Raw genomic sequence first — 42175 nt, forward strand, 5'->3', positions numbered from 1 at the left:
CTCATTTATCCAATAAGGTGTCCTGCTCCATGAAGTACATCCGGGATGATGCATTACAGACAGCCTTTGTAACCATGCTTAACAAGCTAATCTACAGCCACAAGCTGGTCTTGAAGCCGTATCAGAGGGCCATAGCGAATCATTCAAAGGACAAAGCACTTCAAAGAATTCAGCAACTGGAGAGTTTGCTGGAGCAAAATTTGGAGCAAAGAGAAACCCTTATGAAGCTTATGACCACGGGATATATCGATCAAGTGCTTTATAATCGAGAGAATAATGCTCTGCTTACCCAGGCTGATGAATATTGGGCAAGTGTTGAAGCCATCAAAGCTAATATGACGGGTGATGCAGCAAAGCTAAACGAAACAGCAAAGTTGCTCCGATTTGCAGAGCAAAATGATATGCTGCAGGATTTTAATGAAGATCTCTTTACAGACTTTGTCGACCACATTCAAGTGTTCAGTCGTAACGAAATCGGGTTTGTCCTAAAATGCGGGCTTACCCTCAAAGAAAGGATTGGTGAGTAAATGGGCCATACCCCTTTTGGTTATCGAATAGAAAACGGTGTGGCGGTTATCGATAAGGTTGCCGCTGCACAAATCAAAGCACTTTATTCTGCTTATCTTAAAGGACTCTCCCTGGAAAGGGCGGCCTCTGAAGCAGGCATTAAAACCTATCACGGAACGGTCAAGCGGATGATGGAAAATAAGCACTATCTTGGTGATGATTTTTATCCTGCCATTATTGACCATAAAACCTTTTATGCGGCTCAGGAGGAACGAAAGCGTCGGGCCACAAGGCTTGGTCGCAATCATCGAAAAAAGGAGCAACGAGCCATACGGGTACCGACTGCTTTTACCATGAAGCCAAGCATACAGTATGACCCAAATCCGAAAAAGCAAGCAGAATATCTCTACAGCTTAATCGAAAGCGAGGCGTAATCAATGAGAAATGTTATGGTGATTCCTGCAAAAAGACAGGTTGGAAATTCCGTCCGTCAAGACACAAAGCCAAGGCTACGAGTCGCATCGTACTGTCGTGTCAGTACCGACAGCGACGAACAGGCCACCAGCTATGAGGCACAGGTGTCTCACTATACCGAGTACATTCAAAAGAACCCGGAGTGGGAATTTGCAGGAATCTTTGCTGATGACGGTATCTCCGGCACCAACACCAAAAAGCGTGAGGAATTCAATCGCATGATTGAAGAATGCGAAGCTGGAAATATCGACATGATTATTACCAAGTCAATCAGCCGCTTTGCGCGAAACACGCTGGATTGCTTGAAGTATATTCGGAAACTGAAGGATTTGAATATCCCTGTTTTCTTCGAAAAGGAATCCATCAATACCATGGACGCCAAGGGTGAGGTGCTTCTCACCATTATGGCTTCACTGGCACAGCAGGAGTCCCAATCCTTAAGCCAGAATGTAAAGCTTGGTCTTCAGTTCCGTTACCAGAATGGTCAAGTGCAAATAAACCACAATCGTTTTCTGGGGTACACAAAGGATGCAAACGGGCATCTTATCATTGACCCTGAACAGGCTGAGGTGGTCAAACGCATCTACCGGGAATACCTGGAAGGATTCAGCATGGACAAGATTGCCGCCGGGTTGGAGCGTGACGGTATTCTTACCGGAGCAGGAAAAACAAGGTGGCACACCAGCACCATCAACAAGATTTTGAGAAACGAGAAATACATCGGTGACGCTCTTTTGCAAAAGACTTACACCACCGATTTTCTCAGCAAAACCCGTGTAAAGAACAATGGCATTGTTCCGCAGTACTATGTGGAAGGCAACCACGAAGCCATCATTCCTCGAAATATTTATATGCGGGTACAGGAAGAGCTTGTTCGTAGGCGTGTTGTAAAAACCAGTGCCAACGGCAAAAAAAGAAGCTACAGTTGCAACCACTGCTTTTCACAGATTGTGGTCTGTGGAGAATGCGGAGAACTGTTTCGCCGGATTCATTGGAACAATCGCGGATGTAAATCCATTGTATGGCGTTGCATCAGCAGACTGGAGCCCACCGGGCAGGAATGTCACGCCAGAACCGTCAACGAAACTGTTCTGGAAAATGTGGTGCTGGCCGCCATCAACGAGATGCTTGGCGACAAGCCTGGATACCAGGAACAGCTTCAGCAGAACATTGCGGCAGCAATCCGCTCTGCTTCCACAGAGACGGATGACATCGATGAAAAGCTGATGGCGCTTCAACAGGAGTTGATTCAAAAGGCGAACAACAAGAAAAGCTACGATGCGGTTGCCGGTGGAATTCTAAGGCTTAGGGAACTAAAACAGCAAAGCGCCATGGACACATCCGCCCGTGACGAGCAGATTCGTCGCATCAATGAACTGCAGGATTTCATCCGTAAGCAGCCCACGCATTTGACCGAGTTTGATGAAAGCCTGGTCAAACGCTGGCTCAAACAAATTACCGTCTACGATAACCATTTCATAGTGGAATTGAAGTCGGGACTCAGAATTGAAATTGAAGAATAAGCTCCATATACAAGCGAACCCCTCTCAGCCGTGATGGTTGAGAGGGGTTCGCATATATAATTACACAAGGTACTGATTTATTTCTATTTCTTCAATATTAGGCCGTGAAAGCATCCATGTTGTTTTTCCAAATGTATCTCGGAAGAACACCATATGCCAATGAGTTATATTCCCGTCTTCGTCTTTCGACACATTTAGGTGTTCAAGTTTAGATTCAATGGCGTCGACTGGTAGCACTATCAAGGTTTTCTCATCTTTACATCCATAAACCACATACTTTTCGGTACAATCTGAAAGTTCATCTAGTGGATTTCTGCGATAAGCAAACCAATACTTCTCTCTACTTCCTTGTGTATACATTTTCGAAGTAGTAATCACATATCCGCACTTGCCATCTGTAGATTTATATGTGCTTCTTCCAACTTTTAATAAATGAGTATTTAGTGTTTCAGCAAGACGAAGAAGGCACTTATCTGCAAAGCGCATGTGTTTACTAGTTTGTTCATCTGATTTCTTTGCAACAATCACCTTCTGAACTACTTCGGATTCCGTTGACTCAATTTCCTCATATCTGATGCCCAAGGATTCACACAGAAGATGCTTCAGCTTATCAAATCTTTTTGTACAGTAGTCCGTATAATATTCTTTCAGAACAGCAAAATCTTCTGGCTTCTCATACGGCATATCCATCCACTCGAGATCGTCACTTTCGGTAAAACTATACTTTCTTTCAACCTCTGCAAGATCAATATGCTGCAAATATTTTTTGTCTTGATAGAAATTTTTGGCACCCTTGCTACGGTTTACATGTTCTGGCAAATAGCATAAGTTAGCTATACAACTAATCGGAAGCCCTTCACCACTACAAGCCTCTATCAACTTCCGCATTTGCTCCTTTGGTGCAATATGTTCAACATCAAAACGATCTATAGAAAGCTGATCCTTTGCCATAAAAGTATTTAGATAGATGTAGTTCAGAATGACATATTCCTCACTTTTTGGATTTGCAATGTTCTTCTTCTCGGTACGGAGCATAGACCGCTCAAAAAAACCATCCAATGCGACCATCCACGCACGGCTTGGAATTTCCATCATATAACGATTAGGTTTAGCTGCACTGTGTATTTTTCCGGTACCACCCTCAGACCAATATTTAGTGATGATATCATACACATAATACTGAACAAGATTTCTGGCGATTTTTTGCTTGCGTTCCTGCCAGGTACCCGAAAAATGAGCATAATCTGTCCCAACATACATCTCCTTGAAGGTAGTGGAAATCATCGACAGAATCTGATATTTGGAATGGAATATTTTGTTTGTATCTCTAGAATTCCCCTTGAATTTTGTAACCACAAGAATGGAATCTCGCACGAACTCGATTGCTTTATACAAAGCCGCCTCAAAAGCATTCACATCTAAGGTGTACAGATTCTGATATAAGGTCTTTATTTTGTCTGTGTCATTAAGACAGGCATTTACCAACTCGAATGCTAATGGGTTTACGGTATCTTCGGCAAGGTTCTTATTGAAGGCAAGGATATCATACTTTTCAACCAGATGCTTGCTCAAGCCAAAGAGGTATTCAAAGGCATTCACAGTCTTCTGAGTTCGCATTTCCTCACGATTGTATCCATGAATCTTGAAATCATCTTCTTCAAAGGTGTCGTATTTACGAACTACACGTTCTACAATATCGGTATTTTTTATAGCAAACTTCTGATTAACTGGCCATGCAGCTGCATATACCTCATATTGATCGAGAGGAGTTCCCTGAGAATTGATTCTATCAAAGATTTCTGGAAGATTGTTTTCGTCACCCGTATACACGATAACCGGAATGATTGTGCTGGCAATCCTATCATATAAATCCTGTCTCTCCTCAAAAAAGAGCTTGATTACCTCAATAAGTTGCCCAATTGGTTCATAACCTGCCGAAAACTCATGGGAAATTTGTTTTGCCACAGAGAAATATTGCAAATTTTTGAAAGTTTTTTGGGATTTAATGAATGTAGTTAAAATACTACGGATTTTAGAGTACAATTCTTTATCATCAGACTGATAAACCAGTTCTAATATGCTAGAACAGAAGTTATCTGAAATACTATCATCGTAAAAGAATGCCGTAGGATTTGTCATGTATTTTTTGATGCTATTACCGCGTTGCAAACCATCAACCAAGATATATGTGCGTTTATTATCTTCGTATGTTTCGTAGAACAGCATCGTACCAACAGGATATCCCTTAATCAAAGAGTCGATAAACTTCTGCTCTTGAGTTTTTTTCCAGCGTTTTCCTCTTTGGAACATAGGAACTACGATTCGTTTATTATCTTTATGCATATCCTGTAAAGCACTTGATAAATCCTGCAGACTCCAATTTTCGCAAGCGCATCCTGCCATTTTGCATCTCTTCTTTCGTGTTTATTTTTCACGGCAACAGTTAATCTGTATATACAATCACATTATACAAAATTTCATTATCTGAAAAAACATTCCAGAAATTAATTATTTGATTAATTATCGGTGTGAACTCTGGACACATGATTTTCAGATAAGCAAATGGATTATTTTAACAGTGGGTGAAGTTACATTGCTCTTGGCTTTTCTTAGCAATTTACTTGCTTCTTTATAGACTTCATTTCAACAATATTTACACTTGTCCTTTATTTCCATTAGGAACGCTAACTTCACTGAAATTAAATTTTACACTTTTGGGTATGTCTAACGAAACTACGTCATTTTTAAACTCCATTGACTATCAACGCCTCCTTCATATCCAATCCACTGTCCAACGGCCCCTCCAAACCTCGAGTAGGCGAAACTGCTGCCAAGGTAAAATATTCAATCCGCACACTGGCAGGTTGTGGCATGGGTTTAGATAACAGAAATTCCCCTTCGATATGTTCCCACAAATAGGAACAGTTTGGTGAGGGGAATTGCTGTCAGTTCTGAAAGATACCGAAAAATGCCATAAATAAGCCGTTTTCTGTACTTTATTTATCTGTTTTTGACATCAAGACTACCGTCTCAACATGCTCTGTATGGGGGAATAAATCCACAGGCTGAATCCAGTGTGCTTTCCAGCCTTTACCGCACAGATACTGCAAATCACGCTGCTGGGTTTCTGCATTGCAGGACACATACACCACCCGCTGGGGAGAAAGAGCGTCCACTGCCTGCAAAAACTCCGGGGTGCTTCCTGCACGGGGTGGGTCCAGAAATACCACATCAGCCTGCTGGCCTTCCTGGGCCATTCGCTGGATAGCACTGGTGGCATCGGCGCAAACAAACCGGGCGTTGGAAATGCCGTTGGCCTTGGCGTTTTGGATGGCGCACTGCACGGCACTGCGGTTTTGTTCCAACCCCAGCACCTCTTTTGCCTTGCTGGCGCAGGCAAGACCAATGGTGCCAACTCCACAATAGGCGTCAATAACACGCTGGCTGCCATCCAGCCCGGCGGCACGGATGGCGGTTTGATACAGAAGCTCGGTTTGAACCGGATTAATTTGATAAAAACTAGCGGCACTGATGCGGAAACTCACACCACACAGAGAGTCCTGAATGTATCCCTTTCCGTATAGGATTTTTTCGCTGTTTCCCAGTACAGCGCTGGAATACCGGGCGTTGATGTTCTGCACAATGGTGCTTACCTGGGGGCACAGCTGACGCACCTTCTGTACAAAGGTACGGGAGCCGGGCAGGGCAGACTGGCTGGTAACCAGGCAAATTAGAATTTCATCGGTTTTTAAACTGTGACGCACCAAAACATGGCGCAGCAAACCGGTACGGCGGTCCTCATCGAAGGGTTCGTACCGGCAGGCCTGCGCTGCCTGGCGCACCGCCTGAATGGCGTGGTCCAAAGCTGGGTTATGGAGCAAACATTCCTGTACGGGAATCACCCGATGGGTGCCTTGGGCATAGATGCCGCTTTGCAAGCTGCGCTTTGGCCCGGCGGTAAAGGTGGAGATGGCTTTGTTGCGGTAATGCCAGGGGTTTTCCAGGGCAAGAATGGGCTGCACCGGCCCAAAGTGGCCCAATAGTTTTTGAACCTGAGCCTGTTTTTGCTCCAGCTGTTTGGGGTAGGGCAGATGCAGCAGCGGACAGCCACCGCAGCCGGATTTTTTGTGAATACAGGTTGTTTGCTTCATGATTATTTAATTTCCTTCCGTGCAGTTGGCTGCGTCGATGGCCAGTACTACCATAACGCAGAGCAATGCATCTTGTTCGTTCTGAATGTCCATTGTATAGGTATCGGTCCAGTTCAGCAGCTGCTTGCTGGCTTGCATCACACAGCGTCCGGCAGGATCGGTGATTTGGTAGTCCCAACCCAGCCAGTTGCCCTGGATGTTCCAGCCGTTGCAGTCTAACTGGAAGCGAGGCTTAAATAAGGTGAATTCCTTGCGCAATAAGCCAATTTCCTGGCCATTTTCGTCCAGCAGAAAAAACTGGGGCAAAAAAGCAAGGAATTTTTGCTGCACAGTACCAAGCACCTGGCCCTGTGCGTTGGAGATTTCCAGCCGATGCCCCCAGGATACTTTACCCTCAACCCGGAACACGGCCTCGCCATATTCGTTGTAAATGTCGTAGCTATCGAACCAGGAGAATAAACGCTGTTTGAAAAGCAGTTTCATGGGGCAAACCTCCTTAGCAATGATGCAAATAAAATAGAGCAGGGCAGTTTTGGCAGTCCATTTTGGATTGCGGGAGAGCTGCTGCAAGTGCTTGGTATCCATTGTATCACAAACGGCGGGCAAACGCCATGGTTCGGCAATCGATGCCGGAGTGGGCGCTGGGCTTGGCTAAAAGCAACCGATGAAATTGGATAATAAAAATAATAAAATGGTAACAATATTTGAAGTTTTCATTGAAAATGACAACAAGCTGTGCTACAATCAAATTAACATAATTCCGAAAAAGTATTACTTTTATGAGGTGACTAAATTATGAGCAGACTGGAGATTCCTACCCCAAGTCGGTCGCAGCTGGTGATCGAGGGTCTTTATAAAGACCTGGAGCGCCGTATCGAAGCGAGCCCGCCGGGTCTTTGCCCTGTGGACATCACCCGTGCATTTTTGGAACTGTGCCATGCCCAAACCTGCGGCAAGTGCGTACCTTGCCGGGTGGGCCTGCTGCAGCTGAAACATCTGATTACCGATGTACTTAATGGCAAGGCCACCATGGACACCCTCACCCTGATGGAAGAAACAGCAAAATCCATTATGGAAACTTCGGACTGTGCCATAGGTTACGAAGACGCTGATATGGTATACAAAAGGTTGATTGGATGCCGGGAGGACTATGAGCAGCACATTCAGGTAGGGCGCTGCACCTGCACTTACCACCAGCCCGTGCCCTGTGTGGCGCTGTGCCCGGCTCATGTGGATATTCCCGGCTATATTGCCCTGGTGGGTGAGGGACGCTATGAGGATGCTATCCGTCTGATCCGTAAGGATAATCCGTTCCCCACAACCTGCGGCTTTATCTGCGAAAACCCCTGCGAAGCCCGCTGCCGCCGCAATATGGTGGATGATGCCATCAACATTCGTGGGCTCAAGCGCATGGCGGCAGATTATGCAGGCAAGGTGCCTCCGCCGGCCTGTGCCCCCAGCACCGGCAAAAAGGTTGCCGTGGTGGGTGGTGGCCCCGGCGGCCTGTCTGCTGCCTATTATCTTCAGCTGATGGGCCACCAGGTAACTGTATTTGAAGCCATGCCCAAGCTGGGCGGTATGCTCCGGTACGGTATTCCTAACTATCGTCTGCCCAAAAATCGCCTGGAAGATGATATTAACAACATTCTGGAAACAGGCGTGGAAGTGCGCTATGGGATGCGCATTGGCAAGGATATTACCATTCAGCAGCTTCGCAGCGAATTTGATGCAGTGCTTATTTCCATTGGTGCCAGCAGCGATAAAAAGCTGGGCCTGGAGCACGAGGATGCCCCTGGTGTGATGTCTGCGGTGCAGTTTTTGCAGATGGTGGGTCTGGAGCAGCCCCTGGATCTCACCGGGCAGGATGTGGCCATTGTGGGTGGCGGCAATGTTTCTATGGATGCGGTGCGTACCGCCGTTCGCCTGGGCGCCAAAAAGGTGAGCATCGTGTACCGCCGCCGCACTGCCGATATGACCGCTTTGCCTGCCGAAATCGAAGGTGCTGTGGCAGAGGGCGTAGAAGTACGCACCCTGATGGCCCCCAGCCGGATTGAGCTGGATGAGAAGGGCCATGTGGCTGGTTTGTGGGCAACCCCCCAAATGATTAGCTGCATTCGAGATGGTCGAGCCAGTGTTGTGCCTACCGGCGAAGAAGATGTACTGATTCCCTGTACTACGCTCATTGTGGCCATTGGCCAGAGCATTGAGACCGAGCACTTCCAGAATGCAGGCGTGCCTGTGGAGCGAGGCAAAATCATGGCCGAAAAATTTGGCGGCTTTGCCAACATTCCCGGTGTATTTGCAGGGGGTGACTGCGCCACTGGCCCAGCCACTGTAATTCGTGCCATTGCGGCTGCAAAGGTAGTGGCTGCAAATATTGACGAATATCTGGGCTTCAACCATGAAATTACCTGTGATGTGGAGATTCCGGACCCTGATTTGAGTGACCGTTCTGCCTGCGGCCGTGTGGAAATGACCGAGCGGGAAGCCTGTGAGCGAATTCACGACTTTGAAGGGGTAGAAAACTGCATGAGTAAAAAGGAAGCCTGTCAGGAAGCGGGCCGCTGCCTGCGGTGCGACCATTTCGGCTTCGGTATCTTTAAGGGAGGGCGTGAAAAGGTATGGTAACTTTAACGATTGACGGCCGCACTTTAAGTGTTCCGGAGGGAACAACCATTCTGGAGGCTGCGGCGCAGATTCAGATTTCCATTCCCAAGCTTTGCTACCTTAAAAAAATCAACGAAATCGGCGCTTGCCGTGTGTGTGCGGTAGAGCTGGAAGGCAATGAGCGGCTCATTACTTCCTGCAACAATGTGGTGCAGGAGGGTATGGTGATTTACACCAACAGCCCCAAAGTGCGCCAGCACCGGCGCAACACCGTGCAGCTGATTCTTTCTCAGCACGACTGCAAGTGTGCCACCTGCGTTAAAAGTGGAAACTGCTCTTTGCAGACCATTGCCAACGATCTGAATATCTACGAAATTCCCTTTGGCGAGCGCTTGGAACATCAGCCCTGGGATAAGCAGTTCCCCCTGATTCGCAATTCCGCCAAGTGCATCAAGTGTATGCGCTGCATTCAGGTGTGTGATAAAATTCAGAGCCTGAACATTTGGGATTTAGAGGGTACCGGTGCCCGTTCCACCGTTAATGTGTCCGGCAGCCGCACCATCAACGAGGCCGACTGCTCTCTGTGTGGTCAGTGCATTACGCACTGTCCCGTAGGGGCACTTACCGAGCGGGATGACACCGAACAGGTGTGGAATGCCATTGCAGACCCCAAAAAGATTGTGGTGGCACAGGTTGCCCCCGCAGTGCGTACTGCCTGGGGCGAAGCCTTTGGCATGAGCCGTCAGGAGGCTACTGTTGGCAAAATCCTGGATGCCCTCAAGCGCATGGGGGTAGACTATGTGTTTGATACTACCTTCTCGGCTGATTTGACCATTATGGAAGAAGCCAACGAGTTTTTGGAACGGTTCCAAAAAGGGGAAACACGGGTGCAGCCCATGTTTACATCCTGCTGCCCTGGCTGGATTCGTTTTATCAAATCTCAATATCCGCACATGGTACCGTATCTGTCCAGCGCTAAATCTCCTCAGCAGATGTTTGGCTCGGTGATTAAATCCTACTTTGCACAAAGCCTGGGGGTAAAGCCGGAGCAAATTTTCACCGTATCGGTCATGCCCTGCCTTGCTAAGAAGGGCGAGCGAAACATGGAACTGTTTTACGGAGAGTACGCCGGCCACGAAACGGATGTGGTTATTACAACCCGTGAGCTGACCCGCATGATGCGTTCGGCTCACATCCAGCCCAGTACCCTGCAAGACCGTGCCGCAGACCCGCTGATGGGAGAGGGAACCGGCGCAGGTGTAATTTTTGGTGCCACCGGCGGCGTGATGGAAGCTGCACTGCGCACTGCCTATTACCTGGTAAACGGAAAAAATCCCCCGGCAGATGCTTTCTGTACGGTGCGGGCCAAGGATGAGAACCTGGGAACGGTGCATGCAGAGTTTGATTTTGGCGGAGTAACCGTAAAAACCGCAGTGGTAAGCGGGCTGGGAAATACCCGCAAGCTGCTGGAACGCCTGCAAAAAGGGGAGGTGCACTACGACTTTGTGGAGGTTATGGCCTGCCCCGGCGGTTGCGTAGGTGGCGGTGGCCAGCCGGTGCACGATGGTCAGGAACTGGCACTGGAACGGGGCAGCAATCTGTATGAGCTGGACCGGGCCTATAAACTGCGCTTCTCCCACGAAAACCCCGATGTTATCAAACTGTACGAAGATTACATGGAGCGGCCGCTGTCCCACCGGGCTCATCAGTTGCTGCACACGGATCATCAAGCGTGGGAAATGCCCCTGGCGCCTGCCCGCAAAAAATAACATTGCAGTTGCCTGAGCGTTTGCCATAAGCACATAACAACCCCTGCGGCGGAATGAGTTGCCACAGGGGTTGTTTTTATGAACGAGAGAAAAAAGCGGAAAAGATGTGGAGTATAGCATATAAAATAAGGTAAGCGATTAGCAGGAACTGCGCAAGCCAGTTGAACAAGGGGAGATCTACACAGGAAAAAGCCCCCTGCTTGAGCAAGAAAACCACGCATCTGCCTTGAAATCCGGTGCTGTTTATTGTAGAATGTTAAGGAGAATATTGCAATCAGGCGGTGTGTATATGAAATACAAGCGTATTTTGCTTAAAGTCAGCGGCGAGGCCCTGGCTGGAGAAAAAGGAACTGGGTTTGATGATGCTACGATGGAAGCCATCTGCGATGGCATTAAAAAGGCATATGATCTGGGCGCCCAGATTGGCTTGGTAGTAGGTGGCGGCAACTTCTGGCGCGGCCGCACCAGTGGCAAGATGGAGCGTACCTGCGCCGATAAAATCGGTATGCTGGCCACCGTGATGAACTGCCTGGCGGTGGCAGATAAGCTGGAGCAGCTGGGGGTACCCACTCAGGTACAGAGTTCTCTGGTAATGCCTCAGGTTGCGGATGTATTTACACGCAACAGTGCAGTGGCAAGCATGGAAGCGGGCAAGGTGGTTTTGTTTGCCGGCGGTACTGGCAATCCCTTCTTTTCCACCGATACCGCCAGCGCACTGCGGGCCATTGAAACTGGCTGCGACATTATGTTCAAGGCTACGATGGTGGACGGTGTCTATGACAAAGACCCCAAAAAGCATGCCGATGCAGTGAAGTACGATACTTTGAGCTTCACCGAGGTGCTGCAAAAGAATCTTGCAGTAATGGATGGTACTGCCGCAACCCTTTGCCGTGAGAACAAGCTGCCTATCCTGGTGTTCGATCTGGCCGATCCTGCCAACATTGCCCGGGCTGTAGAGGGCGAATCCATCGGAACCCTGGTGGTGGAAGCGTAATACAAACCGGCTTACAGTGCCGATTTTTTTAAAACAACCTTTTTAAAAGGAGAAACAAACTATGAGCACCTATACCAAAGTATACGAAGAAAAAATGCAGGGCGCTATTGCCCATCTGGGCCGTGAGCTGGCTTCCATCCGTGCAGGCCGTGCAAACCCCGCTATTCTGGATAAAGTAACCGTGGATTACTATGGTACCGCTACCCCCATTAACCAGATGGCAGCCGTGGCTGTGGCAGAAGCCCGCATTCTGACCATCACTCCCTGGGACAGCACCCTGCTGCACCCCATTGAGCACGCTCTGCTGGCTAGCGACATTGGCATTAACCCCACCAACGATGGCCGTGTAATCCGGCTGGTATTCCCCGCTCCCACCGAGGAGCGCCGTCGTCAGCTCACCAAGGATGTACAGAAGCTGGGCGAGGAAGCCAAGGTAGCCGTGCGCAATGTGCGCCGTGAGGCCATGGATAAGTTTAAGGCGCTGAAAAAGAACAGCGAAATCACCGAAGACGATCAGAAGAACCTGGAAGATGAGATGCAGAAGATCACCGATAAGTTCGTAAAGCAGATTGATAAGGATTGCGAACTGAAAAACCAGGAGATCATGGAAATCTGATTATTCATACAGGTTTTATGAGTGTTGCCGCACGCATAATATTGTGTGCGGCAACATTTTGCATAGGGAGGAACTAGTAGGATGACACATCCAGAGGAGTTTGCAAAAGGTCTGAGTGTAGGCATTATTATGGATGGCAACGGCCGTTGGGCCAAAAAGCGGGGACTGCCCCGCACAGCCGGCCATAAAAAGGGCGCAAAGGTGTTTCAGGAAATCACCGATTATTGCGATAGCCTGGGCATGGATTCGGTAACGGTGTATGCCTTTTCTACCGAAAACTGGAAGCGTCCCATGGAGGAAGTAAGCGCCATCATGAAGCTGTTTGGCGAATACCTGCTGAAAGCCTTTGACTACAAAAACCGCAATGTCCGGGTTAAATTTTTGGGCGAACGCCAGCAGCTGGATGCCCGCTTGCAAAAATTGATGGATGAAATCGAGCAGGATACCGCTCACAAAACCGGCATGACCCTGAATGTTGCCATCAATTACGGCGGCCGACAGGAAATTACCCATGCAGCACGGCAATTGGCCCAACAAGTCAAGGAAGGCAAGCTGGAGCCGGAGCAGATTACCGAAGCCATGCTCAGCGACTGCATGTATACCCATGGGCAAAAGGATCCGGATTTTATTTTGCGTCCCAGTGGAGAAAAGCGACTGTCTAACTTTATGCTGTGGCAGGCCGCCTACTCGGAACTGGTTGAGATGGATGTGCTCTGGCCAGATTTTACCCGTGAGCATATGGATCAGGCCATCGAAGAATTCAACCGCCGCAGCCGCCGTTTTGGCGGCATTTAAGCCAGGCGGGGAAAGGATGGTATTCTGGTGAAAACTCGATTAATGACCGCCGCAGTGGGCCTATGTGTACTGGCGGCAGTGATGCTGTTTTTTGATACCCTCGTGTTTGAAACCGTTGTGGCACTCATTGCGCTGATTGGCATTCATGAAATTTACAACGCATTTGCACTGGGTAAAGGCACTGCACACATTTTTTACGCATTTATTCCGTATACTCTCCTTGTAATGTTTTCCAATGTGCCGCTGGTGAAAATGCTGTTGGTGCCCGGTACCTTTGTGCTGGGTTTGTATCTGGCCTGCTGCGTAATCAGGCACAGCCAAACGCTGAATGCGGCTAAACTGGGCGGCATGACGATGTATAGCGCTATGCTGCTGTGGAGCCTGTTCTCTTTTGTGTTCATCAAGCATCAGCTGGGCAATATGTACGAAGCAGTATATCTTATCCTGCTTATTTTGTGCTTTGCCTGGGGCGGAGACAGTGCGGCCTATTTTGCAGGCTGTTACTTTGGCAAACACAAGCTGGCACCGGTGGTAAGTCCCCACAAAACGGTGGAAGGTGCCATTGGCGGTGTGCTGGGCTCCGGCGTACTGGGGGTAATGTGTACCTATGCTGCCATAGGCATTACGCAGTTGCTGGGCAGCTATGAAAGCTGTCCGCTGCTAATCTACCTGGGGCAGCATTCCTCCAGCATCCTGGTGGTTTTTGTGATAGGCATGGTCTGCTCGGTGCTGGGCATCCTGGGTGATTTGTTCGCCAGCGCAGTGAAGCGCCAGTGCCAGATTAAAGATTACGGTACCATTTTCCCCGGCCATGGCGGTATTTTGGATCGGTTTGATAGCGTTACCTTCATCGCCCCAGCTATGGGCATTCTGGTTTGGCTGGTTACCAAGTACCTGCTGAACCCATAAATAAGGAGCATGGATATGGCAAAAAAACTCACCCTGCTTGGTTCTACCGGGTCTATTGGCACCCAAAGCCTGGATGTTGCCCGCACCCAAGGCTATGAAGTATTTGCACTGGCGGCCCACTCCAATGTGGATTTGCTGGAGCAGCAGATTGCAGAGTTTCACCCCAAGTATGTAGCGGTGGTGGACCCTGCGGCGTACACTCGTTTGCAGCAGCGTCTGGCAGGCACTGCTTTTGCGCCCAAGCTGCTGCAGGGGGCCGAAGGTTTGGTGGAGCTGGCTAAGATGGATGGTCCCGATGTGGTGCTGAACGCAGTGGTTGGCATTGCTGGCCTGGGTGCAACCCTTGCCGCACTGGAAAATGGCCACGATGTGGCCTTGGCCAACAAAGAAAGCCTGGTTACCGGTGGCCATCTGGTCATGCAGGCAGCTGCACAGCATGGTACCCGGCTGCTGCCGGTGGATAGCGAACATTCCGCAATTTTTCAGTGCTTGCAGGATCCTTACTCTGCAAAAACCCTCACAAAAATTCTGCTCACTGCTTCCGGCGGTCCCTTCTTTGGCATGAAGGCAGACCAGCTGGCAGGCAAAACACGGCAGGATGCGCTTAAACATCCCAATTGGAGCATGGGCGCAAAAATCACCATCGACTCCGCCACGCTCATGAATAAGGGCCTGGAACTGATTGAAGCCGTCTGGCTGTTTGACCTGCCCCCCGAAAAGGTGGAAGTGGTGGTACAGCGCCAGAGCATCATTCATTCTATGGTGCAGTTCAGCGACAACTCCATTTTGGCCCAGCTGGGTGTACCGGATATGCGCATTCCCATTCAATATGCGCTTACCTGGCCGGAGCGTTTGCCGGGCGCAACCCCTGAGCTGGATTTCAGCACCCTGAAATCTATTACCTTTGACCAGCCCGACGAGGAGACCTTCCGCTGTTTGGCTGCCTGCAAAAAGGCCATTCAGAAGGGCGGGCTTGCACCCTGTGCAGCCAACGGAGCCAACGAGGAAGCAGTCCGTTTGTTCCTGGAAGACAAAATTGGCTTTTTGGACATTGGCCGTCTGGTGGAAGCCGTGGTGGATAGCGATAGCTTCGGCGGCAGCTACCAGTTAGCCGATGTATACGAATGCGACCGGATGGCTCGCCGTTTTGTACAAGAGCATCTGTAATCAATAAGGAGGCATTGCTTTGTCCATTCTTATCACCGCACTGGTTTCAATTCTGATTTTTGGCTTGGTGGTGCTTATTCATGAGTTGGGGCACTTCGTCTGCGCCAAACGGGCAGGCATCCAAGTAAACGAGTTTTCCATTGGTATGGGACCGGCGCTCTTGAAAAAGATATACAACGGTACCCAATACAGCATCCGTCTGCTGCCCATTGGCGGATATGTAATGATGGAAGGGGAGGACGAGGAGCTGGAGGAAAAAGAACTCCAATCTACGGATTGGGGCAAAGCGCAGGAGCCCTCACTCCAGCCCGCCGGTATTCCGTATCCGCAGGCAAAGGTGTGGAAACGCATGATTGTAGTGGCCGCTGGTGCCATTATGAATTTTGTTTTGGGTTTTGTGGTGCTGGGAGTGGTGTTCGGTTTCTTTAGCGGCGAAAGTCTTGGTTCCAGCCGTGTGGTTGCCCAGGTAGAGCCAGGTTCTGTGCTGGAACAGGCAGGCCTTCAGGCAGGGGACGAAATTGTTGCAATCAATGGCCACCACTGCTTTACCAGCGGGGATATTTCCTACGAGCTCTCTCGTTTGCAGGATCAAACTGCAAGCTTTACGGTGCTCCGTGAGGGTACCAAGATACAGCTGGAGAAGGTTACTTTTCCGGTGGAGCAGCAGGGCGAAACCCAGGCCATGGACATTGGCTTTCGCGTTCAGCCGGTGGCCAAAACCCCCTGGAATGTGGTAAAGCAGGCCGCTAGCTACACCGTGTTCTATGCTCGGCTGGTGGCCCGGTCTCTGTGGGATGTACTAACCGGGTACACCAGTGTCAACCAGCTTTCTGGGCCGGTGGGTATTGTGAATACCATTGGGCAGGCTACCACCATGGGCGCAGATCAGGTGCTCAGCATTCTGGCATTGATTACAGTAAACCTGGGCGTATTCAATCTTTTGCCGTTTCCGGCATTGGATGGTGGCAAGCTGGTGTTTCTTGCTTTGGAAGGCATCTTCCGTAAACCCATCCCCAAAAAATTTGAAATCGTGGTGAATGCAGCGGGCATGCTGTGCCTGTTTGGCCTCATGCTGTATGCCACCTTTAACGATATTCTCAGATTGTTCTAACGCCAAAGGAGGGCGTTACTATGCGAATACAAAAGCGAGAAGTGAAAATCGGCAACATTGTGGTGGGCGGTAACCACCCTGTGGCTGTGCAAAGTATGCTGAATGTACCGGTGGCAGACATTGCCGGCAATGTGGAACAAGCTAAACGCCTGGAGCAGGCTGGCTGCCAGATTTTGCGGGGCAGCGTTCCCACCTTGGAGGATGTTCGGCTGGTGGAAGCTGTAAAAAATGCAGTGGACATTCCCTTTGTAGCGGATATTCACTTCAACTACAAAATTGCACTGGCCTGCGTGGATGCAGGGGTGGATAAAATTCGCATCAACCCCGGCAACATCGGTGCGGACGAAAATGTTCGTGCCGTGGCGAAAGCCTGCAACGCCAAGAACATTCCCATTCGCATTGGTGTGAACAGCGGCAGCCTGGAAAAACACATTCTGGCCAAGTACGGGGCACCTGTACCCGAGGCTATGGTGGAGAGTGCGCTCTATCATGTGGCATTGCTGGAAAAGCACGATTTCAACAACATTGTAATCTCCATCAAGTCCAGCAATGTGCCCAGCATGATGCGGGCCTACCGGCTGCTGAGCCAGCAGTGTGATTATCCCCTCCATGTAGGTGTGACCGAGGCAGGTACCTACCGCATGGGCCTTATCAAGTCCGGCATGGGCATTGGCGGCCTGCTGATGGAGGGCATTGGCGATACCCTGCGGGTTTCCCTTACCGACGACCCCGAAAAGGAAGTTCAGGCAGGCTACGATATCCTGCGGGCAGCCGGGCACGCAGTGGGCGGCCCCGAAATCATCAGTTGCCCTACCTGTGGCCGTACCAACATTCAGGTAGCACAAATTGCCGACGAGGTGGAACGGCGCCTGAAGGGCTATAAAAAGCCCATTAAAATTGCAGTGATGGGCTGCGTGGTGAATGGCCCGGGCGAAGCACGGGAAGCAGACATCGGCATTGCAGGCGGCAAAGATGAAGCGCTTTTGTTTATCCGGGGCGAAAAAATCCGGATGCTGCGGGGCAATATCGTTGACCAGTTTGTGGAGGAGATTCTCAAATTATAAGCAGCACATACTGCCGTAAGCTATAAGAAAAAAGGCCCGATACTGTGTGATTTTCACAGTATCGGGCCTTTTTGTGTTCTGCAAAATAAAAAATCAGGCTTTAGTGACCACCCAGGGAAAGAAAGACCACCCAACAAACAATCAATCGGCAGCAAATGGATTAAACACTCGCTGGCAGAGGTGAAGGGGGCTCGTTTTTAGATTTTGGGGTATTCAGTGGTGCAATACCGCAATGAATACAGTCAAAAGGGTCGATTGGGGCCCAGCAAGGTGCGCCGCATAGCGGAAATGTATAGTTTCCAGGTGGGAATGGTGGGGATAACAGGATCGGGAATTTCCAGCTCGTATTTTTCGTAAGCGTTAATAACCTGGGTTTGCTTATAACTGCAATGCCGGGGGAGGTTGTTGCTATAACTTAAATGCACATGGCCGTGAAAAAAATAGGCCGGACTGTATTCGTTTAACAGTTCATAAAAACAACAAAAACCCTGGTGCGGTAAATCTGTGCCATCGTTCAAATCTTTGGCAGGGGAGTGTGTAACTAAAATATCCACACCGCCTTCTCGCCGGATGGCTTTTTTCAATTTGTGCACCCGCCGGCTCATTTCTTTTTCGCTGTATTGAAAGGCGCCGGGCTTGTAACGCATGGAGCCACCTAACCCGGCAATACGCAAGCCTTTTACGGTAAAAACAGAATCTTCGATGCAAAAGCATCCCTCAGGAGGGTCTTTTTCGTAGCAGGAATCATGATTTCCATGCACATAAAGCACAGGTGCAGAAGAAAAAGTTGCAAGCAGGGAGAGGTAATGGGGGTTCAAATCTCCGCAGGAGAGAATCAAGTCATAGTGTTTGACCTTTTCCGGCGTAAAATGGTCCCACAGACTTTTGCATTCCACATCGGAAAGAACTAAAATCTTCATGAAATATCGCAGCCCTCCTTATCCCAAAATTTTGTTTCCGGCCGCATCTTTGCGAACGCCCACCACGCTGATAAGGGGTTTGGCCGCATCTACCAGGCTATCAAATGGGGGAATTTCGCCCACCACATTGCTGGCCAGCCAGTCCATGGTGATGATGTCTTCCGTGCTGAGAGGCGGATGGTCCGGTGCCAGAATTTGCTTGCCGTCCTGCCGGTTTACCGTGCCGCCAAAGGGGTCGAAGCCGGCAGAGCAGATGGCGTGCCGAAGAATATCCACCAAACGCTGGGTCTGATTGGGAATATTACGAGAACACAGTACATCAATTACACCGCTGTCCATGCCCCACCAGTAGTTCAGGGCCCGCATATTGGGTTCCTGTGCGTCCCACTGACCATTGAAGATGGATTGAACAATGCGAACATAAAATTCGCCCCAGTTCCAAAAGGGCATGGCGTAGTTGCAAAAGGAATCCTGTTCCAGCCGATACAGGCCAACCTTCCAGGGGGAACGGTTGGGAGTGCGGCTGTCCAAATCGCAGATTAAATCAATGCCTCGCTCTGCAAAAATCTGCTCTGGGCTGCGGCCTTCCACACAGTTCCATTCCAGGTGAACGGTGGCGCGGGGATTGGTGAGCAGAGCACCCAATGCAAAGGCGTTAACGGCGGCAATCATGCCGTAGGTAGGATAGCTGCCAATATACCCAATGCGTCCGTCTTCGCTCAATGCACCGGCAATAGCACCCATCAAAAATTTTGCTTCGTGAATGCGCCCGTAGTAACACCGTATGGTGGGGTGGGAAGTGTTGACCGAACAATTGATGATTTTTACTTCTGGATGCACCACCGAAGCTTTAACACTGGCCGAAATCAGTTTGGGTGTGGTAGTAAAAATTACATCACAACCGTGGGCAATGGCTTGCTCCAAAACGGCCTCGCCGTTTTCTTCCGGAATAACATTGTCAAAGCAGATGGTTTCCACCTGCTTGCCAAAACGGGACTCAAGTTCCATTCGGCCAAAATCATGGGCATAGGTCCAGGCTGAGGTTTCGCCGCTTTTTTCGTGCACAAAGCCAATTTTAAGGTGTGCTGGCGAAAGCCGAAGGGGATTTTGCAGCCTGCTCCACAGGCCAGGAGAGGGTGGTTCTGCTGGTGCCATGGATACTTCCACAGCTTCTTGCTGCGTTAAAATCAAAACTTCTTCCCAGGCTTTGTTCAGCGCTGCCCGCAGCTGAGGCATACTCATGGAAACAGCTTCTTTGTAGGAATACACGCCCAAAAAGGCCAGGAGTGCATCCGCCGGCGTAATGGTCAACTGACCATTGCTTTTGGCCTCAAACAGAGGTTGAAAACGGTAGTAAAGGGAAGTTAGCTCTCGTTTTTCATCTTCCGTCCATCGCTCGCCAGGTGCTTTTCCGGTAGCGGCCACAAACTGGGCAAAGCGGCCTTCCTCGGTAAACCAGAGCAGGTTGATTTGGGTCAGCTGATAAAACTCCAAAAATTCAAAATAGATATTGTTGTCTTTGGTGCCTGTGCGCTGAGGAATGTAACGGGTAACAATGCCCGGTATGCTGGCGGCACCCAGATATTTCATTACCGAAACTCGCTTATTGCCTTCGATGACATAAAAGCGGTTCATAAATTCAATGGCTTGAATGGGGTCTCGAATGCCGTTTTCCATCTGAGATTCACACAGCAGCGCCCATTTGGTAGAAAATTCGGTACCTTCATTCAATAGGGGCATAAAGTTGCTGGCGAAGGCGGTCTTTCGTCCTTCAGTTTTGGTGCCCACAATCGAAGTTAAAGGAATATTCACAAGCCCCAGGGCTTCGGTGGATTGAATTTCGGTGTTTTCCAGAATTTCATCCAGCACCTGCAAATAGGGGTATTTTCCCTTTGCGATGCAGGCCCGGAAATTGCGTTGGCCCAGCTTTTGGGCTTTTTTGTACTCCTCAATATTCAAAGCAATCTTCACTCCTTCGTGCAAGGTGATTTTATTTTTTGGGGCAATCCGTTTTGGCCAAGGAATTGACAGGGTTATCTAAAAATAAGGGGAGACTGGGCTTATGGTGCATAACCCTGCTGCTATGATATAGCATCAATTTTAACACAAAAACCATTAAAATACCAATGGTTTTGTAACAAGCATACCCATTATTCAGGCCTGTATCGCAAAAAACATAAATGCCCCATGGAATGACCATGGGGCATTGTGGTATGTACAGTGGTTATTGTTTGCAGCTGTGCCGGTAGTAAGCAACAGCACCAAGAGAAATGGCCAGGCAGAATACCAGATATCCCCAGAAAAAGCTGCTCTGAAGGCCGCCAGAAAGAATTACCAACGAACCCATGGTTGCAAATAGAGGGCATACCACGCCTTTAAAAATGCTTTTGATAACCCCTTGCCGATACATCTTGAATACCTGGTAATACAGCAGGGCGTAAAAGATATAGGAAATGATAATGGCCCCTTCCGAAACATCGCTGTTTGGGATTAAATCAAACCGGGTGCACAGGTAATGGATGCCGGTCCACAGGGTGGTAATGCCCCAGGCCAGCAGCGCCGACCAGCCGGGCATCTGGTGATTGTTCAGACGGCCGAATACATGGGCAAAGGGCATCATACCAGGGCGAATGGCCAAGGCATAGGGCATACGAATGTAGCCGGTAACAAGGCCGTTTACGGTGCCAATAACCGAAATAATTACAAATATTACAACGGCTTTGCTGAACCAAGTGCCCAAAAGCTGTTGAGCAGCTACACTCACATGGGCGTCACCCAACTCCATAACCTGCTGGGGACCCACATAGACAGAAATACCGCCAAAGTACAAAGCATAGATAAACAGCACCACCAAAGGGCCAATCAGCAGGGCACGGGGCATATTCTTTTTGGCGGATTTTAACTCGTGGGAAATAGCGGTGGCTACAATCCAACCGTCAAAAGAATAGGCAATGGGGCCCAAGGCGGTAAGAAACCCTACACCGGTAAGGGTGCTGGGGTTTGTTTGCGCAAGGCCGTTGATGGGATCACCCAGAGCAAAGCCCAATATACCCAAAAGAAACAAGGGAATCAGCTTGATGAAGGTGGTACCATTCTGAACCACCGCACCAAAACGGGGAAGAAACAGATTATACAAAAAGCAAAGGCACAAAAATGCGTAGCCAATGCCAAGTTGAAGAGAGAGCGAATTGCCCAGATTAAAAAGAATACAGGTGTAAACGCCTACCACCCAGGCCACTACCGCAGTGATGCTGGGATAGTACACCAACATCTGAAACCAGCCGATGCCGCAGCCTGCGGATTTGGAAACAAACACTTCGGCATAGCTGATAAGGCCGCCCATTTCCTCGGTACGGCTGGCCAGTTCGCTGATGGTCAGGCAACCAAAAATAATGCAAATGGCCGCAACGGCAAACAATGCAATACCCATGGCAATGCTGCCGCCCGTAGCAATTAGGATGTTATCACTTTTAAAAAAAATACCGGACCCAATGCAGATGCCAACAATCATGGTAACTGCGGTTAAAAGCCCGTACTTTTTGGTCACATCATTCATAGTAACCCCCATAATAATCAATTTGCCATGAAGCTCAACAAAAGTGCAAGCTCCATGGCGCTTTCCTTTATTCTACTATATTACAATAAAGAGGAATTGTTTGAAAAGAGCAAAAATTACAAAAATCAGAGAAAATTAAAAAATATAATAAAATTTCTGCCCTAAAAGCCGGTATATCGCATCTTACAGCTATGGGGTTACAGTGTAAATGCCTGCATTTAGGGAGATATTATTGCTCATTGGGGCCGTCATGGTTCGCACGGTTTCGCATGGGATATGCGTTAAACTTGCCTTGGTAGTCGCAGGTAGCGAGCATTACTTGATTTAACGGAATTCCTACGGCATGAAGCTGTTGGTTCAGCCACTTCTGATTTTTGCCCATATGTTTTAGATTTTCTTCCAGAACTTTACCGTCCAGAATAATGTTGATGCAGAGGCTTTCGGCCGGAACCGACAGTTCCATATCCTGTGGGGTAACGGGCCGCTGCTCGCTTTTTGGTAAAAAGCTCATGCTGCCGCTGGTTTCCAGCAGGGCAGTTTCCAGCTGGCTTAAATCAAAGTAACCGGCAATACGGCACTGGGTCAAAAACTCGTTTATATCCAAACCTGCTTTTTTCAAATTGTCCCGGCGCAGACCTCCGTGCTCCAGCAAAATCAGGGGGCGCCCGTTAAAAAAAGTTCGTGCCTTTAAAGAGCGGCAGCACAGCCGGTTAATGGTCACCACGGCAGCCCCGTAAATAATGGTGGCCAGGCATGGCCGCCACCAATGTTCCAAAGCAGTGGCCAGCTCTGCGGCAATGGATCCAATGGTAATGCTGTTGATGTAATCGAACATGGTCATCTGACTAATCTGCCGCTGGCCAATCCATTTGCACATAGCAAACAAAAGCACCAGCGACAAGAGACTAGTAAGGGGGATACGCCATAAATCGTGCAAAAAATCCATAAAAATAACTCCTTTTGTCAACCATATACAATGCAGTTTGCCCTGACAGGCAGGCATTATACCTTGTTTTGCCCCAAGTCCTGGGGGCAAGTGCGTTGTTCACAAATTTTTTTCAAAGAGAAACGCCCAGAGGGCTTGATTTTTTTGCTGTAAGAGAATAAAATATACAATGTTAGCACTCGAAAAGAATGAGTGCTAACCTGGATCTATAAATACATATTGTTTTGAATAGGAGGATATCTTCCATGACTATTAAGCCTCTTGCTGATCGTGTAGTGATCAAAACCGTAGAAGCAGAAGAAACCACCAAGAGCGGCATCATTCTGGCTGGCTCTGCCAAAGAAAAACCCCAGGTGGCCCAGGTTCTGGCTGTAGGCCCCGGCGGCCTGGTGGACGGCAAGGAAGTGGAGATGATTGTGAAGGTGGGCGATAAGGTTCTCACCAGCAAATACTCCGGCACCGAAGTAAAGGTGGATGGCCAGGAGTGCACCATCGTTCGCCAGAGCGACATTCTGGCAATTGTAGAGGAGTAATTTTTTTATCCCTCAACAGTTCGTTTGCAAGCATTGATATTCAGATATGACATAAAAGGAGCAGATTGATTATGGCAAAGCAGATTCTTCATGGCGAGGAAGCTCGCAAGGCTCTTTCCGCAGGCATCGACACCCTGGCCGATACCGTTAAGATTACCATGGGCCCCAAGGGCCGCAATGTGGTGCTGGGCAAGAAGTTTGGCAGCCCTGTGATCACCAACGACGGTGTGACCATTGCGAAGGAAATCGAGCTGAAGGATGTATTCGAAAACATGGGCGCACAGCTGGTGCGTGAGGTTGCAACCAAAACCAACGATGCAGCAGGCGACGGCACCACCACCGCTACTGTACTGGCACAGGCTCTGGTAAACGAGGGCATGAAGAATGTGGCCGCTGGTGCAAACCCCATGGATGTAAAGCGTGGTATGCAGAAAGCTGTTAAGGCTGCTGTGGCTGCTTTTGCTGCCAACAGCCAGAAGGTAAACGGCTCTCAGGATATTGCCCGTGTTGCCACCGTATCTGCCGATGATGCCGCTGTGGGCACTCTGATTGCAGAGGCTATGGAGAAGGTAACCGCTGACGGTGTTATCACCATCGAGGAAAGCAAGACTGCCGAAACCTACTCCGAGGTAGTGGAAGGTATGCAGTTTGACCGTGGTTACATCACCCCCTACATGGTAACCGATACCGAGAAGATGGAAGCCGTTATCGACGACGCTTACATCCTGATCACCGATAAGAAAATCAGCACCATTCAGGATTTGCTGCCCCTGCTGGAGCAGATTGTCCAGAGTGGCAAGAAGCTGGTAATCGTTGCCGAGGATGTGGAAGGCGAAGCTCTGTCCACCCTGATTGTGAACCGTCTGCGCGGCACCTTCACCTGTGTGGCTGTTAAGGCTCCCGGCTTTGGCGATCGCCGCAAGGAGATGCTCCAGGATATTGCCATCCTGACCGGCGGCCAGGTTATCAGCGAGGAGCTGGGCTACGAGCTGAAGGAGACCAGCATTGATATGCTGGGCCGTGCTCGCCAGGTTAAGGTAACCAAGGAGACCACCACCATCGTGGATGGTGCAGGTGCCAAGGCTCTGATTTCCGAGCGTGTAAACCAGATTCGTGCCCAGATGGAAACCACCACCAGCGAATTCGACAAGGAAAAGCTGCAGGAGCGTCTGGCCAAGCTGGCTGGCGGTGTTGCCGTTATTAAGGTTGGCGCTGCTACCGAAGTGGAAATGAAGGATAAGAAGCTACGCATTGAGGATGCTCTGAATGCAACCAAGGCAGCTGTGGAAGAAGGTATCGTGGCTGGCGGCGGCACCGCTGCTATCAACGCTATGCCTGCTGTGCAGAAGGTTTGCGAGGAACTGGAGGGTGACGAGCGCACTGGTGCCCGCATTGTCCTGAAGGCTCTGGAAGCTCCTCTGCGCCAGATTGCCAAAAACGCCGGTCTGGAAGGCAGCGTTATCATCGACAAAATCCTCACCGCTGGTAAGCCCAACTACGGTTTCGATGCTCAGAAGGAGCAGTACTGCGACATGATCGAGGCCGGCATTGTGGACCCCACCAAGGTAACTCGTTCCGCTCTGGAGAATGCAGCCAGCGTGGCTTCCATGGTTCTGACCACCGAAAGCCTGGTAGCCGATGAGCCCGAACAGCCTGGTGCAGGTGTACCTGCTCCCGATATGGGCGGCATGGGCGGTATGTACTAAGGGATTCGCTCGCTCCTAATCGTTTTATACAGCAAACCAGGCTGGGTGGATGTTCCACCCGGCCTGGTTCGTTTGCTGAACATAAAGGTTTTTACTTGTGTGGGTAAAATAAAGGAGGAAGTTTTTATGCCCCAGATTACGGTAAAGGGTTTAACCGATGCGCAGATGAAGGAAATCAGCACTCCGCTGGTGCAGCAGTTGGCACAGGCCATCGGCTGCCCGGAAGATTGGCTCATTTTGGAGCTAGTTCCCACCACATTTTACAGCGAAGGCAAACAGGTTGCAGGGTTTCCCATTGTGGAGGTATCCTGGTTTGACCGTCCGGATGAGGTGCGCCAGCAGGTAGCCCAGATTTTGCGGCGGCAGATTGCCGCCTTAGGCTATCCCTTAATGCAGGTGATCTTTACTACACTCCATCAGGAAGCTTTCTTTGAGTTTGAGGAATAAGTGCTCTGAGTGCTGTTAAAAGGTGTCGTCTTGCTTTCGGCTAACAATCACCCAGAAAATAAAAGAACCCTCCGCTTCTGGCCGGTTAAGTCAGAAGCGGAGGGTTCTTTTATATACTGAAATTTATTGAGGGAACAAGCAGGTGGCCTGACCTGGAGCAGCAAAGATTTTGCAGAACAGGGGAGTGAATGAGAGCCACACCCAACCAGTTACCTTTGCTGGCCAGCCTGCTCTGCGGCAAATGCTTCATCCAGCTTTGCCAGGCTTTCGGCAGAAAGAGCCCGGGCTGCGAAGGGATATACAGCGTTGTCCTCTTTTTCGATATGACGGCGCAGGTGTGCGCAGTAGCTCATCGCATTGGCCAAAATCCACAGTTTGTCGGTGGCATTGGGGTTTGCGGCGTACCGGGTGACAGCCTGCTCCAGTTCGGATACAAACAGCCGTGCCTGGTCGTGTTCCACAATCATGCCGTGCTGAACCAGATTAATTGCCACGGTACCCAATTCCTCAGTCATGACCTTGAACAGCAGGCGTTCCTCTTTCTGATGATGGTTTCGGTCGGCTGTCTGGCGGATGAATACAATCGCATCCCGAAATTCCTGTTCGCTAAAACGATTGTGCTCCATCAGCTCCAGGCACATGGTTTCCATGGCTTGGGTGAACTTCAAAATCTCCTGATGCTCTTCCATCAGTACCTCAATCAGTTTGGACATGGCAGTTAAACCTCCTGGCTCAGATAAAAAGATAGTGGGCTGTTTTGCTGTGCTTTAAAGCTCTGACGCTGGGCAAAAGCTTCCACCCAGGTCCACCGCAGCTGGGCATAGGAAATGGCGCAATCTTCGCTCCAGCCGTTGGCGTGGGTAGCGGATTCGATGGACCAGTCAATGGAGCCATCCTCTCGGCTTGCAACCTGCACACACCGGTCACAGGGCATTCCATCCACCCAAAACAGATCCATGGCTTGCCAAAGTGCGGTGCAGTCGGAACAGGGGGCACTGTGCAGGGCGGCCTGGTTACGGCCATCCTCTGCCACAAAGGCAAGCAGCTGTTCAGCTTTCTGTTCATCCTGTTTTACGGCCTCTTGCACGGCTGCCGCAAGCCGAGCTTCTGCATGGGCCACCTGTTGGCTTAGCCACCCATGAATGTTAAGGGGGTCAATCAGATCTTCCAGTGCACCTTGCAGCAAAGGGAACTGGTGATGCAGGGTTTGTTCAGCATCCTGGGTCCAGCCGTTAGTATCGCCAAACTTGGCAATGGCAAAAGCCAACCGGCTTTGGGCGCATATTTTTTGGTACATCTTGTGATGAATCGGGCCTAAAAAAGCACTCATGGGGGCAAGCTCCTTTAAAATCAATTTTATAAAGCCGCAGGGAAAAAAGAGAGGGGGAAATCAGCTGTTCAGCTTAGCCAGAACTTCTTCCAAGGCAATGCCATGGACGGTGCAGGCATCCCGCAGGGATTCCATCCGAGAAGAAGGGCAGCCCAGGCAGTGCATACCAAATCCGGTCAGGATTTCTGCCGCATTGGGGCAAAGAGTGAGGATGTCGCCAATCAGGGTATCGCCGTTGATGGAATCAGCAGCAGAGGGCTCTTTTTCCTCACAGTCAGGGAAGAACAGCTTCATGTCTTCCTCCACGGTGGTAATACCAGCAATTCCAAAGGTCTCCACCAGGACTTTTGCAACATTGGGAGAAAGGAAGGCAGGCAGGGTGGGGCCCAGATGGATGTTCTTTACACCCAGGTGCAGAAGGGCCAGCAGCACGATGACAGCCTTCTGCTCATACCAGGCAATGTTATACACGATGGGCAGCTGATTGATGTCATCCAGGCCGAATACTTCCTTCAGCTTCAGGGCAATTACGGCCAACGAGTAGGAATCGTTGCACTGGCCTGCATCCAGCACACGGGGAATTCCACCAATGTCGCCCAAATCCAGCTTGTTGTACTTGTATTTTGCGCAGCCAGCGGTCAAAATCACAGTATCTTTGGGCAGTGCCTTAGCAAACTCTGTGTAGTAGCTGCGGCTCTTGGCACGGCCATCGCAGCCGGCCATTACCACAAACTTGCGAATGGCGCCGCTCTTAACTGCATTTACCACCTGGTCGGCCAAAGCCAGCACCTGATTGTGGGCAAAACCGCCTACAATTTCACCGGTCTCCAGCTGGGTGGGGGCAGCACACTGCTTAGCATGCCCAATGATGGCGGAGAAGTCCTTGTGTTCGCCAAAACTACCGGGGATGTGCTTGCAGCCTGCAAAACCAACAGCGCCGGTGGTGTATACCCGCTCCTTGTAGCTCTCCTTGGGGGGGACCAGGCAGTTGGTGGTCAGCAGAATGGGGCCGTTAAATGCCTCAAATTCTTCCTTTTGCATCCACCAGGCGTTGCCGTAGTTGCCCACAAAGTTCTCGTATTTCTTAAAGGCAGGGTAGTAGTGGGCAGGCAGCATCTCGGAATGGGTGTACACATCCACGCCGGTACCCTGGGTCTGTTCCAGAAGCATCTCCAAATCGTGCAGGTCATGGCCGGATACCAGAATGGCGGGATTGTTCCGAACACCCAGATTTACTTTGGTGATTTCCGGATGGCCGTAAGCGCCGGTGTTTGCAGCGTCCAGAGCAGCCATGGCATCCACGCCATATTTACCGGTTTCCAAGGTGAGAGCCACCAGTGCATCTGCCGAGAGGGTATCATCCAGCAGTTGAGCCAGTGCATTCTGAAGGAATGCGTCGTTTTCGGGCACTTCGGTGCCCAAAGCGTTGGCGTGTTTGGTGTAGGCTGCCATGCCCTTGAGTCCGTAAGTGATGAGCTCCCGCAGGCTGCGAACATCCTCGTTTTCGGTAGCCAGTACACCCACCTGAGCAGCCTTCTCCTCCATCTGCTCCAAGGTGCCGCCCTGGTACAGGCTGGCCTCAGGCAGAGCATCCTGGCTGGACAGCTGGCTGCGCAGAGCATTCATCTGGTCCAGGGTACCCTGAATCCGTGCCAGAATAGCCTCATCGTCAAAATTGGCATTGGTAATGGTTACAAACAGGTTTTCGGTAATCCAGTGGTTTACCTGAGGGTCCACTGTTTTGCCCTCACTGCGCAGGGCAGTGGTGATGGCGCTCAGTCCCTTGGTGGTGTAAATCAGCAAATCCTGAAGGTTTGCAGTCCGGGCAGTTTTACCGCAAACGCCGCCCTTGGTGCAGCCGGTACAGCCGGCAGTTTCCTGGCACTGGTAGCAAAACATTGCATTGTGCATAGTTTATCATACGCTCCTTTGAATGAAAAATAAAGTGTTGATTTTAAAAAGTCTCCCCGGCAGACCAGCCGAGCATCTGCAACGGGCGTCGGAAAAGGAAGCCAGGTGAAGGTGCTTTGTTGACTTTGTGAGCTTAGTATACTACAATCAAACTATAAATTCTGTTGGAATCACAACAAAAGGAGGGAGAAGTTTGGAAATTACCGCAATTTTAAGTGGCTCTCGTTTATTTGAGGGCATTCGGCCGGACCAGATTCGGGTGCTGCTGGGCTGTCTGGATGTGGAGACTGCCCAGTACGAAAAGGGCAGCTTTGTAATGCACAGCGGCCAAAAAACCAGGCGTATGGGTTTGGTGCTGGAAGGTACGGTACACATTATCAAAGAAGATTTTTGGGGCAATCGAGTGATTTTGGGCCAGTCCGTACAGGGGCAGATTTTTGCGGAGTCCTATGCTTGCCTGGGCAGTGAGGTGCTGGCAGTAAGCGTGGTGGCCTCCACACCGGCAAAGGTGATGTTTTTGGATGTGGGCCGTATTCTGGAAGTATGCACCATTGCTTGCCCATTCCATACGCAATTAATTCGCAATCTGCTGAATGTGCTGGCAGCCCGTAATTTGATGCTCACACAGAAAGTGGAGCATATGGCACAAAAAACAACCAGAGAAAAGCTTCTGTCCTATCTTTCTGGCGAAGCACAGAGAGCAGGCAGTGCCAGATTTACCATTCCATACAATCGCCAGGAACTGGCAGACTATCTTTCGGTGGATCGGAGTGCTATGTCAACCGAGCTAAGCAAGCTGCAAAAGGAAGGGGTGCTGGAATGCACCAAAAATCAGTTCCATCTATGCCAGGTGCCGGAGGGAATGATGCTTTAATCTCCATTGTCAAACAATAAAAACACGCTCTACCCTGTGCGGGGTAAAGCGTGTTTTTGTTTGCAAAGAATTATTCCTCAAAGATTTTGTACCCATTGCGGGAAAGTTTTTTTACCTGGTACAAAGCCAGGTCGGCTTTGTGAAGAGAGTCGTCCCAATTATGGAAATCAATAGCGGAACATACGCCAAGGCTTACCGTGGGGTAGATGACCTCCGAGTTTGTAATAATACGCAGGTCGTTTACCTGAGTAACCAAATTTTCCAGGCACTGCTTTAAACTTTCCTGGTTCATGGCACCGGGCTGAATGGTGAATTCGTCACCGCCATAGCGGCCTACCAGGGTATCGTCTGGCAGGTGATTGTGAAGCACCTCAATCACATTTTTCAGCACCGTATCGCCCACAAGATGGCCATAGGTGTCGTTGATTTGCTTGAAATGGTCAATGTCCATCAAAATCAGAGGATATTGCTCTGTTGGCTCAATCAGTTCTGCACGCTGTTTCAGCTTTTCCATAAAAGTGGCACGGTTGTAACACCCGGTTAGGCTGTCGAACAACGCAATCTCCCGCAGGCGATTGTTCAGTGTGTACATGCCTTTCAGTTCTCTGAGATCCTGAACGAACAGGATAATGAATTCAGAATCGTGTTTGTGGGCGCGCCGCATTGTTAACTTGGCAGGCAGGGGAGCACCTTCCTGATCCTGCAATACAAACTCAAACGCTGCATCTCCATGGGCAAGTGCTTCATGGAATTTATTGCTGAAGACGGTGTCACTTAAAATGCCGTTGGGCTGGCGTTCCGGTGTATGGCAGCAAAGGCAATCCAGCTTGCTTTCGCCTTCCAGCCCCAGAATGTGCAGTAATTCCGAGTTGTGGTTACACATGCGCATCTGGTTATCGTACTCGGCATATCCCATGGGCACCGTATCCAAAATTTTGCGCATATGTTCATTCATGAAGCGAATCTCCGCTTCTGCCTTGAGCTGGTCTCGCATATCGCGGATATACCCTACCACCATGCTTTCATCCTGCACAGAGATACGGGTCAGCGTGATTTCCGCAGGAATAGGGGTTCCATCCAGCCGACAGTGGTTCCAGTGAAATCTCACATAGCCCTTTTCAAAGGCTTCGGCAATGTAAGCGTGTGCCTTAATGGCGGATAGCTGCCCATCTGGTTGGTAGGTAGGGGAGAGCAAAAAGAATTTGTCCAGATATTCCTGCTCGTTGTTAAGGTCAAACAGTTTAATAGCATGCTGGTTGCATTGAATGATTTCGTACTTTTCGCTCCATACATTTACACATAGCGGTGTGGCATGTATGATTTGATGCAACAGCTCCACTGCTCGTTCATCTGCCTGCTGGGCCAGCAGCTTATCCCGCATATCCTGTGTATAGGCTGCAACAATATAACGACCCTGGTGTTTGATGCGAACCAGCGTCACTTTTGTGGGAATAGGCTCGCCGTTCAGTTTTTGATGCATCCAAAAAAAGACCTTTCGGCCAGTGGCAAAGGCTTTGCGCAGGTAAGCAGTAAGCAAAACAGAGGACAGCTGTCCGTCTGGCTGATGGGTGGGCGAAAGCTCAAAGAATCGGTCAAAATAGATGGCTTTGTTCTCTATTTCAAACAAATCAACACAGGCCTGGTTACAGGCGATGTTTTCCAGTTCTTCGCTCCAAATATTAATGCCTATGGGGGAGGATTCCACCATTTCGTTCAGCAGGTCAGCACTCCATGCCTGTGCAATGTCCTCTTTTGCAATGGGGCTTAAACCATGGTGGTACTGCTTGAGCTGATTTCGGTTAATGAATCGTTCAAAAAACGCTGGAGCCGGTACACCGCCAGAAACATAAAACCCCTGAAATGTATCGCCATACATATAGTATAGGGTGTTCAGTTCGTCCAGCGTTTCAACACCCTCTACGCACACCGAAAAGCCAGCGTTGTGGCACAGTTCAATGATGGACCGCAGGAACTTGTGTTGCGTTTGGCCTTCTTGCAGAGCGGTTACAAAGCAACGGTCAATCTTGACAATATCAATAGGGAAACGCTGCAATCTCCCCAGAGAGGAGTAACCGGTGCCAAAATCATCCATGGCAATTTTTAAGCCTACCTGTCGCAGGTAGTTCAGTGTTTCGATGGTATCGTATTCATTGTTGCTTAAAAGACTCTCGGTCAGCTCCAGCACCACATTGCTGGCAGGTACGCCGGTGTCATCCAGGCAGCTTACAACCTGTTTGCAAAAGTCCGAGGAAAGCATCTGCTGAAGAGAAACATTCACATGAAGCTGGAAGGTGGGGCAATATTCAATCCAGGATTTGCAGTGCTCTAAGGCAGTTCGCAAAACCCACATGCCAACTTCGGGCATAACACCGCTGTTTTCCAGCAAAGGGATAAACTCCGCAGGGCTTACCGGCCCCCTGGTGCTGCTTTGATAGCGCAGCAGGGTTTCTGCACCCACCAAAAGGACATTGCGCACATCCAGAATGGGTTGAAACACCACAGAAAATCCTTCGAATCCGTTTTTTACACAGCTGATCAATTCGTTGCTCAGCTGTCGGTTGTACAACTTGTGATTCAGCAAATCCTGCTGATGAAAACGGAAGATGTTTTTTCCGGCTTCCTTGGCGTCCTGCAAGGCCACCGAGGCATTGCGTATGATTTGCTCCCAGGTTTGGGAGGGTTCAAACATTACAATACCAGCAGAGAAGGTGAAGTGATAATCAATGTTGTCGATGTTGTGCTTTTGCTGGCCCAGCAGCTGAATATTGCGAAACAGCTCGGCCATATCTTCTGCGGTGGCCTGGGGGCAAACTGCCAGAAAGCGGTCTCCATCCTGGCGGAACATCTGGCTGCCCGCAGGCAGAATGGAAAGAACCTTTGCCACAGCAACCCGCATGACTGCATCACCAAAGCTATGGCCGTACAGGATGTTGATGTTTGCAAAATTATCAAGGTCCATGGCCATTACAGCGCCGCTCTGCTGTTTACACAGTAAATCGGTGGTAAATTCCTTAGCGTGATGGTAGGGGTACAACCCAGTAACGCTATCCACATGGGTATGCCCGTCTAATTTTTCCACACAGCCCACAAAATACAAAGGATTACCGGTAACAGGGTCAGCATACACTTTGCCCTTACTACGAACGGAAACATACGAACCGTTTACACAACGAACTTGATACTCTTGGCTATAATCCTGCTCAGGATGAGTAAGTACATGTTGAATTGCACGGGTGATGCGCTCGCGGTCATCAGGGTGAATTAACTCATTCCACAAGCGATCGCCATCCACCAAGTAACGGCTTTTAAATCCAAATTCCCGGCGCATAGTTTCTGAAATCAAGTAGGTGTTTTCGGGGATGTTGGATGCAAATACAAAGTGGGGGGAGGATTCTGCGATTGCTTCGTAAAAAAATTCGATGTCGTTTATTGATGAAAATATTTCTTGAGGCATAAAGTCGTAGGTTCCTTCACAAAAATTGATTGCAGATGAAAATATAGATGAGAAAGTCTCTTGTTATACAATAATATAATATAAAGTAAAACCCCAATTATGTAAAGAGTTTGCAGTGTTTAAATAACGAATTTCAGGGTATAGGAGCAAAGAACATTGTGCCGCCCAAAGTATCGCTCAAACTTTGTTATTTTTTTGCCGTCAAATCATTGACAAAGTTCACTTGCTGAGTATAATTAAAGGCAGACAGACATCCGTACAGGATGAAATGTGCTGAATTTTGAAAGTGAGGAACCAACCATGGATATCGTAGTAATTGGCGCAAATCATGCAGGCATTGCAGCGATTAATACCATTTTGCAGCAATACCCCCAGGACAAAGTTCATGTGTTCGATCAGGACGACCATATCAGCTTTTTAGGTTGTGGTATGGCCCTGTGGATTGGTCATCAAATCGACAAACCCGATAATCTGTTCTATTCTTCCGCACAGCAGCTACAGGAAAAAGGAGCGGATGTTCATGTAAATACTGTTGTAGACCGAGTGGATTACCAAAATAAAATCGTTTATGCCACCACCCAGCAGGGCGAAAGCATTGCCCAGAAGTACGACAAGCTCATTTTGGCCACCGGCTCCCAGCCTATCTGTCCCGCACTGCCCGGCATGGATTTGGAGAATGTCCAGTTTGTAAAACAGTTTCAGGATGCACAGGCCGTTGTGGATAAACTGGCCGATGACTCCATCCGACAGGTTACCGTTGTAGGTGCCGGCTACATTGGTGTGGAGCTGGCGGAGGCATTTGTGCGCAATGGCCGCAAAACTCGTTTGGTGGACTGTGCGCCCACCTGCCTGGCAAGCTACTACGACCCGGATTTCTGCCAGGCAATGGCGGAGCATATGTCTCAAAACGGGGTAGAGATGTGCTTTGGCCGTAAGGTAGAGGCCATTGAAGGTGAACATGGCAAGGTTACTCGCATTGTAACCGACAATGGCACTTTTGATACCGATATGGTGGTGTTCGCCATCGGATTCCGTCCCAATACGGAGCTGGGTAAGGACCATCTGGAATTGATGCGTGGTGCTTATCTGGTGGATCGCTGCCAGCGCACCAGCGACCCGGATGTGTACGCAATTGGCGACTGCGCTACTGTATACAACAATGCACTTAAAAAGCAGGATTACATCGCACTGGCTACTAATGCTGTGCGCTCCGGTATTCTGGCTGCCCACAATGCCTGCGGAACTCACATGGAAAGCCCCGGCGTGCAGGGTTCCAACGGAATTTCCATCTGGGGCCTGAACCTGTTCAGCACGGGCCTGACCAAAACCAAGGCAGAGCAGGCTGGCCTGGATGTACTCACCACTGAGTTTACAGATTGGCAGAAGGCCGCTTTCCTGGAAAAGGGAAACACCAAAACCACCCTGCGGATTGTATACGATAAGGCAAGCCGTGTCATCCTGGGTGCACAGCTTATGTCCGACTATGATGTTTCCATGGGTCTGCATCTGTTCTCATTGGCCATTCAGCAGGGAATGACCATCGATGAACTGAAATTGCTGGATTTGTTCTTCCTGCCGCACTTCAATCAGCCCTACAACTACATCACCATGGCTGCGCTGAACGCCAAATAACCATTGCGCAAGCAGATTTGCTTGTAGATTTCACAAACTGTTCTTATTTAGAGTTGATTTGTACACATGGTGTTCAAAAACAGATGCTATACTACGACCATACAGTTCTTTTAGAATTGTGAATTTGTAAAAAGGGGGGTATAACCCTATGATCGAATTCCGGTACATTCTTCAGCAATGGATGCTTCGCCTGTCCATTTCCAACCGAGCCTGGCAGCAATTAAGCCAGTGGGGTGTGCTGCCCACCTGGCTGCAGCCGATTACCCGGCGGGTGCGCCGCTAACTGTAATGCCTAGTATTGAAATCTGTGATTGCTGCACTGCCTGCATCCGTATCTGCAAGTATCTGATGCAGTCCCCATGCAAAAACAATATAGCACAAAAGACCGAACCCTGGCTGTAAGGCCAGCGGTTCGGTCTTTCTTTTTTAGCTCAATAATCAGCGAAAACCCGGCCCGCACAATGCGGGCCGGGCAAAGCGGCGATTTAAAATAGCGATGGAATCAACCCTTGCCAGACATCTCACCGTAGTGGCTGAACATGGGGGAGGGCATTCCAAAACCGCCAGCTACCGGCAAATCTTCACCGGTGATAAATGCAGATTGGTCGCTGGCCAAAAAGACACAGGCATTGGCGATATCATCCGGCTGGCCAGGGCGGCGCAGAGGCACGGTTTTAAGGAAGGTATTCAAAAATTCCGGGCTCATGTTCTTCATGGCTGCATCGGTGGCAATAAAACCGGGCAAAATTGTATTGGCCCGTATACCGGCGTGTGCATACTGGGTGGCAATGTTTTTGGTCAGGAACATGATGGAGGACTTTGCAACACCGTAGCCAATGCGGTACATATCGGGGTATTTACCGCCAACAGAAGCAATGTTCACAATGGAGCCGCCGCCGGTTTTTACCATGGAGGCTACGGCTGCCTGGCAGGTGTCGTATACGCTGCGCAGGTTGTTGTTTACGATGTTCATGAAATCTTCTCCGCTGGTGTGCAGCAGGTCGAAATCCTTTTTAACATCCGTGGAGCCATAGTTGTTTACCAAAATATCAATGCGGCCTTCCTTGGCAATCACTTCCTCCACGCTGGTACGGAAGGTCTCTGGTTTATCCGCATCAAACAGGCAAACGCCGCCCTTTAAGCCTTTTTGTGCAAGCTCATCCACCAGCTGCTGGCCAGCTTCCAAACGGCGTACTGCAAAATAAACAGTAGCACCTTGCTCAGCCAGTGCCTGGGCGCAGACCAGGCCGATGCCACGGGTAGAGGAGGTAATCATTGCGACTTTGTTTTGTAAAATCATGAAAAAAACTCCTTTCGTTGGTTGCAGTTCAACAACATTCTAAAAACGATTCCTTTTTAATTGTAAATTAGATATAAAATTAACTTTGTTCGCAACGCTTGGTTTGTTTTATTTTACAAAACCGTGGCTTTTCTGTAAAGAGACCATGTCACACAAGATAATTTTGAAATTGCGGTTTAAAAGAAGGGAACTGCGGCCTATACTGGGGGTACTACCAAAAAAGGGGGCATAACAAGGCCATGGGCTACCGTTTTCGATTCAAAGGATTTTCACGCAGCGCAGCAAAAATGCTGAATCATGCGCTTCATATTGCAGGGGAATCGGGGCACTCTCAAGTAGGTACGCACCACATTTTGCTGGCTATTTTGCAAACGGATCACACCCCAGCGGCTGCACTGCTGCAAAACCACCATATTGAACGGGTAGCAGTACAAGGAAAATTGCGTCAGTTGCCCGCGGGCCGAAGCTGCCGCCTGGCACCAAAAGACTTTATGCCGGAAAGCTGCAAAATACTGGATCTGGCTCTGCTAGGTGCCAGGTCGGCCCAGATGCGGGAGGCGCAGTGCGAGCATATTTTGTGTTCCATTCTGGAGGATGCAAACTGCACCGCCAGCCAGTGGCTGGTACAGCTTGGGCTGGATTTGAACGAAGCAGCCAAAGAGTGCCGCCAGCTTTCGGGGCAGTTGGTCATGCCGCTGCTGCCCAAAATCCCCAGCCAGAATATGCGCTTTGCCAAAGCGGGCGAAAAATATGGCCGAGATTTGACCCGGCTTGCTCTGGAAGGTCAGTTGGACCCTGTACTCTGCCGGGAAAACGAGGTGGAGCGGATGATACAGATTTTATGCCGCCGCCAAAAAAACAATCCCTGCCTAGTGGGGGAACCTGGGGTGGGCAAAACCGCTTTGGCCGAGGCGCTGGCCCAGCGTATTGCAGCGGGGCAGGTGCCAGGTAAGCTGGAGGGTAAACGGCTGCTGAGCCTGGATATGGCTGCCCTGGTGGCAGGCACCAAATATCGGGGTGATTTTGAGGAGCGTTTCAAGGGATTGCTGGAGGACATCAGCCGGGAAAAAAACACCATCCTGTTTATTGATGAAGTGCATATTCTGGTGGGGGCCGGTGCGGCAGAAGGCTCCATTGATGCGGCCAACATCTTAAAACCGCTGCTGGCACGCAGTGAATTGCAGCTGATTGGCGCAACCACCCAGGAAGAATACCGCCGCTGCATCCAAAAAGATACCGCCTTTGAACGGCGATTTGCGCAGGTGCTGGTGGATGAACCCAGCCCACCCCAGGCGGTGCGCATCTTACAGGGTCTGGCAGCACGGTACGAAAATTACCATGGAGTAAAAATTCCGGAAGCCACTCTGGCGGCAGCGGTAGAACTTTCGGTACGGTATCTGCCAGGGCGCTTTCTCCCGGATAAAGCCATTGACCTGCTGGACGAAGCGGCGGCCTGTTTGCAGATCCAGCGCACCGGTCAAACCACCCTGACACTGCAGCGGGACGATTTGGCTCAGGTAATTGCTCGAGCCACAGGGGTGCCTGCCCAGCGCATTACCGAGGAGCGCCGCCAGCGGCTTAATGGTTTGGAGTCGGTGCTGGCGCAGCAGGTGGTGGGGCAGAGCAGTGCGGTGTCGGCAGTGGCGGGAGCCATCCGAAGGGCCAGCACCGGACTGCGAGATGGACGCAGACCCATGGGCGCCATGTTGTTCTTGGGCCCTACCGGCGTGGGCAAAACCCATCTGGCTCAATCTCTGGCCTGCCAATGGTTTGGAACCGAAAAGGCATTGATTCGGCTGGATATGAGTGAATATATGGAAGCGCACTCTGCTGCAAAGCTGATTGGAGCACCGCCCGGCTATGTGGGCCACGGAGAGGGCGGGTTGCTAACCGAAGCAGTGCGTCGCCGCCCCTATGCCGTGGTGCTGTTTGACGAAATCGAAAAAGCACACCCCGATGTAACAAATCTGCTTTTGCAGATTTTGGAGGAAGGCTGCCTTACGGATACCCTGGGCCGCAAAGCGGATTTTTGCAATACCATTGTGCTGCTTACCTCCAACCTGGGGGCCAGGCATCTCAGCGGCCAAAGTGGTCAGGTTGGGTTTTTGCAGGGGCAGGAAGCCCAGCTGGCCCAGCAAAAGCAGATGGTTCTGGAGGAAGCCCGCCGTTATTTCAGGCCAGAGCTCTTGGGCCGCTTGGATGAACTGGTGGTGTTTACCCCGCTGGGCCAGCAGGCACTGGAGCAGATTACCGTTCACCTGCTGCAAGAGCTGGAACAACGGGCCTTTACGGCAGGTTATCAGCTTACCCATACCGCTGGCCTGGTGCAGGAGCTAAGCCGCCGAGCCTGCAAAACCTACGGAGCGCGAGAACTGCGCCGAGAGATTGGCCGGGCGGTAGAACAGGCTTTGGCAGATGGGATTGCCCAGGGAATGGTGCAGACCGGCTGCCCATTGGTGGCGGATGTAAACGAAGCTGGCGAGGTTTGGCTGCAAGCCCAACCGGTACAGGCTCAATCCGAGCCAGTGCTGCAAAATGCAGCAGGGTAAAGGCGGAGGACCTGGCGGCAAAGTAAAAATAAGCATGAGAAAAGGCACTGTGCCAGCAGAAAACCAGCGATTTTGCCCGGTTGCTGCTGATTGACAAAGAGCACAAACAAACAACCCCGATGGCCGCAAACAAAGTTTGCAGCCGTCGGGGTTTATCTTTGCAGGTTATGGGCTGGGTATCAGCCTTGCCTTGGGCAGGAATGCAGCAATCAGTGTTAAAAAGAACTTGCTTAAAAACGCAAGAGGGGAGTGCCTTGGTTCAGCCTTTTAAAAAAGCGAGAAGCTCACCGGCGTTTTCGTCCGGCTTTACCTTTTCTTTGGCCCACCGGATGATGCCCTCCTCATCAATTAGGTAGGTGGTACGAACAACGCCCATGCTTACCTTACCGTAGAGTTTCTTCTCCTTCCAAACATCATAGGCTTGAATGGCGGTCAGCTCCTGATCGGCCAGCAGCAAAAAGGGCAAATCGTATTTTTGAGCAAACTTCAAATGAGAAGCACAGCTGTCTTTGCTTACCCCCACAACCACGGCCCCTTGCTGTTCCAGTTCCTGGTTCAGCTGGGCAAAAGCCTGTGCCTGGCGGGTGCAGCCGGGGGTGTTATCCCGGGGATAAAAGTACAAAATAACCTTTTTGCCCTTCAGGTCTTCCAGGCTTACCATCTGGCCGTTTTTATCCGGCAGGCAAAAGGCCGGTGCTTTGGTTCCAACAGTTAACATAATCTTAAACACTCCTTTGTTTTGGGGTTTATCGTAAGATAAGAAGGCTGGCACTTGGCAAGCCTTTTGTGCAAAAAGTCAGTCGCCTTGGGGTTCCGTCTGCACAAAAACAAGATGCTGTGCAGTGGAGCGCTGAGCGTCATACATAAAACCAAACCGGTTAAAGCCGGTTAAGTCCTGGGGGGTCTGGCAGTTGCACTCGGCGGCATACCGAACCATAGCGCCCCGGGCCATCTTAGCCAGAGTAGCCTTTTCGGTGATTTTGTCCCCAGTGCGCTGGCCAAAGGTGACTTGCACCAGCTCCACACCGGCAGAAAGTTTGCCCTGTACGCATTTAGAGTACTCTTTAGAAGCCAGATTTACCAGGCAATTTGTTTCCTGTGAAAGGGCATCGGCAAGCCGATTGCCCCAAAATTCATACAAGGTTTTAAAACTGGCACCGCTGGGTTTTGCCTGCATTTCCAACCGGTAGGGTGCCACGCCATCCAGCGGACGCAGCAGCCCATAAAAGCCAGAAAGAATGCGCAGGTGCTCCTGCACATAATCCAGCTGTTCCTGCGTAAAAACATCCGGTGCCATGTACTGGTATTGAATGCCCTCGTAGGCAAACAGTGCCGGGGTGAGGTTGCGTTCCAGGTTCATCTGCTGAACTCGCTGGTAGTTCAGCTGGGCAAGGGCATCGTTGCACTTCCAGAGGGCCTTGCATTGAGGTAAGCTCAAGGTACGCAGATAGGCAAGCAGCTGCCGGGCATCTTCCAAAAACAGCGGGGTGCCGGCGGTAGCAAAGCTATCGGTATCCATCTTCATCTTTTTTGCAGGGGAGATAATAAACCGCATACCCAGGCAGTCTCCTTTACATATTTTTTAGCTTGCGGATATCCTGACCCAAAAAGAATACCGGCTCGCAGCTGCCGCCCAGTCGGCTGGCAATTTTTTCGGTATAGCGGGCTTCAAAGGCTTTGCCATCCACAATGTTGGTGGTGTAGATGGTAGGCCGTTTTTCCAGCAGACGGGTGTTCAGCAGGTTGTAAAAACAGCTGAGCATATAAGGGTTAACATATTCGGTGCCTAAATCGTCCAGAATCAGCAGGTCGGCTTCCAGCACTGCCTCCTGAAGGGGACTTTGCACAAAGCGCTCCCGTTCTAGCTGGCTGAACAGGCTCTGAGCACTGATGTATACCACATTGAAGCCTTTTTCCAGCACACGCTGTGCAATGGAGAGAGCGGCATGGGTTTTGCCCAGCCCCGCATTGCCGCACAGCAGAAGGTTTGCGCTCTTTAAGTCAAAATGCTCTGCATACTGGCGCAAAAAATCCAGGGTTTCCGCCATTAAGGTGCGAATGGATTCACCAGTGGCAGGGTCCCGGTCCACCGGGTAATACCGCAGGTCCATGGAGTCAAAGCTGCAAAGGCTCAAGGGCGATTCCTCGCAAATTTCCTCAAAGCGCAGCTGCCGGGCAAGCTTGCCCACACACTGGCAAACATGGCCGTCCACCATGCCGGAATCCTTGCACAGGGGGCAGGTGAACTGGGGTTCCAAATCCTGGGGCGTCCACCCGTTGCTGCGCAAAAGCTGTTCCAGCTCCTGCTGGGCCTGCTGCCGCTGCTGCTGCAATTGCTGCCGCTGGGCCTCGCTGGCGCCCTGTGCAGCCAGTACCATGGTTTGCAGGCCCAGCTGGCGGATGGCATCCTGCTGCTGAACCAGAGCGGGAATGGCCTGCTGGGCCTGTTCCTGCCGCTGCTGGGCCAGTGTTACAGCTCGCTGGCGGCGGCTGGCAATCTGCCGGAATGCCTCTTTATACAGTTCGTTTTTGGTGCGCATGGGCTGTTAATCCTCCCGTTTTAGCCGCAGGGGACGGCGTGTCGCCCGCTGCAGAATATCGTTTCCGCTGGGTGCAGGCCGGTCCACCCGTGCATTGCTGCCTTCCAGGCTGCCGTTGCCCCGTGTGTCCGCCGGGGTACGCCAGCCTTTGGCATACCAGCTTTTCAAAATGCCGTTGATGTACTTTGCATCCTTGCTGCCATTGCCGTGAAGAATCGCTTCCTCCACCATGCTCTGATTGTAACCGTATTCCTCAAACCAGCGGCAGATGCAGCGCTTGTCCGCCATGGTAAGTGCTTCGTAGGGTATGCCAAGCAGAGCAGCTACAGCAGCCTGCTGTTTTTCCCGCTGGTGCAGCCGCTGCAAGTAGGCTTCGGCCTCCTGCCCGTTGGTTACGCCCTCCAGGGTCCAGCGGTCCAGCTCCCGTTCCAGCTGGGTAACGGAATGGCGGCCCTGGCTGGCAATGTGGGCGGCACACAGCAAAATCACATCCACCGGAATGCTTTCGTTCACATACAGCGACACCAGCCGCTGAATATCCTTTTGGCCAAGGCTCTGGCCCAGGTAGGCTTGCGCCTCGGTGGCCAGCGTGCTTACCATAGGGTCACGCATAAAGGCGGTGCGCAGCTGCTCGGCGGTAATGGGGGGCTGTTTGGCGGGCTGAGTAGGCTGGTTTTCCCGGCTGGTGGGGCGCTCTGCTTCCAGCAAGCCCACCCCATGCCAGAAATCCAGCGCCTTTTGTGCCGCTTGCAGACTTTTAAGGCCCAGGGCATGGGCTATATCCTTGGGG

Annotated in this window: 34 protein-coding genes and 1 pseudogene; 19 read left to right on the top strand and 16 right to left on the bottom strand. The window is 50.4% G+C overall.

Annotated elements, in window-relative coordinates:
* The 3 genes and pseudogenes from ACH2EM_RS05430 to ACH2EM_RS05440 form a co-directional block, all read left to right on the top strand.
* Positions 1-527 (top strand): annotated as a pseudogene (locus tag ACH2EM_RS05430) (recombinase family protein); the annotation flags it as partial.
* Positions 528-941 (top strand): recombinase family protein, encoded by a 414-nt coding sequence (locus ACH2EM_RS05435; RefSeq protein ID WP_395151115.1) that lies wholly within the window; start codon positions 528-530, stop codon positions 939-941.
* Positions 942-944: 3 nt separating this feature from the next.
* The gene (locus ACH2EM_RS05440) at positions 945-2504 is read left to right on the top strand and encodes a recombinase family protein (RefSeq protein WP_395151116.1); all 1560 of its coding nucleotides are present in this window, start codon (positions 945-947) and stop codon (positions 2502-2504) included.
* A gap of 60 nt (positions 2505-2564) precedes the next feature.
* Here the strand turns inward: ACH2EM_RS05440 and ACH2EM_RS05445 are convergent, their stop codons facing one another.
* The 3 genes from ACH2EM_RS05445 to ACH2EM_RS05455 form a co-directional block, all read right to left on the bottom strand.
* Positions 2565-4907: a DUF262 domain-containing protein gene (locus ACH2EM_RS05445; RefSeq protein ID WP_395151117.1), complete on the bottom strand. Its 2343-nt coding sequence runs from the start codon at positions 4905-4907 to the stop codon at positions 2565-2567.
* 593 nt (positions 4908-5500) lie between these two features.
* Positions 5501-6655 carry a 23S rRNA (uracil(1939)-C(5))-methyltransferase RlmD gene (gene rlmD, locus ACH2EM_RS05450; protein WP_395151118.1) on the bottom strand — a complete coding sequence of 385 codons (1155 nt, stop codon included), beginning with the start codon at positions 6653-6655 and terminating at the stop codon, positions 5501-5503.
* 6 nt (positions 6656-6661) lie between these two features.
* Complete coding sequence (locus ACH2EM_RS05455) at positions 6662-7138, bottom strand: LURP-one-related/scramblase family protein (RefSeq protein WP_395151119.1); 477 nt, start codon at positions 7136-7138, stop codon at positions 6662-6664.
* 312 nt (positions 7139-7450) lie between these two features.
* Between ACH2EM_RS05455 and ACH2EM_RS05460 the strand changes: the two genes are divergently transcribed.
* The 9 genes from ACH2EM_RS05460 to ispG all read left to right on the top strand — a co-directional run bounded on the left by ACH2EM_RS05460 (position 7451) and on the right by ispG (position 17687).
* Complete coding sequence (locus ACH2EM_RS05460; RefSeq protein ID WP_395151120.1) at positions 7451-9283, top strand: NAD(P)-binding protein; 1833 nt, start codon at positions 7451-7453, stop codon at positions 9281-9283.
* Positions 9277-11031, top strand: a complete 1755-nt coding sequence (locus ACH2EM_RS05465) for a [FeFe] hydrogenase, group A (protein WP_395151121.1) — start codon at positions 9277-9279, stop codon at positions 11029-11031. The genes ACH2EM_RS05460 and ACH2EM_RS05465 overlap by 7 nt, the downstream gene beginning before the upstream one ends.
* 283 nt (positions 11032-11314) lie before the next feature.
* Positions 11315-12025: a UMP kinase gene (gene pyrH / locus ACH2EM_RS05470; protein ID WP_395151122.1), complete on the top strand. Its 711-nt coding sequence runs from the start codon at positions 11315-11317 to the stop codon at positions 12023-12025.
* A gap of 61 nt (positions 12026-12086) precedes the next feature.
* Complete coding sequence (frr, locus tag ACH2EM_RS05475) at positions 12087-12641, top strand: ribosome recycling factor (RefSeq protein ID WP_395151123.1); 555 nt, start codon at positions 12087-12089, stop codon at positions 12639-12641.
* Positions 12642-12722: 81 nt separating this feature from the next.
* A complete protein-coding gene (locus tag ACH2EM_RS05480) occupies positions 12723-13436 on the top strand; it encodes an isoprenyl transferase (protein ID WP_395151124.1) in 714 nt (237 codons plus the stop codon).
* Positions 13437-13463: 27 nt separating this feature from the next.
* Positions 13464-14345, top strand: a complete 882-nt coding sequence (locus ACH2EM_RS05485) for a phosphatidate cytidylyltransferase (protein WP_395151125.1) — start codon at positions 13464-13466, stop codon at positions 14343-14345.
* 15 nt (positions 14346-14360) lie between these two features.
* Positions 14361-15512 (top strand): 1-deoxy-D-xylulose-5-phosphate reductoisomerase, encoded by a 1152-nt coding sequence (locus tag ACH2EM_RS05490; RefSeq protein WP_395151126.1) that lies wholly within the window; start codon positions 14361-14363, stop codon positions 15510-15512.
* Between the two features lie 19 nt (positions 15513-15531).
* The gene (rseP, locus tag ACH2EM_RS05495) at positions 15532-16623 is read left to right on the top strand and encodes an RIP metalloprotease RseP (RefSeq protein WP_395151127.1); all 1092 of its coding nucleotides are present in this window, start codon (positions 15532-15534) and stop codon (positions 16621-16623) included.
* A gap of 20 nt (positions 16624-16643) precedes the next feature.
* On the top strand, positions 16644-17687 hold the full coding sequence (gene ispG, locus ACH2EM_RS05500) for a flavodoxin-dependent (E)-4-hydroxy-3-methylbut-2-enyl-diphosphate synthase (RefSeq protein WP_395151128.1): 1044 nt from the start codon (positions 16644-16646) through the stop codon (positions 17685-17687).
* Positions 17688-17929: 242 nt separating this feature from the next.
* On the opposite strand, the gene ACH2EM_RS05505 is transcribed toward ispG, so the two are convergent.
* The 4 genes from ACH2EM_RS05505 to ACH2EM_RS05520 all read right to left on the bottom strand — a co-directional run bounded on the left by ACH2EM_RS05505 (position 17930) and on the right by ACH2EM_RS05520 (position 23109).
* Positions 17930-18607, bottom strand: a complete 678-nt coding sequence (locus tag ACH2EM_RS05505) for a metallophosphoesterase family protein (RefSeq protein ID WP_395151129.1) — start codon at positions 18605-18607, stop codon at positions 17930-17932.
* 18 nt (positions 18608-18625) lie between these two features.
* Positions 18626-20566 carry a BMP family ABC transporter substrate-binding protein gene (locus ACH2EM_RS05510; RefSeq protein ID WP_395151130.1) on the bottom strand — a complete coding sequence of 647 codons (1941 nt, stop codon included), beginning with the start codon at positions 20564-20566 and terminating at the stop codon, positions 18626-18628.
* A gap of 265 nt (positions 20567-20831) precedes the next feature.
* Positions 20832-22163, bottom strand: coding sequence for an APC family permease (locus ACH2EM_RS05515; RefSeq protein WP_395151131.1), 1332 nt, complete (start codon positions 22161-22163; stop codon positions 20832-20834).
* A 229-nt stretch (positions 22164-22392) separates the two neighbouring features.
* Entirely contained in the window at positions 22393-23109 is a 717-nt protein-coding gene (locus tag ACH2EM_RS05520) for a DUF421 domain-containing protein (RefSeq protein ID WP_395151132.1), read from the bottom strand.
* A 245-nt stretch (positions 23110-23354) separates the two neighbouring features.
* On the opposite strand from ACH2EM_RS05520, the gene groES reads away from it, so the two are divergent.
* The 3 genes from groES (at position 23355) to ACH2EM_RS05535 (ending at position 25795) form a co-directional block, all read left to right on the top strand.
* A complete protein-coding gene (gene groES / locus ACH2EM_RS05525) occupies positions 23355-23642 on the top strand; it encodes a co-chaperone GroES (protein ID WP_395151133.1) in 288 nt (95 codons plus the stop codon).
* 71 nt (positions 23643-23713) lie between these two features.
* Positions 23714-25348, top strand: a complete 1635-nt coding sequence (groL, locus tag ACH2EM_RS05530; protein WP_395151134.1) for a chaperonin GroEL — start codon at positions 23714-23716, stop codon at positions 25346-25348.
* A gap of 126 nt (positions 25349-25474) precedes the next feature.
* Positions 25475-25795 (top strand): DUF1904 family protein, encoded by a 321-nt coding sequence (locus ACH2EM_RS05535; RefSeq protein WP_395151135.1) that lies wholly within the window; start codon positions 25475-25477, stop codon positions 25793-25795.
* A gap of 209 nt (positions 25796-26004) precedes the next feature.
* Here the strand turns inward: ACH2EM_RS05535 and ACH2EM_RS05540 are convergent, their stop codons facing one another.
* The 3 genes from ACH2EM_RS05540 to hcp are packed head-to-tail and all read right to left on the bottom strand — an operon-like array spanning position 26005 to position 29036.
* Entirely contained in the window at positions 26005-26508 is a 504-nt protein-coding gene (locus ACH2EM_RS05540) for a hemerythrin domain-containing protein (RefSeq protein WP_395151136.1), read from the bottom strand.
* Between the two features lie 5 nt (positions 26509-26513).
* Entirely contained in the window at positions 26514-27125 is a 612-nt protein-coding gene (locus ACH2EM_RS05545) for a hypothetical protein (protein ID WP_395151137.1), read from the bottom strand.
* 60 nt (positions 27126-27185) lie between these two features.
* Complete coding sequence (gene hcp / locus ACH2EM_RS05550; RefSeq protein WP_395151138.1) at positions 27186-29036, bottom strand: hydroxylamine reductase; 1851 nt, start codon at positions 29034-29036, stop codon at positions 27186-27188.
* A gap of 193 nt (positions 29037-29229) precedes the next feature.
* On the opposite strand from hcp, the gene ACH2EM_RS05555 reads away from it, so the two are divergent.
* Positions 29230-29910, top strand: a complete 681-nt coding sequence (locus ACH2EM_RS05555; protein ID WP_395151139.1) for a Crp/Fnr family transcriptional regulator — start codon at positions 29230-29232, stop codon at positions 29908-29910.
* Positions 29911-29980: 70 nt separating this feature from the next.
* Here the strand turns inward: ACH2EM_RS05555 and ACH2EM_RS05560 are convergent, their stop codons facing one another.
* Positions 29981-33364: a diguanylate cyclase domain-containing protein gene (locus ACH2EM_RS05560; protein WP_395151140.1), complete on the bottom strand. Its 3384-nt coding sequence runs from the start codon at positions 33362-33364 to the stop codon at positions 29981-29983.
* 300 nt (positions 33365-33664) lie between these two features.
* On the opposite strand from ACH2EM_RS05560, the gene nox reads away from it, so the two are divergent.
* A complete protein-coding gene (gene nox, locus ACH2EM_RS05565; RefSeq protein ID WP_395151141.1) occupies positions 33665-34996 on the top strand; it encodes a H2O-forming NADH oxidase in 1332 nt (443 codons plus the stop codon).
* A 148-nt stretch (positions 34997-35144) separates the two neighbouring features.
* A complete protein-coding gene (locus ACH2EM_RS05570) occupies positions 35145-35279 on the top strand; it encodes a hypothetical protein (RefSeq protein ID WP_395151142.1) in 135 nt (44 codons plus the stop codon).
* A gap of 219 nt (positions 35280-35498) precedes the next feature.
* Here the strand turns inward: ACH2EM_RS05570 and ACH2EM_RS05575 are convergent, their stop codons facing one another.
* Positions 35499-36296, bottom strand: a complete 798-nt coding sequence (locus ACH2EM_RS05575) for an SDR family NAD(P)-dependent oxidoreductase (RefSeq protein ID WP_395151143.1) — start codon at positions 36294-36296, stop codon at positions 35499-35501.
* A 287-nt stretch (positions 36297-36583) separates the two neighbouring features.
* On the opposite strand from ACH2EM_RS05575, the gene ACH2EM_RS05580 reads away from it, so the two are divergent.
* Positions 36584-38845, top strand: coding sequence for an ATP-dependent Clp protease ATP-binding subunit (locus tag ACH2EM_RS05580; RefSeq protein ID WP_395151148.1), 2262 nt, complete (start codon positions 36584-36586; stop codon positions 38843-38845).
* A gap of 259 nt (positions 38846-39104) precedes the next feature.
* Here the strand turns inward: ACH2EM_RS05580 and ACH2EM_RS05585 are convergent, their stop codons facing one another.
* From ACH2EM_RS05585 to ACH2EM_RS05600, 4 genes are all read right to left on the bottom strand, one after another.
* Positions 39105-39563: a peroxiredoxin gene (locus tag ACH2EM_RS05585; RefSeq protein WP_395151144.1), complete on the bottom strand. Its 459-nt coding sequence runs from the start codon at positions 39561-39563 to the stop codon at positions 39105-39107.
* A gap of 78 nt (positions 39564-39641) precedes the next feature.
* The gene (yaaA, locus tag ACH2EM_RS05590) at positions 39642-40400 is read right to left on the bottom strand and encodes a peroxide stress protein YaaA (protein WP_395151145.1); all 759 of its coding nucleotides are present in this window, start codon (positions 40398-40400) and stop codon (positions 39642-39644) included.
* A gap of 16 nt (positions 40401-40416) precedes the next feature.
* Positions 40417-41385 (bottom strand): ATP-binding protein, encoded by a 969-nt coding sequence (locus ACH2EM_RS05595; RefSeq protein ID WP_395151146.1) that lies wholly within the window; start codon positions 41383-41385, stop codon positions 40417-40419.
* A 6-nt stretch (positions 41386-41391) separates the two neighbouring features.
* Positions 41392-42175, bottom strand: a 784-nt coding sequence (locus ACH2EM_RS05600; protein ID WP_395151147.1) for a DnaD domain protein, incomplete at its 5' end; no start/stop codon positions are given.

This window comes from uncultured Allofournierella sp., from assembly GCA_944382705.1.
Taxonomy (GTDB): domain Bacteria; phylum Bacillota; class Clostridia; order Oscillospirales; family Ruminococcaceae; genus Allofournierella.

Coding starts and splice junctions, on each gene's coding strand:
- ACH2EM_RS05435 (WP_395151115.1), top strand. CDS start 528: ATGGGCCATACCCCTTTTGGTTATCGAATAGAAAACGGTGTGGCGGTT.
- ACH2EM_RS05440 (WP_395151116.1), top strand. CDS start 945: ATGAGAAATGTTATGGTGATTCCTGCAAAAAGACAGGTTGGAAATTCC.
- ACH2EM_RS05445 (WP_395151117.1), bottom strand. CDS start 4,907: ATGGCAGGATGCGCTTGCGAAAATTGGAGTCTGCAGGATTTATCAAGT.
- rlmD (WP_395151118.1), bottom strand. CDS start 6,655: ATGAAGCAAACAACCTGTATTCACAAAAAATCCGGCTGCGGTGGCTGT.
- ACH2EM_RS05455 (WP_395151119.1), bottom strand. CDS start 7,138: ATGAAACTGCTTTTCAAACAGCGTTTATTCTCCTGGTTCGATAGCTAC.
- ACH2EM_RS05460 (WP_395151120.1), top strand. CDS start 7,451: ATGAGCAGACTGGAGATTCCTACCCCAAGTCGGTCGCAGCTGGTGATC.
- ACH2EM_RS05465 (WP_395151121.1), top strand. CDS start 9,277: ATGGTAACTTTAACGATTGACGGCCGCACTTTAAGTGTTCCGGAGGGA.
- frr (WP_395151123.1), top strand. CDS start 12,087: ATGAGCACCTATACCAAAGTATACGAAGAAAAAATGCAGGGCGCTATT.
- ACH2EM_RS05480 (WP_395151124.1), top strand. CDS start 12,723: ATGACACATCCAGAGGAGTTTGCAAAAGGTCTGAGTGTAGGCATTATT.
- ACH2EM_RS05490 (WP_395151126.1), top strand. CDS start 14,361: ATGGCAAAAAAACTCACCCTGCTTGGTTCTACCGGGTCTATTGGCACC.
- ispG (WP_395151128.1), top strand. CDS start 16,644: ATGCGAATACAAAAGCGAGAAGTGAAAATCGGCAACATTGTGGTGGGC.
- ACH2EM_RS05505 (WP_395151129.1), bottom strand. CDS start 18,607: ATGAAGATTTTAGTTCTTTCCGATGTGGAATGCAAAAGTCTGTGGGAC.
- ACH2EM_RS05515 (WP_395151131.1), bottom strand. CDS start 22,163: ATGAATGATGTGACCAAAAAGTACGGGCTTTTAACCGCAGTTACCATG.
- ACH2EM_RS05520 (WP_395151132.1), bottom strand. CDS start 23,109: ATGGATTTTTTGCACGATTTATGGCGTATCCCCCTTACTAGTCTCTTG.
- groES (WP_395151133.1), top strand. CDS start 23,355: ATGACTATTAAGCCTCTTGCTGATCGTGTAGTGATCAAAACCGTAGAA.
- groL (WP_395151134.1), top strand. CDS start 23,714: ATGGCAAAGCAGATTCTTCATGGCGAGGAAGCTCGCAAGGCTCTTTCC.
- ACH2EM_RS05535 (WP_395151135.1), top strand. CDS start 25,475: ATGCCCCAGATTACGGTAAAGGGTTTAACCGATGCGCAGATGAAGGAA.
- ACH2EM_RS05540 (WP_395151136.1), bottom strand. CDS start 26,508: ATGTCCAAACTGATTGAGGTACTGATGGAAGAGCATCAGGAGATTTTG.
- ACH2EM_RS05545 (WP_395151137.1), bottom strand. CDS start 27,125: ATGAGTGCTTTTTTAGGCCCGATTCATCACAAGATGTACCAAAAAATA.
- hcp (WP_395151138.1), bottom strand. CDS start 29,036: ATGCACAATGCAATGTTTTGCTACCAGTGCCAGGAAACTGCCGGCTGT.
- ACH2EM_RS05560 (WP_395151140.1), bottom strand. CDS start 33,364: ATGCCTCAAGAAATATTTTCATCAATAAACGACATCGAATTTTTTTAC.
- nox (WP_395151141.1), top strand. CDS start 33,665: ATGGATATCGTAGTAATTGGCGCAAATCATGCAGGCATTGCAGCGATT.
- ACH2EM_RS05570 (WP_395151142.1), top strand. CDS start 35,145: ATGATCGAATTCCGGTACATTCTTCAGCAATGGATGCTTCGCCTGTCC.
- ACH2EM_RS05575 (WP_395151143.1), bottom strand. CDS start 36,296: ATGATTTTACAAAACAAAGTCGCAATGATTACCTCCTCTACCCGTGGC.
- ACH2EM_RS05580 (WP_395151148.1), top strand. CDS start 36,584: ATGCTGAATCATGCGCTTCATATTGCAGGGGAATCGGGGCACTCTCAA.
- ACH2EM_RS05585 (WP_395151144.1), bottom strand. CDS start 39,563: ATGTTAACTGTTGGAACCAAAGCACCGGCCTTTTGCCTGCCGGATAAA.
- yaaA (WP_395151145.1), bottom strand. CDS start 40,400: ATGCGGTTTATTATCTCCCCTGCAAAAAAGATGAAGATGGATACCGAT.
- ACH2EM_RS05595 (WP_395151146.1), bottom strand. CDS start 41,385: ATGCGCACCAAAAACGAACTGTATAAAGAGGCATTCCGGCAGATTGCC.